The following is a 56,523-nucleotide window of genomic DNA, read 5'->3' as shown; positions in this document are numbered from 1 at the left end:
CCCGTGCCGCATTGACCAGATCCACGTCACATCCCCATTCTTCTGTGTTTCAGGAAGCCGACAGTATGGTCAGAGCCGCGAAGCGGATGCAAGCGGATTGCCTGCGAGCGGCCGGTCAGCCGACCATCCAGGCATCGCGTTTGCGGTACAGGGTCGAGGGCGAGACACCGAGCAGTTTGGCGGCCCGCGGGAGCGACCCGTTGCAGGCGTCGATCGTGGCTTCGATCAGGTCGCGCTCGACATCTGCCAGCGTCGCCCCGACAAGCAGGTCGATCGCGCGTGTGGCCGGACCGCCGCCCAGCGCATCGAGCGCTGCGGCCGGTGCCGTCCGACCGGCAGGCGGCGGGCGCAGACGGAACACAGCATCGGGAATATGGTCCCGCGTGATCGGGCCATTGCCGGCCAGCCCGCAGGCCCGTGTCAGCACGGCCCGCATCTGGCGCAGGTTCACAGGCCAGGGCGCAGCAGCCAGTTCGCAGGCCAGATCGGGCGACAGGGCTTTCGGCGCGGCGCCGTCCGGTGCGGCATCGGCCAGAATCGCGGACATCAGTGCCGGAATATCCTTCGGCCGGTCCCGCAGGGGCGGCAGGTGGATCGGCACGACATGGAGCCGCAGGAACAGATCCTCGCGGAACCGGCCCTCGCGCACTTCCGTTTCGGGATCGCGCGAGGTTGCGCAGATCACCCGCACGTCTAGCACATCACCGGGCGCGGCCCCGTCCCGAACAACGGCAGAGGTCTGCAGAAACCGCAGCACGCGGGCCTGCGTCTCGAAACCCATGTCGCAAATCTCGTCGAGGAAGAGCGTGCCGCCGGCTGCGCGATGCACCGCCCCGCCGCGGGCGCCCGTGCCGAAGATCTCCGCCTCGAGCGCGGTCGTGTCGATATTGTCGCAACTGACCGCAACGAAGGGCCTGTCGGCGCGGTGCGACAGCCGGTGCACATGGCGGGCCAGGATTTCCTTGCCCGCGCCGCGTTCGCCCGTCAGGAAGATCGCTGCCGTCGACGGGGCAAGCGCGCTCGCGGCTTCCGCAGCTGCACGAACCTCCGGCCCGGCGCCAAGCTGTGCGGCCAGATCGGCCCGTGCTGCGGCCGCACCGGTCGCCGGGCGGGCAGCCCCGGCAAGCGCCGCGCCGACCGCCGAGACGAGCCGCGACTCATCGAACGGTTTCACCAGAAAATCCGCAGCGCCCGACTGCATGGCAGATACGGCCCGCCCAATCGACCCGTTGGCGGTGACGACGATGACCGGGACCGGTTTCCGTCCATGGCGCGCGGCGGTCAGAAGGTCGCGCCCGTCACCGTCGGGCAGGAGCAGGTCGAGCAGGATCAGATCAGGCCGCTGCGCGTCGAGCGCATCGCGTCCCTCGGCCAATGTGCCCGCGATCCGCACGCCGTAGCCGGCGCGGCGCAGCACGGCAGCATAGACAAGCGCCAAAGAGGCCGTGTCTTCGACCAGCAAAACCTGTCGCGCCATGCGATTCCCGTCTCATCCGTCACTGCGTTCCACTGACAGGAAGTCTAGAAGACTGTCGATCTGCGACAAGATCAAAGACAGGTCCGGTGTGATCTCTTCCACGGATTCGCTGCGCGCGCGGGTGTTGAGTTTTGCGGCGGCGGAACTGAGGTCCATCGCGCCGACGATCCCGGCGACCGAGACCAGCACATGGGTGTGATGCTGGATCTGGTCGGCATCGGCCGTATCCCGCGCGCGGGCCAGACCGTCCGCGATGGTGCGGACATCATCGACCACCTTGCCGAGCAGATCTTCCATCGCTTCCGCGCCGAGCGTCTCGGCCAGCGTGTCATAGACGCCGCGATCGATGGCGGCGCTCGCCGAGACCGTTGCGGGGCCGGATGCCGCCAGACCGTCGAGATAGGATGCGAGCGTCCGACCGAATGCGGCAACATCCGTCAACGGCTTGGGGATGATCCCGTTGGCGCCGGCTGCCGCGATGCGCTCGCGATGCTCGTCGAGCGCATATGCTGTCAGCGCGACCAGAAGCGTATCCTGCCGTCCGTCACTGCGCGCGCGGATCCGCTGGATCACGCCGAGACCGGAGAGGCGCGGCATCTCGATATCGATGAGGCCGAGGTCGAACGGCCCCTCCTCGAAACGGGCAAGCGCCTCCTCGCCATCCGAGGCGAGGACCACCTCCGCGCCCAGGAGCGCCAGCATCTGCTCGGCGACGATCTGGTTGGTGCGGTTATCTTCAGCCAGAAGAATCCGGCAGCCGCCGAGATCCGGCAGGCCGTTGGACCTGTTGTCGCTTTTTCCTGCGGGCTTGGCTGCGCCCTCATGGCTCGACCCTTCGCCAGCATCGCGTGCGGTCGGGCTCGCCGGCAGCCGCAGGTCGACCTTGGTGCCGCGCGCATCGCTCTCGATCCGCATCCGCCCGCCGACGCCCGACACCAGCGCCTCGCAGATCGAAAGGCCGAGGCCGGACCGCGCGTCCGCCAGACCGTCCCCCAGACCGCGCCCGTCATCGGTGACGACAATGTCCACCATGTCCGGGGCATGGCAGCGCGCGGACAGGTCGATGCGCCGCGCATCGGCATGGCGCAGCGCATTGCCCAACAGGTTCGACATGATCCGCCGCAGCGACACATCGGGCAGCGATAGGCGGCAGGGTGTGAGGTCGAGCGAAACGGACAGGTCCACGCCCCGCGCCTCCGCCGCCGGCGTCCACTCGTCTGTGCAGGTGCGCAAAAGCTCCTCCAGATCGGCGGAGGCCGGTTGCGGCTGGCTGCCGCCGGCCATCTCTCCCAGAAGACCCTCTACAAGCGTGGCAGCCGCCCGGATGCGGGCAATCTGGCGCGCGCGGTCTTCCTCTGTCGCGGCCTGTTCCAGCAGCGAGACGCCCCCAAGAAGCCCAGAGAGCGCACCGCGCAGGTCATGCAGCAGCGCCTCCTGCGCATCGGGCGTTATGGGCGCCGGCGCCGTCACGAGGCCAGATCCCGCAGACGCTCGCGGAAGCCCGCCATATCGATCGGCATCGCGATCACGCCGTCCACGGCACGCGCGTCGCGCGGTTCGCCAAGAGACAGGATGCGGATATCGGGCGCGGCCGCGCGAAGCCCGGCGACGGTGTGGCCGTCATCGCAGAGCGCACTGTCGAGCAGCAGGATGTCGGGCAGGTCACTGCTCCCCGATGGCAGCAGCCGGACCAGCGCATCCGGCAGGCCGCTGCGGCAGATTGCTTCCAGCGCAGCCGATCCGGTCCGGATGCCCACCGAGGGCCGGCTGTCGGCAAGCGCGTCGAGGGGCGCGCTGATCCGGACGGCGATCTGCTCGCCCCGTTCGGGCGCCAGCCGGATATCGCCGCCCATCAATTCGATCATGCTGCGCGCCACCGCGGGCCCGAGCGCGTCGGAGGCGAACCGGTCGGCCGAGGCTTCCGCACGGCCGAGGATCAGTTCCGGCCGCCAGTCCGCGCCGGCATCGGCATGGGCGAAAAGAAGGTCCACGGTCAACTGGCCGTCAGCATGGGCGAACCGGACCGACAGGTCGCGGATCACCGCAGTGTTGACGAGATAGGCTGCGAAATGCGCCACCGACTGGCGCAGCCGCGCAAAATCGCCAGTGACCGCGTCGGGGGCATCAGGGTCCACGGAAACGGAAAAGCCGATCCCTGCGCGGCGCGCCTCGGGCGCGAAAAGGTCGTCCACGGCGCGGGCCAGTTCGGTGATCCGGAACGGCGCGATTTCCATCTCCAACTGGTTGTCCTGCAGGGCCGCGAAATCGAGAATATCCGACAGCATGGCTGTCATCTGCTGGCCGGATCGTTCCGCCTGCTCGACCAGCCGTGTCTGGGTCGGTTGCAGCCCCCCCTGCCGCAAGAGCGCCAGCAGCCCCAGAACCCCGTTCATCGGCGTGCGCAACTCGTGGCTCATCATGGTCAGGAAGCGGGATTTGGCCCGGTTTCCGGCCTCCGCCGCATCGGCCAGCTGCAGGTTGTGGTCGGCCAGACGCTGGTAGCGTCGGCTTTCGAGGTAGATATAGACGAGCGCCGCCTGTGCGAGCAGGATCGCACAGAGGATCAGGATTCCGGTGGCCCGCGCACTGTCGCGCGCCAGGTCCCGCGCCGCGGCGGATTTGATGACCTCCCCGTCATTGACCGCCGCGCTGAACCCGCGGAGCGGCGGCCCGAACGCATCGAAGGTCGCAATCAGCGTCGCCACGTCAGCAGGCGGCGTGCCCGCGATACCGACGATCTGCGGTTCCACCGCGCGCACCGTATCGAAAAGCCCGGCGATCAGATCCTCGCCCGCATCATATTCGGACAGACGGTCGCCCACCGACCCCTCGCTGAAGAGCACGAGACGGGACCAGAGAATGTCATAGCGGCGATTGACGGCATCCGCGTCCACGCCGGGCTCACCTGCAGCAAAATCCTGCAACGACCGCGTGAAGCGCCCCAGTTCGATTTCAAGCTGCGACGCGGCCCAGACGATGTTTTCGCGGCCCGACTGGCGCAGCGCATCAATGTTGCGCGTATAGGACAGGAAGCCGATCACGGCCATGCCCGACAGAACGAGGACGAGCAGGAAAGCCGTGACCTTGGCGACCGTGCCGCGCATGCGCCTACTGCGCCTCGATCCGGACCAGTTGCCAGATCATCCGGCTGTTATAGAGCACATCCTGCAGTTCGGGATGATCGCTCTGCGGATAGACGACCCAAAGCGGCCCCTTGTCGCGCGCCGAAAAGGGCGTGCCATCCTGCGACATGGCCAGAAGCACATCCCATGTGTCGAAATCGCCGGCAGGAATTTCCACCGCATAGTCGTTGGAAGCCACAAACCTGTAGGTCGCATCCGGCGCAGCTTCGAACAGGGCCAGCACATCGCGCCCGAGCACCCCTTCGAACGTGACCTTGTCGTCGCCCACAAACTCATTGGCCGTATCCATCCGGTGCAGGCCGAGCCGCGTCAGGTCCGACATGGACAGCTCAATCACGTCGCCATCGCTGTGATGCAGGGACAGGACCGGATCCTCTGCCAGCGCCGGGCCGGCCGCAACGAGCAGTCCCGCAAGCACCGCACCGAGGGCGGCACCGGCCGACCGCACACCACTGCGGACATTCACGTTGCCTCGGGTGGCACGCCCCGCTCTCCTGTCGCGGGTCGCAAAAAGATCAGTCATTCGGTCCTCCTCGACCCAAGGGCGGCCGGGATTGGTCCCGGACTGCCCCGGGACCAAAATTGCATTTTGCAAAAGCCGCCGCAATACGGAGCAAACGCGGCGCTCCGCGGCCAACTGTCCGGCCAAACCCTCAAGAAAGGCTGAACGGCGGGTCAGGAGGCCTTCTTGCCGTAGCCCAGCCGCGCCAGCGCCACTGCAATCTCCTCCAGAATGACCGGATCGTCGATCGTGGCGGGCATCTTGAAGGACTCGCCGTCGGCGATTTTGACCATGGTCGCGCGCAGGATCTTGCCGGACCGGGTCTTGGGCAGACGGTCGACGACAGCCGCCAGCTTGAAGGCCGCGACGGGGCCGATCTTCTCCCGCACGAGCGCCACGCATTCGCGGACGATCTCGGCCTCCTCGCGCGCGCAGCCCGCATTGAGGCAGAGGAACCCGACCGGCAACTGGCCCTTCAGCGCGTCGGCCACGCCGATGACCGCGCATTCGGCCACATCCGGGTGACTGGCCAGCACTTCTTCCATCGCACCGGTCGACAGGCGATGCCCCGCCACGTTGATGACATCGTCGGTCCGCGCCATGATGTAGAGGTACCCGTCCGCGTCCACCATGCCCGCATCACCGGTCTCGTAATAGCCGGGGAAATGTTCGAGGTAGGAGGATTTGAACCGTGCCTCGGCGTTCCAGAGCGTCGGCAGCGTGCCCGGCGGCAACGGCAGCTTGACGGCAATCGCGCCCAACTCGCCCACCGGCATCGGGTGGCCGCCTTCGTCGAGGATCTGCACATCATAGCCCGGCATCGGCACCGAGGGAGAACCGAGCTTCACCGGCAGTTCCTCCACCCCCAGCGGGTTGGCCGCGATCGCGAAGCCGGTTTCGGTCTGCCACCAATGGTCGATCACCGGCACGCCCAGATGGGTCTGCGCCCATGTGATCGTGTCGGGGTCTGCCCGCTCGCCCGCGAGGAATACCGCCCGCAGCCCGGACAGGTCATACTGCTTGACGAGCGTGCCGTCCGGATCCTCCCGCTTCACGGCGCGGAAGGCCGTGGGCGCGGTGAAGAAACTGCGCACCTTATGCTCGGATATGACCCGCCAGAAAGTGCCGGCATCAGGCGTGCCCACGGGCTTGCCTTCGAACACGACGGTCGTGTTGCCATGGATCAGCGGCGCATAGCAGATATAGCTGTGGCCCACGACCCAGCCGACATCGGACGCGGCCCAGAACACCTCGCCCGGATCGACATTGTAGATATTCTTCATCGTCCAGTTGAGCGCCACCAGCTGCCCGGCCGTGTGCCGGATGACCCCCTTGGGCTGGCCCGTCGTGCCGGATGTGTAAAGGATGTAGGACGGGTGATTGCCCTCCACCGGCACACATTCGGCCGGCTCCGCGCCGAACTGGAAGCCGTGCCAGTCGAGGTCGCGCCCCTCTTCCAGGTCCGCCACTTCCTGCTCGCGCTGAAGGATCACGCAGAAATCGGGCTTGTGGGCGGCCTGTTCGATCGCCCCGTCGAGGAGCGGCTTGTAATGGACAACGCGCCCCGGCTCGATCCCGCAGGAGGCCGCGAGGATGCATTTCGGCGTGGCGTCGTCGATCCGGACCGCCAGTTCGTTCGCGGCAAACCCGCCGAAGACCACGGAATGGATCGCGCCGATCCGCCCGCAAGCCAGCATCGCCTCCAGCGCCTCGGGCACCATCGGCATGTAGATGATGACCCTGTCGCCCTTCTCCACCCCGCGGGCGCGCAGCGCACCGGCCAGTTGGGCGACGCGGTCCCGCAGTTCCGAGAAGGTGATTTCCTGCTTCGTATGGGTGACGGGACTGTCATAGATGATCGCGGTCTGGTCTCCGCGCCCTGCCTCCACATGGCGGTCCACCGCATTGTAGCAGGTGTTGACCTTCGCATCGGCAAACCATTCGTAGAGCGGGGCCTTGTCGTCGAAGAGCGCGCGGGTCGGTTTCTCCACCCAGTCGATCGCCTCCGCGGCCTGCATCCAGAAGGCTTCGGGATCCGCTTTCCACGCGGCGTAGAGTGTTTGGTAGGACACGATCGGCTCCTCCTCTTCCTACTCACTGTCCCCGCACCGCACAGCCGGTGGCCGGCTGCCCGATGCAGTGCTGGTGCGCGGTCCCAGACCCCTCTCCCCCGCGCGGATGGTCCGGTCACCCGTAATGAGCAACCGGCGTGCCGGCGATGGCCGACATGTTCAACAGACCCCGCGCCGTAATCGACGGGGTGACGATATGGGCACGGTTGCCCATCCCCATCAGGATCGGCCCGACTTCCAGCCCGCCGCCGCGCATCTTCAGGATGTTGCGCACCGCCGACGCCGCATCGGTCGACGAGAAGACGAGCACATTGGCCGAACCCTCGAACCGGCCGCCGGGGAAGATCCGCTCCCGCAGGTCCGGATCGAGCGCCGCGTCGATATGCATCTCGCCCTCATAGGCAAAATCGCGCGGCGCGCTGTCGAGGATCGCGAGGGCCTCGCGCGCTTTGTCGCCCGAGGCGCTGGCATGGTTGCCGAATTGCGAATAGGCGCAGATGGCGATTTTCGGCTCCTCGCCGAAGCGCCGGACATGCCGCGCCGCGCCGATGACCGCGCGCGCGATCTGTTCGGCCGTCGGTTCGGGATGGACATGGGTGTCGGCGATGAAAAGCGGCCCGTCTTCGAGGATCATCAGCGACAGCGCACCATGCGGCTTCAGCGTGTCGGTGCCGAGCACCTGCTGCACATAGTTCAGATGCCACAGATACTGGCCGAACGTCCCGCAGATCAGGCTGTCGGCCTCGCCAAGTTCAACCATCACCGCGCCGATGGCGGTGGTGTTGGTGCGCATGATTGCCTTTGCCAGATCGGGTGTCACGCCGCGCCGCGCCATGATCCGGTGATAGGTTTCCCAATAGGTGCGGTAGCGCGGATCGTTCTCGGGGTTCACCAGATCGAAGTCGCGCCCCGGACGGATCGAGAGGCCCGCCCGCTCCAGCCGGCTCTCCACCACATCGGGGCGGCCGATCAGGATCGGGCTGTCGGTCGTTTCCTCCAGCATGGCGGAGGCCGCGCGCAGCACGCGCTCGTCCTCGCCCTCGGCAAAGACGATCCGGCGCTCGGCCTGGGCGGCGGCCTCGAACACGGGCCGCATGATGAGCGCCGAGCGGAAGACGGATGCATCGAGCTGCGCTTTGTAGGCCTTCAGGTCTTCAAGCGGCCGCGATGCGACCCCGCTCTCCATCGCGGCGCGGGCAACTGCGCTGGCCACCACGCCCATCAGACGCGGATCGAACGGTTTCGGGATCAGATAGTCCGGCCCGAAGGTCAGCTGCTCGCCCTGATAGGCGGCGGCGGCTTCCGCACTGGTGGTGGCCCGCGCGAGCGCGGCGATCCCGTCCACGCAGGAAATTTTCATCGCCTCGTTGATCTCCGTCGCGCCGACATCGAGCGCCCCGCGGAAGATGAACGGGAAGCAGAGCACATTGTTGACCTGATTGGGAAAATCGGACCGGCCAGTCGCGATGATCGCGTCAGGCGCAACGGCGCGCACCTCGTCGGGCATGATCTCGGGCGTCGGGTTGGCGAGCGCCAGCACGATCGGGCGCTCGGTCATCTTCGCGACCATTTCGGGCTTCAAGACACCGGGACCGCTGAGGCCGAGGAACAGGTCCGCGCCTTCGATCACCTCGTCGAGCGTGCGCAACGCGCTGTCCTGCGCATAGGCCGCTTTCTGGAAGGTCATTTCCTCGGTCCGGCCGGCATAGACCAAACCAGCAATGTCGCAGAGCCAGACATTTTCCCGCCGGACGCCGAGCGAGAGCAGCATGTCGAGACAGGCGATCCCCGCCGCCCCGCCGCCGGTGGAGACGACCTTGATATCCTCGAACCGCTTGCCGGTCAGCTTCAGGGCATTGGTCGCCGCCGCACCGACCACGATGGCAGTGCCGTGCTGGTCGTCGTGGAACACCGGAATGTTCATCCGCTCGCGACAGATGTTTTCCACCGTGAAACAGTCGGGCGCCTTGATGTCCTCAAGGTTGATCGCGCCGAAGGTCGGCTCCATCGCGCAGATGATCTCGGCCAGTTTTTCAGGGTCGGTCTCGTCCAGTTCGATATCGAAACAGTCGATATTGGCGAATTTCTTGAAAAGGACCGCCTTGCCTTCCATGATCGGCTTGGACGCCAGCGGGCCGATATTGCCAAGACCGAGCGCCGCAGACCCGTTGGTCACCACGGCGACCAGATTGGCGCGCGCCGTATAGTCCCGTGCGGTGCCCGCATCGGCCTTGATCTCGAGACAGGCTTCGGCCACGCCCGGCGAATAGGCCAGCGACAGGTCGCGCTGGTTTGCCAGCGGTTTGGTGGCCCGCACCTCCAGTTTCCCCGGCTTGGGCTGGGCGTGGTAGAGCAGCGCGGCGCGTTTGCGCATGTCGCCCTGATCTGTGCTCATCTCTGTCTCCTCTTCGGCAAGCCGCGACCTGACGCCGCGTCACCTGCCCCTACCCTGTCCCGCGCGGCTTGTCACCCGCGCGGATCCGATCCGGTCAGCGCGCCTGCGCGTCGCGGATCAGACCAAGAATGTTCCGTGCCGCCTCGGGGATGTTGGTACCCGGACCGAAAATCGCCTTCACGCCGGATTTCTTGAGGAAATCATAGTCCTGCTGCGGGATCACCCCGCCGCAGACGACCAGGATTTCCGAAGCGTCGCGGTCCTTCAGCGCGTCCACCAGCTTGGGTGCGAGCGTCTTGTGGCCCGCCGCCTGCGACGAAATCCCGATGACATGCACATCATTGTCGACCGCATCCTGCGCCGCTTCCTCGGGCGTCTGGAAGAGCGGGCCGACATCCACGTCGAAGCCGATATCGGCGAAGGCGGTCGCGATCACCTTGGCGCCGCGGTCATGCCCGTCCTGCCCCATCTTGACAACCAGCATCCGCGGGCGGCGGCCCTCGTCGCGGGCAAATGCCTCGACATCCCGCTGGATCGTCTCGAACCCTTCATCGCCTTCATAGGCGGCTCCATACACGCCTGCCAATGTCCTGACCTCCGCCCTGTGGCGCCCGAAGGCGCGTTCCATCGCGTCCGAAATCTCGCCCACCGTGGCGCGGGCGCGGGCGGCATCGACGGCGAGCGCAAGCAGGTTGCCCTGTCCCGACCGTGCACCCGTTTCGAGCGCCTCGAGCGCCGCGGCGCAGGCCGCCGCATCACGTTTCGCGCGCACCGTGTCCAGCCGCGCGACCTGCGCCTCGCGAACCTTCACATTGTCCACGTCGAGAATGTCGATCTCGTCCTCGGACGCCAGACGATACTTGTTGACCCCGACGATCACTTCCTCGCCGCGGTCGACCGCCGCCTGACGGCGCGCCGCGCTTTCCTCGATCCGCAGTTTCGGCATGCCCGACGCCACGGCCTTGGTCATGCCCCCGAGCGCGTCCACTTCCTCGATCAGCGCCCAGGCCTTGTCAGCCAGTTCGGCGGTCAGGCTTTCCACATAGTAGGAGCCTGCCAGCGGATCGACGACATTGGTGATGCCGGTCTCCTCCTGCAGGATCAGCTGCGTGTTGCGTGCAATGCGCGCCGAAAATTCGGTGGGCAGCGCGATCGCCTCGTCAAGCGCATTGGTGTGCAGCGACTGGGTCCCGCCCAGTGCCGCGGCCATGGCCTCATAAGCGGTACGGATGACGTTGTTGTAGGGGTCCTGTTCCTGCAGCGACACGCCGGAGGTCTGGCAATGGGTGCGCAGCATCTTGGATTGCGGCTTCTGCGCCCCGAACCCGTCCATGATCCGATGCCACAGGAGCCGCGCCGCCCGCAGCTTCGCGGCCTCCATGAAGAAATTCATCCCAATGGCAAAGAAGAAGGAGAGCCGTCCGGCAAAGGCGTCCACATCCATGCCCGCATCGATCGCGGCCTGCACATACTCCTTGCCGTCGGCCAGCGTGAAAGCCAGTTCCTGCACAAGGTTCGCACCGGCTTCCTGCATATGGTAGCCGGAAATCGAGATGGAGTTGAAACGCGGCATCTCGGCCGCCGTGTAGGCAATGATGTCCGACACGATCCGCATCGAGGGTTCGGGCGGATAGATATAGGTGTTGCGGACCATGAACTCCTTGAGGATGTCGTTCTGGATCGTGCCAGTCAGCTGCGCCCTGTCGACGCCCTGTTCCTCGCCAGCCACGATAAAATTCGCAAGGATCGGGATGACCGCGCCGTTCATCGTCATGGACACGGACATCTGGTCGAGCGGGATGCCGTCAAAGAGGATCTTCATATCCTCGACACTGTCGATGGCCACGCCGGCCTTGCCGACATCGCCCTCCACCCGCGGGTGGTCGCTGTCATAGCCGCGATGGGTGGCCAGATCGAAGGCGACAGACACGCCCTTCTGCCCTGCCGCAAGGTTCTTGCGGTAGAAAGCGTTGGATTCCTCGGCCGTCGAGAATCCTGCATATTGCCGGATCGTCCAGGGCCGGCCCGCATACATGGTCGCACGCGGCCCGCGGGTGAAGGGCGCAAGCCCCGGCAAGCTGCCCAGATGGTCCAGATCCGCCAGATCGTCCTGCGTGTAGAGCGGTTGCACGGCAATGCCTTCAGGTGTTTGCCAAGTCAGCTCCTCGAGCGGCTTGCCGCGCAGTTCCTTGCGCGCCAGCGCTTCCCAGTCATCCCGTGATGCGGTCATCTGAACCTCCGCGTCGGGCGGGCGGCGCTCTCGACATTCGCCCGCGAGTGATTACCTAATGGGCGCAACATGATGGAGGTGCTACGCGTGAAGATCCTAGCCCCGGCTCTGGCCCTGCTCCTGGCGTTCGGCCCCCAGATCGCGCCCGCGCAGGAGGTGCGGCAGGCCGAGGTCCCGCTCGACGAGCTGGTCTGGGTCGCGCGTCCGCTGGTGATATTCGCGACGACGGAGAACGATCCGCGGTTCCGGCGGCAGATGGAACTGCTCCAGACACGCCCCGAGGAACTGGCGCTCCGCGACGTGCAGATCTTCGTCGATACCGACCCGGACGCGAATGGCGAGATGCGCCGTTCGCTGCGACCGCGCGGCTTCATGGTGGTTCTGATCGACAAGGACGGGCGCGTGGCGCTGCGGCGGCCGGAACCGCTGCGAACGGACGAGCTGGTGCGGTTCATCGACCGCACGCCGCTCCGGCAGGACGAGATCCGCGGCAACTGACCGCGGTCCCGGCCCTGCCCGGCCGCCATATGCGCCGCGCCGGTCATTCGAACTCCATGATGATCTCGTCCACCGCAAGGCTCTGGCCCGGTGCGGCATGGACCTTGGCCACACGGCCCTTGCGCTCGGCCCGCAGGACATTTTCCATCTTCATCGCTTCGACCGTGCAAAGCGCCTGCCCGTCCTGCACCTCGTCGCCCTCGGCCACGGCCAGCGACACGACGAGGCCCGGCATCGGGCAGAGCAGCATTTTCGACGTGTCGGGCGGCAGCTTCTCGGGCATCAGGGACGCCAGTTCCGCGATCCGCGGTGTCTGCACGCTCGCCTTGATCTCCGCGCCGCGATAGCGCAGGCGCACGCCGCCGATCACCTTGTCGACCTTCACCGCCATCGGCTGACCGTCGATCACCGCCCGCGCGAGGCTCTGGCCGAAGACCCAGTCGGTGACGATGGACAGTGTCTCGCCATCCTGGAAGCTGACATCGGTCTGGGCATCATGCTCGTTGACCGTCACATGGAACCGCTCGTCGCCGAGGAACACGACCCAGTGCGGGTCGATGCGACGGTGATGGTTGCGCATGGCGCCCGATATCTGCGCCTCGCGCTGTTCGCGGACCATCTTCATATGGGCCACCAGTGCGGCGAGACGGCGGCGCGTGTCCGCGTCGAGCGTCGCGCCCTCGAATCCTTCGGGATATTCTTCCGCAATGAATGCGGTCGTGATCTCGCCCGAGACGAAGCGCGGGTGGTCCATCACGGCACTCAGGAACGGCAGGTTGTGGCCGATGCCTTCCACCTCGAACGTGTCGAGCGCCGTCCGCATCCCCTCGATCGCCGCGGCACGGTCGGGTGCCCATGTGCAGAGCTTGGCGATCATCGGATCGTAATACATGGAGATCTCGCCGCCCTCATAGACGCCGGTATCGTTGCGCACGGCCTCGGTGTCGGTCGCCTGCTCTTCCGGCGGACGGTAGCGGGTCAACCGCCCGATGGAGGGCAGGAAATTGCGGTAGGGATCCTCGGCATAGAGCCGGCTCTCGATCGCCCAGCCGTTCAGCACCACATCATCCTGTGCAATCGCGAGTTTCTCGCCATGGGCGACGCGGATCATTTGCTCCACGAGATCGATGCCGGTGATCAGTTCGGTGACGGGATGTTCCACCTGCAGGCGGGTGTTCATCTCCAGAAAATAGAAGTTCCGGTCGCCGTCGACGATGAATTCGACCGTCCCGGCCGAGCAATAGTCCACCGCCTTGGCAAGGGCCACCGCCTGCTCGCCCATCGCGCGGCGTGTATCGGGGTCGAGGAACGGGCTCGGCGCTTCCTCGATGACCTTCTGGTTGCGGCGCTGGATCGAACATTCCCGCTCGCCCAGATAGATGCAGTTGCCATGCTGGTCGCCGAGCACCTGGATCTCGATATGGCGTGGCTGGGTGACGAATTTCTCGATGAAGATCCGGTCATCGCCGAAGGAACTGGCGGCTTCGTTCTTCGAGGACTGGAACCCCTCGCGCGCATCCTGATCGTTCCACGCAATGCGCATGCCCTTGCCACCACCGCCGGCGCTTGCCTTGATCATCACCGGATAGCCGATCTCGTTGGAGATCTTCACCGCCTCGTCGGCGTCCCCGATCAGGCCCATATAGCCCGGCACGGTGCTGACACCGGCCTCCGCCGCCAGTTTTTTCGACGTGATCTTGTCGCCCATCGCCTCGATCGCGCCGGTCGGCGGCCCGATGAAGGCGACGCCCTCGGCAGCCAGTGCGGCGGCAAATTCGGCACGTTCGGACAGGAAGCCGTAGCCCGGATGGACAGCCTCCGCGCCTGTCTTGCGGATCGCGTCCATGATCTTCTCGATCACGATGTAGCTTTCCGCCGCCGGGGCCGGACCGATATGCACGGCTTCATCGGCCATGCGCACATGCAAGGCGTTGCGGTCCGCGTCGGAATAGACCGCCACGGTCGCGATTCCCATGCGGCGGGCCGTCTTGATGACCCGGCAGGCGATCTCTCCGCGATTGGCGATCAGGATTTTCTTGAACATCAGAGGCCTCCCCGGGTGCGGGCCAATTGTGCCCCACACCGTTTCAGAACGCAGACAGGCCCGGACGCAATCGCTCCCGGGCCTGTCGAAATCATGTGCCGCGCGGATTTGCCGCGACGGATCAGCTCATTTGTAGACCGGCTTGCCGAGATAGATATCGTCGGGCTCGGTGACGGCACCGACGACGCCACCGACACCGGCGCCGATAAGCGCGCCGGGGCCGAGCACGGCCGTGCTTGCCCCCCCGATCGCTGCGCCCGTGAGCGCGCGATCACCGGTTTCCGTTCCGCAGCCGGCGAGCATGGCGCCCGCCAGCAGGAACGGCAGGATACGTCCTGCGAACATGGGTCTAACTGTCCCTCTTGGTCAGACCGATGTTCAGTATTTCTGAGCCGCGTCGACCACGACGCCGGTGGCACCGCCGATGGCCGCGCCGGTCGCGATGTCATTGTCGGTGACCGCAGCCACGCCCGCGCCGATGGCCGCGCCGGTGACGGCCTTTTCCGCCGCCGTGTTGCCGCAGGCCGTGATAAGGGCCGCAACGCCGATGACGGCTGCCAGTTTGATGATCCGCATTTTGTTTCTCCTCTGCTCGTCGGCGCCGGATGGCCCGGCACCGTATCGCGCAGACAATAGGAAACCGGATCGTGGCTTTCCAGCACTGATGCAGTCAGGGCACGCGATTGTGCAAAAATGGGCACAGAACCGCCGATATGAAGAGTGAAGGCCATCCTACCGGAATGCCTTTGGAAAACTGGCGCGCGCCTTGTCCACGTCGATGCGCAGGAGCGCCTCATAGCTGCGCGGATCGAACGGGTCCTCGGCCGCGACCACTTCGCGCCCGAAAAGCCAGTTGAGCCGTCCGGCATCCAGATTGCCACGTTCGAACGGCGCATCTCCGAAATGCTCCCAGAGCGCCTGCATGAAGCCCTCGTCGGCACGGCGGTCGGCCGGGCGGCGGTCGGCATAGCGCGCGCGTTCCTTCAGTTCCGGCACCTCGCCCTTGGCTTCGCGCCGGATGGTGAACTGGAAATCCGTGCCCGGCAGGCGCGAGGGGAATCCGCGATGTTTCAGCATGACAGCCCCCGCGTTGCGCGGGCGGCGTTCAGTCGGGATCGCTGTCCGGACCGTCGTCCTTGCTGTCGCCCAGCAGCATGACGGCCACGCCCATCTGGATCGCACCGAAAGTGAGCGCCATCTGGAAGAAGAGCACGAAGGTCGCCAGACCGCTGCCATCCTGCGACAGGAGCCGCCCCAGCCCGAACGTGTCGGTCCAGATCAGCGCGAACAGCACGCCGCAGCCCAGCACCATGCCCCAGAGCGCATGGAGTGCCATGAACCGCAAGAGTTTCGGCAGACGCGGCCGTTCCGGCATGATCACCCTCCGTCAGACGGACAGTATCCCGCCGCGATACGGTGCGGGACAAGTCACGCTTGCGCGAGAGCGCCACGGTCTCAGAGCGGGATATTGTCATGTTTCTTCCACGGATTTTGCAGCGCCTTGTTGCGCAGGCTGGCGAATGCCCGGGCGACACGCTTGCGGGTCGATTGCGGCATGATGACCTCGTCGATGAAGCCCTTTTCGGCTGCAACGAACGGATTGGCGAACCGGTCCTCATATTCCTTTGTCTTCTGGGCGATCTTCTCCGCGTCTCCAAGGTCGGACCGGTAAAGGATCTCCACCGCGCCCTTGGCGCCCATCACGGCGATTTCCGCAGTCGGCCACGCATAGTTGAAATCGCCGCGCAGATGTTTCGATGCCATCACGTCATAGGCCCCGCCATAGGCCTTGCGGGTGATGACGGTCACTTTCGGCACCGTGGCCTCGCCATAGGCAAAGAGGAGCTTCGCCCCGTGCTTGATGACCCCGCCATATTCCTGACTGGTGCCGGGCAGGAAGCCGGGCACGTCCACGAGCGTCAGGATCGGGATCTCGAACGCGTCGCAGAAGCGGACGAAGCGGGCCGCCTTGCGGCTGCTGTCAATGTCGAGGCACCCGGCGAGCACCATCGGCTGGTTCGCCACAACACCCACGGTCGATCCTTCGAGGCGGATGAAGCCAGTCAGGATGTTCTTCGCGTAATCCTCCTGGATCTCGAAGAAATCCCCCTCATCCGCCAGCTTCAGGATCAGTTCCTTCATGTCATAGGGCGTGTTGGGATTGTCGGGTACGAGCGTGTCGAGCGAGCTTTCCACCCGGTCCCAATCGTCGAAGAAGGGCCGCACCGGCGGTTTCTCGCGATTGTTGAGCGGCAGGAAATCAACTAGGCGACGGACTTCCATCAGCGCCTCGATATCATTCTCGAACGCGCCGTCCGCGACCGAGGATTTGGACGTATGTGTCTTGGCCCCGCCCAGTTCCTCGGCCGTGACCTGCTCGTTCGTCACCGTCTTGACCACGTCGGGTCCGGTCACGAACATGTAGCTGCTGTCGCGGACCATGAAGATGAAATCGGTCATCGCCGGCGAATAGACCGCCCCGCCCGCGCACGGCCCCATGATGACCGAGATTTGCGGCACAACGCCCGACGCCATGATGTTGCGCTGGAACACGTCCGCATAGCCCGCGAGCGAGGCCACGCCTTCCTGAATGCGCGCACCGCCGGAATCGTTCAGCCCGATCACCGGCGCGCCGTTCTTCATCGCCATATCCATGATCTTGCAGATCTTCTGCGCATGGGTTTCAGACAGCGACCCGCCGAGCACCGTGAAATCCTGGCTGAACAGATAGACCATACGGCCATTGATCGTGCCCCAGCCGGTCACCACCCCGTCGCCGGGATACTGATGTTCCTCCATCCCGAAATCGGTGCAGCGATGGGCAACGAACATGTCGAATTCCTCAAAGCTGCCCTCATCGAGCAGGACCTCGATCCGTTCGCGCGCGGTCAGCTTGCCCTTGGCATGCTGGGCGTCGATGCGCCGTTGGCCACCACCGAGCCGCGCCTCGTCCCTGCGCCGCTCCAACTCTTCGAGAATCTGCGTCATGCCGTCCTCCCTGACATGCTGCGGTGGTCCGCCAGCCGCTTCCGGGTGGAAGATAGTCCCGGACCGGCCGTCGTGAAACGAGAATCCAGTATATTTGCAAACCTGTTTGCTATATTCTTTTGCAAATTGCGAAATCTGCTAAGGACAGGTGATGCCCGCGTCGAAACTCTATGCCGGCGGCAAGCTGCGCGAACTCCGGCTGCGGCTCGACATGCCGCAGAAAGCCTTTGCCGGACGGCTTGGCATATCCCTGCCCTATCTCAGCCAGATCGAGAACAACCACCGGCCGGTGCCCGCAGGGCTGGTGCTGGCGCTGGCGCGCGAATTCGGCTTCGACGTGAATGAACTGTCGGCCGGCGAACCGGACCGCGTGGTGGCCGATCTGCGCGAGGTGCTCGCCGATCCGGTGTTTGCCGACACGCCGGTGCCCGATGCCGATCTGGGCCTGATGGCCGCCAACGCGCCGGCACTGGCGCATGCGCTCCTGTCGCTCCACCGCACCTACCGGCAGACGACCGAGCGGCTTGCCTCGCTGGACGAGGCTCTGGGCCGCGAAGGGTCCGGCGTCGCCCCGCTCCCCTGGGAAGAGGTGCGCGATTTCTTCCACTATTGCGACAATTACGTGGATGCGGTGGACCGCGCGGCCGAGCGGTTCGCAGCTGCCGCAGGCCTCGATGGAGAGGGTCGGCTGGCACGGCTCGCGGACTGGCTCGCGGAGCGCCATGGCGTCACGGTGATCCGCCATCGCGACGGGCCGTTGCGGGCCTTTGATCGCAGCGCCCGCACGCTCAGCCTGTCGCGCCGCGCCAGCCCCGAGAGCCAGGCGTTTGCGCTCGCCCATCAGGTGGCGCTGCTCGACCATGGCGACCTGCTGGACGCCACGCTCGATTTCGCCCGTTTCCGGACAGAGGATGCGCGCGACATCTGCAAGATCGGTCTGGCCAACTATTTCGCGGGTGCGGCGCTCCTGCCATATCGTGCTTTCCTTGCCGCCGCGGACGAGACGCGGCACGATCTCGACCGGCTGGCCGACCGGTTCGAGGCGTCGCTCGAACAGGTGGCGCACCGGCTGTCCACCCTGCAACGCGCGGGCGCCCGCGGCATTCCCTTCTTTTTCGTCCGCGTCGATCAGGCCGGCACGATCACCAAGCGCCATTCGGCAACGCGCCTGCAATTCGCGCGTTTCGGCGGGGCATGCCCCTTGTGGAACGTCCATCAGGCCTTCGAGCAGCCCGGACGTTTCCTGCGCCAGTTGGCCGAGACGCCGGACGGGGTCCGCTACCTCTGCCTTGCGCGGGACATTTCCAAACCCGGCCATGCGTTCCGTGCGCCGATGCGGCGCTACGCGATCGGACTTGGCTGCGAGATCCGCCATGCCGACCGTCTGGTCTATGCGGACGGGCTCGATCTGGGGGCGCCGGATGCGTTCGAGCCGATCGGTGTCTCCTGCCGGATCTGCGAGCGCCGCGACTGTCATCAGCGGTCCGTCCCGCCGATGGAGCGCAACCTCCAGATCGACCATGACCGGCGCGATATCGTGCCCTACCGGATCGCCTGAACACCCCTGCCTGCCGCCCATTGCAACCGCCCGCGCCGCGGCCTAAGACTGACGCAACACTGAATGAGGGAGGCAATCATGGAACTCAAAGGCACGCGCACCATCGCCGCGGACCGCCAGACCGTCTGGGCGGCGCTGAACGATCCGGAGGTCCTGAAAGCCTGCATCCCGGGGTGCAGCGAGTTGACCGGATCGCCCGAGGACGGATTCGCCGCCGTCGTCACGCAGAAGGTCGGGCCGGTGAAAGCCACCTTCAAGGGGGCCGTCAGCCTGTCGGAGATCGACGCGCCCAACAGCTATGTGATTTCGGGCGAGGGCAAGGGCGGCGCGGCCGGTTTTGCCAAGGGCAGCGCCAAGGTGGCCCTGTCGGATGTCGCGGATGGCACCGAACTGGCCTATGACGTGGACGCCAAGGTCGGCGGCAAGCTCGCACAACTCGGCTCGCGCCTGATCGACGGATTCGCCAAGAAGATGGCCGACCAGTTCTTCGAGAATTTTCAGACCCAGATCGAAGGCCCGGCCGAGGTGGAGGACGCTCCCGAAGCCGAGAGCGACGAAGCGGCCGAGGGCGACACGCCCAAGAAGGGCTGGGTCAAGAAGCTGATCGGCTGATCCGGTGGCGGGGGGCGGCACGTCCGGCTACAGCTCCCGCCCGCTCGCCGCGAAACTCGGCTACGCGTCCGGCCTGCGCATCGCGGCCCGCAACATGCCCGACAGCGTTGTAGCCGCCATTGCGGATACGGCGCCGGGTCTTACCTATCTGGGCTTGCGCGCCCGCAACCTCGACGCGCTGCATCTGTTCCATGACCGGCGCGCCGCGCTTGCACGGGACCTGACCAAAGGCCGCACCATCATCCGTCCGGCCGGCATGATCTGGGTGAGTTGGCCCAAACGCGCCGCGGGTGTGCCTACGGATATTACAGAGGACGTGATCCGCGAACTGGCCCTGCCGATGGGGCTGGTGGACGTGAAGGTCTGCGCGGTGGACAACACATGGTCGGGCCTGAAGCTCGTCATCCGCAAGGAATTGCGCGGCGGTTGACCCTCAGACCGGGCGGCGGAACTCGTCGATGAGCGCATCGACCACAGCACCCATCGCTTCCGCATCCGACGCGCCGCCGGCTTTCGCACCGGCATAGATCTGGCGCTGTCGGTCGGCCGAACTGCCGCGTGCAACGAGTGCCAGCACGCCTTGCAATTCCGCCTCGCACCCGAGGAGTTCCGCTTCCTCCCCCACCAGTTCGACCAGTTCCTCGGCCAGTGCCGACAGGTCCACGAGCGCCCGCCGCCCCTGATCGACCAGTTGACCGGATGTGCCGTAGCGCTGCGCCCGCCAGCGGTTTTCCATCAGGAGTGTGCGAGGGTAGATGCGCCAGCGCTGGTTCGCGCTCTTCAACCGGTAGAGATAGGCGAGCAGGCACTGGTAGAGCGCAGCAATCGCCGCCACGTCGGACAGAAGCGGGCAGACATCGGTGATCCGCTGTTCCAGCGTAGGAAACTTGTCGGACGGGCGCACGTCCCACCAGATCCGCGTCGCATCCTCGATGCAGCCCGCCGCCACCAGATGATCGACGAGGCGGCGATATTCGGCAAAACTGTCCAGATAATCCGGCAAACCGGTGCGCGGCAGCGCGTCGAACACGGTCAGCCGGTAGCTCGACAGGCCGGTATCCTCCTCCTCCCAGAAGGGCGAGGAACAGGAGAGCGCCAGCAGGTGCGGCAGGAAATAGGCGATCTGATTCATCAGGTCGATGCGCTGGTCGTCCTCTTCGATCCCGACATGGATATGCATCCCGCAAATGACCATGCGCCGCACCGCCTGCCCCAGATCGGTGCGCAACGCGTCATAGCGTTCCTTGCGGGTGTGGGTCTGGTCGCGCCAGTGCCCGAACGGATGGGTAGAGGCCGCGATGGGCGCATAGCCGAACCCGTCTGCCACCTCGGCGACGCCGGCGCGCAGCGCGGCCAGATCGGCAATCGCGTCAGAGACCTTTTGATGCGGTTTTGTCCCCACCTCGACCTGGCACTGGAGATATTCGCCCGTCACCTGATCGCCGAGCCGCCGGCCGCATTCGTCCATGAAGGCTTCGGGCGGCTGGCGGACGAGCGCCCGCGTCTCCCGGTCGACGATCAGATATTCTTCCTCGATCCCGAGGGTGAAGCTCGGCCTGTCCATGGGGCGCCTCCGCACTGTCCAGCGCCCCGAGTGTAGCGCCCCAAGCCCCTGCGCCAAGACGAAAAAACCCGCGCCGGGGCGCGGGTTTGTCCTTGTCGCGATCTGTGGCGGCTCAAAGCTCGGCCATCACCTCGTCGGAAATGTCGAAGTTGGCGGTGACGTTCTGCACGTCGTCATCATCTTCCAGCGCCTCGATCAGGCGCATCAGTTTCTGCGCGCCATCCAGATCGAGCGGGGTCGTGGTCTGCGGCTTCCAGATCAGTTTCGAGGTCTCGGATTCGCCCAGTTCCGCTTCCAGCGCGTTCGACACATCGTTGAGATCATTGGCATCGCAATAGATCTCGTGGCTGTCCTCGCTGCTCTCCACATCCTCGGCCCCGGCCTCGATCGCGGCCATCATCACGGTGTCCGCATCGGCCACATCGCCGGGATAGACGATCAGACCCTTGCGGTCGAACATGAAGGACACGGCGCCGGTTTCGGCGAGATTGCCGCCCGACTTGGTGAAGATCGACCGCACGTTCGAAGCCGTGCGATTTCGGTTGTCGGTCATCGCCTCGACGATCACGGCGACACCTTCGGGACCGTAGCCCTCGTAGCGGATCTCGTCGTAATTCTCCGCATCGCCGCCCATCGATTTCTTGATCGCGCGTTCGATCACGTCCTTGGGCACGGACTGGGACTTGGCTTCCTTCACCGCCAGGCGCAGGCGCGGGTTCTTGTCGGGGTCCGGATCGCCCATCTTGGCCGCGACGGTGATTTCCTTCGCGAGTTTCGAGAACAGCTTCGAGCGCGCGGCGTCCTGCCGCCCCTTGCGATGCTGGATATTTGCCCATTTCGAATGGCCGGCCATGGTGGTCTCCGTCTTCGATCTTCGAGGAAGTCGGGGCTGTATAGACCCGCAGATGCGTGCTGTTCAAGTGGACAGCCCGCCGGTGCGCGCCTAGACTCGCGGCAAAAGACGTGACCGGGCAACAGGCAGGCAGAGAATGACACGATTTAACGGCATCCGGGCGGCATTTGCAGCCCTGTCGCTTCTGGCCATGGGCGCCTGCACCTATGTGCCGTTCGACGCGCCGCGCACCGTCAGCCGCGCGACCGATCCGCTCGGCCCGAGCGCACTTGCCAGCGAAGCACAGGCTGACCTTGCCCCTTATGGCGGGCGTTCGGCCTTCGTGCCCCTGTCGGAAGGCAATGACGCGCTCGGCGCGCGGCTGAAGATGATCGAGGCGGCGGAGCGCAGCATCGATCTGCAATATTTCCTCATCAAGCCCGATCTGGCGGGCAGCCTTGTCAGCCGTGCGCTGATCGATGCCGCGGAACGCGGCGTGCGGGTGCGCTTCCTGCTCGACGATGTGTTCACCACGGCCGATGACACCCAGCTCGCGCTTCTCGACAGTTTCGACAATATCGAGGTCCGGCTCTTCAACCCGCTCTCGCGCAACAGCATCAAGGCGGTGAACTTCCTGCTCGATTTCAACCGCGTGAACCGGCGCATGCACAACAAGTCGCTGACTGTGGACAATGCGCTGTCGGTGGTTGGCGGGCGCAACATTGCGGATGAGTATTTCCAGATCCACACAGATGCGGAATTTGCCGATTTCGACATGTTCGTGGCCGGTCCCGCGGTGCAGAAGATCACGGAGAGTTTCGACCGGTTCTGGAACGACCCGCGCGCGGTGCCGGTCGTTAACATAGTTGGCGCCGACACCGAGGCCGAGTTGCGCGCCACTTTGGCCGACATCACGACCAGCGCCAGCGCGGCCGAACGCGGCATCTACCGCCGCGCGGTCAATTCGCAATACATTGCGGATTTCAGCGCCGGCCGGCTTGATGCGCTGGTTTCGGCCAACATGGTCGTGTCAGACAGTCCCGACAAGCTGCGCCAGCCGGTGCCGAGCGCCGACCGGAGGCTCTACCGCGCCCTGCAGGACCAGATGCTCAAATCGGAAGACAGCGTCCTGATCCTGACCCCTTATTTCGTGCCCCGCCAGTCCGGCGTCGATTTCTATGCCGAACTGGAACGACGCGGCATCGACGTGAAGGTGGTGACCAACTCGCTGGCCGCGACCAACCATTCCTATGTACATGGCGGCTACGCCAAATACCGCAAGGCGCTGCTGGAGGCCGGCGTGCAGCTCTACGAGGTGCGGGCCGATGCGCCGCAGGTTCTGGGCGATCTGCCCGAAGGCAGCGACGTGAAACTGACCATGCACACGAAACTGGCCTTTTTCGACGATGACCGCGCCTTCGTCGGGTCGCTCAATTTCGATCCGCGCTCGATCGAGATCAATTCCGAACTGGGCCTCTTCGTGGCGCTTCCCGCCGACAGCGAACTGACGGCGGACCTGATCCGCCAGCGGCTGGCGGACTATGCATACGAGGTCCGGCTCGACGCGGAGGGGCGCCTGATCTGGGTCTATGACAATGGCCGCCGGCGCGAGCTTCTGCGCTCGGAACCTGGCGCGGGCGCCCTGTCGAAATTCGTGGCCGGCGTCACCCGCATCCTGCCCGTCGAGGGCCAGCTCTGACCGCGTTCAGAGCGGCCAGAAAAAGGGGATGAGCAGGCTCGACAGAAGGCCGATCGACAGGTTGAGCGGCAGGCCGACGCGCACGAAATCGGTGAACCGGTAGCCGCCGGGCCCGTAGACAAGCGTGTTTGTCTGGTAGCCGATCGGCGTGGCGAAACTGGCCGAGGCCGCAATCATCACCGCGACGACCAGCGGGCGCGGGTCGATCCCGAGCTGCGCCGCCAGACCGATTGCGACCGGTGTGATGACCACGGCCACCGCATTGTTCGACACCATTTCCGTCAGAAGCGAGGTCAGCAGGTAGATGGCCCAGATGAGCAAGGGCGGCGGCAGGTGCTGGAGCAGCGGCGCGAGGCTCCGCGCGATCAGGTCGACCGCCCCCGACCGGTCGAGCGCCAGCCCCACGGCCAGCATCGCGAAGATCAGCGCCAGAAGCCGCCCGTCCACGAAATCGAACGCTTCCTCGGCGTCGATGCAGCGCGTCACCAGCACCGCGGCCACGCCCAGAAGCGCCGCGACATGGATCGGCAGCCAGCCCAGCGCGGATATCAGCACGACGCTGGCTAGGATGCCGATGACGAGCGGCGCGCGTTCGCGCCGGTAGGCGCGGTCGGACGGGGCGGAGATGTCCACGAGCCCCACATCCTGCGCCAGACGCTGGATATCCTCCGGCGCGCCTTCGAGCAGCAGCGTGTCGCCGACCCGCACCACCACATCGTCGAGCTGACGCCCGATATTCTGGTTCCGGCGATGCACGGCCAGCGGATAGACGCCATAGCGCCGCCGCAGCCGGAGCGTGCCGAGCGACCGCCCAATGAGCCGGCAGCCCGGTGAAATGAGCGCCTCCACCGTCGTTGTCTTTCGCGACGAGAGCTTGTCGACCGTCTCCAGATCCTTGCTCTCCATCAGGCCGAGCAATTCGTTGACCGCGGTGCGCAGGACCACGCGGTCGCCGGCCTCCAGCACCACGTCGGGAAAGCCGCGCCGCAGCGACTCGTCGCCCCTGAGCACGTCGATGACGCGCATGCCCTCGCGCTGGAACACGGGCGCCGTGAAAACCTTCTGCCCGATGAGCGCCGATTCCTCGGGGATAGCCACTTCGGTGAAGAATTTCATCGATTTGCGGTCCGCGAGCAGGTCAGCCATCGACTGGCGGTCCGGCAGAAGCCGCGGCGCGACCAGCCGCAGGTAGAGGAAACCGAACACCACAAGGATGAGGCCGAGCGGCGTCACCTCGAAAAGGGTGAAAGGCTCCAGCCCCGCCGAGCGCGCCACGCCGTCCACGAGCAGGTTGGTCGAGGTCCCGATCAGCGTGCAGAGCCCGCCGAGGATCGCGACATAGGAGAGCGGGATCAGGAGTTTCGAGGCCGACATGTTCATCGATTTGGCCAGTTGCACCGTGAGCGGGATCATCAGCACCACAACGGGCGTGTTGTTCATGAAGGCGGACGCAATGACGGTTAGGATCGCGAAGGCGAAAATGACCAGCTTCGGCCGCGTCTCGCCATGGTCCCGCGCCAGTTGCGTCATCCGGCTGAGCGCGCCGGTCCGCAACAGCCCGCCGGTCAGGATGAACATGGCGGCGATGGTCCAGGGCGCGGGGTTGGAAAAGACGGACAGAAGCTCGTCCGTGGGCAGAATGCCGGTCAGCAACAGCGCCGCGACCCCGGCAATGGCGACGACCTCGGTCGGATAGGTTTCCCGCACGAAGGCAACGAACATGCCAACGACGATCAGGAGCGCGACGATCGCGGTCCAGGTTTCGGACTGGATAAGGTCAGGCACAGGCGGCGCTGGCTCCGGCGGTTTCGGGTGGCCCAGAATGGCGCAACCCGGCACGGGCGGGCAAGCCGCTTGTCACGGGGCGGCCCCGGGCAACGGATCGGGACCGGACTGCTGCAGACGCCCGCCCACCCGCACCGGCACGATCCGCGTTGCACGGCCGGTCTTGTCGTCCGTCTCCACGAAACAGCCGCTGAGCGTCGCCGGACCGGCGGCCGGCGTGAAGCGGCCCTTGTTCATTCCGGTGACAAAGCGGCGCAGCGGCTCGACCTTGTCCATGCCAATCACGCTGTCATAGTCGCCGCACATGCCGGCATCGGTCATGTAGGCCGTGCCGCCATCAAGAATATGCGCGTCCCCGGTCGGCACATGGGTATGGGTGCCGACGACGAGCGAGGCCCGCCCGTCCGACCAGTGGCCGAGCGCCACTTTCTCCGAACTGGCTTCGGCATGCACATCGACGATGACCGCATCCGCACCGCTGCCGAGCGGCGCGGCCTTGAAAGCGGCATCGAGCGCGGAGAAAGGGTCGGAAAAGGGACGCTTCATGAAGACCTGCCCCAGCACCTGCACGACCAGCACCTTGCGCCCGCCCGGCGCATCGAACAGCCGTGCCCCCTTGCCGGGGGCGGCCCGGGCATAGTTGAGCGGCCGCAGGATGCGCCGGTCGCCCTCGATCGCGGTGAGCATGTCGCGTTGGTCGAACGCATGATCGCCAAGAGTCAGGCAATCCGCGCCGGCCTCCAAGAGCAGCTTGGCATGGGCGCCGGTCAGCCCCAGCCCGGAGGAGGCATTTTCCGCATTGATCGTGACGAAATCGAGCTTCCAGCTGTCCCGCAGGACCGGCAGGTATTTCTGAACGGCGGCGCGGCCGGTCCGGCCGACAATATCGCCCAAGAACAAGATACGCATAGCACTCCAATAGTCTTAAAACCGCGGATTCCCCGCGAAATGACCTGCAATTATACGCTATCGGCGCTGAAAACTACGCCTTTTTCGGTAATGACCGCATCAAGTGGCATATCGGTCGCCTCGACCGGAACGGCGTCACATTCCTGCGCGGCATAGGCCAGACCGACGGTGCGCAGCGGATGGCGCGCGGCCAGCGCGGCGATCGTCCGGTCGTAAAAGCCGCCGCCATAGCCGAGCCGGTAACCCCGCCGGTCGAAGGCCAGAAGCGGCACGACCAGCAGGTCCGGTTCGACGAGCGCGCCGCTTGCCGGCACATGTGCTCCGAAGGCTCCGGGGACGAGCGGCGTATCCGGCGTCCATGCGCGGAAAATGAGGGGGTGGCCCCTCTCCACCACGACGGGCATGGCGAGCGGAACGCCTGCGGCCGCCGCATCGATCAGTGCGGGGCGCGGGTCGATCTCGGTCCGCATCGGCAGATAGGCGGCAATGGCGCGGGGGCGCGGTCCGGCGGCAATCCAGTGGCGCAGGGCCTCGGTCGCGCTGCCCGGATGGGGACCGTGTTCGGCATGGGCCGCTGCGCGCCGGTCAGCGGCCGCCTTGCGGGCCGCGGCCTTGGCGGTCTGCATGTCGCTCATGCGGTGCAACCGATTGAAGTGCAGGAAATTCGGCGGGCCCGTCGCGGCCGTGCGTGTTTGAAATCCTCGAGAGCCTGGAAAAACCAGGTGGGCGCCAGATGCAATAGGCCAGAACCAGTCACAGAGCCAGCTCCCATTCGAAAGATTAAGGCCACTAGGATATGACACATCACGAGAGGGACAGAACCCGCCTCGGCACAATGTAGGGACGCGCGGGCACTTTGCAAAGCCCCGTCCGCCCGATTTCCGGCGCGACGGATCGTCCAGCGGGGCGGCGCGTTCGTTTACCTGCGGTTAACCTTAACAGCTTCCTAATTCCGGTATCGCAGGAGGCCGGAATGACCCTCGCCGATCCCAGTTTCCACCGTCCCGTTGCTTCGCCGCCGGTTGGCCGCGCGCAGCTGTCCGTGGCACAGGACCGTCGCAGGCTGGTGGTTCTGTTGGGTCCGGCCCCCGGATCGGGCCAGCAAGGGTGCGGAGAGACCGCCCGTCAGGTCGAACATCTGGCTGCCTGTGCGGCACGGGTGCAGATTGTCGGCTGGGGTGCGGACGGGTTTGCCCATCTGCGCCCCGATCCGGCGCGTCCCAAACAGGTGGCGCGCATCCGCCGGATGCTAGACGCGCAGCTCCGCGCGGACAGAGCCGCGCTTGTCTGGGTCGCGGGTTTCGGCCGCGCCACGCCGCGGGGCCGGCTGCGCCAGCGCGCGACCACGGGTTTCCGCGCCCTGCGCTTTGCCGGCCGGATGTTCGGCACGCCCGCGCCCGTCACCCTTGTCTGGCACAGGTGGGTCAAACCGACCGATCTTGCGGTCCTGACGCTGCTCAGCCTCTGGCGGCGGGTTCGACGGCGGCCCGTCACCTGGCAATGGCGGGGGGCCGATGGCACGCCGTGCGCGGATGCCAACCGCGCTGCCCGGTCCGTGCTCAGGACCGTGGTCGGCACCGGAGACGGTGCCGGGCTGCCGCTCACGGGCGCGCGGCTCATCTGGGCATTGCGGGCCAGCGGCGCGGCCGAGGCGGATATCGCGCAGATCAACGCGCTCCTGCCTGTGGTCGGTGCAAGCCCCCTTCTGGAGCAACTGAAGCGCCACCGGCATCTGCCCGTTCACCCGAACAGCGCCCTCGCGCCGCTTGTCGCAGCTGATGCCGACGGGGTTAGCCCGCTGGCCCGCCATGTGCTCGCGCTTGGCCCGCAGAACAGGCCAGCGCAATCGGCATTGCAGCAGGCACGACGGGCGGACCAGATCGGTGCATCTCGCCTCTTGGACCGTGTCTGGCCGGTGCCCTTGCCGCCACCCGCACCGGCCACGCAGCCAAGGCAGGCGCCCGCCAACCTGATTTCGCCCAACGCGGCTCTGGCCGCGCGGTTCGAGGCCGTCCTGCGCCGGGGTGGCGCCCTGTTCGATCCGGTCCTGATGGCGCCACTCTCGGATGCGCCGGGGGCGCTGCGGCGGATCGACCTGCTCTTTCTCCTGCTCTACCGGCCGGTCTGCCGCGACCTGCGCAGCTTCACCGATCCGTTGACCGCACCCGAACTGCGCGACTGGATCGCGCGCGTGCCCGGCCGCGCGATGCCGGACCTGCGCCCCGATGCGCCTGTCGCCGCACGACCGGATTTCGCACGCGTCGTGACCCGCGAGCGGAGCGGCTCCGGCCTGTCCCGCAACGCGCAGATGAGCCGTCAGGCGCTCCGCCGCGCCGGTCTCGACCGCCCGATTGCGGGCCGCAAGCCGGTGCGGATCATCCATGCCAATGCCGACCGGATCGCCGACCACCTGTTCGACGGGCCGCCGGAGGCACGAAAGATCGGCTATCTGCTCTGGGAATTTCCGGTCCTGCCGGACAGCCACCGGCTCGCGCTGCAGGCGCTTGACGAGATCTGGGCGCCCTCGCGTTTCGTGGCTGACCTCTATCGCCGCCATTTCGACGGGCCTGTGGTCACGATGGGCAAAGCGCTGAGCCTGCCGTCTGTCCCGCCCTTGCCGCGCGCCCGCCTCGGGCTGGCGGAGGGCCGCTGGCTGGCGATGCTCGTCTTCGACATCCACGCCTCGGTCGCCCGCAAGAACCCGCTCACCGCCGTGCGCGCCTTCCAAGCCGCCACGGATGACCCGGAGGCGGCGCTCATCATCAAGGTGACGGCGGGGCGCGGGCCCGACTGGTGCGACCCCGAAGGCCAGCTTGTCGAGATCGCACGCATCGCCGCGCGGGACCCGCGCATCCGGCTGGTGCGGGAGACGTGGAGTTTCCGCAAACTTGTGGCCGCCATGTCATCGGCGGATGTGATCCTGTCGCCCCACAGGGCCGAGGGCTACGGCTATATCCCGGCCTATGCGCAATATCTCGGGCGGCCGCTGGTGCTCACAGACCATGGCGGGCCGGTCGATTTCTGCGATGCGCGAAGTGCCTTTCCCGTGCCCGCGTGCCAGGTTCCAGTGCCCGACGGGCATGCGATCTGGCCGATGCGCGGCGCAACATGGGCCGAGATCGACGCCGAGAGGTTCGCCGCCGCCATCGCGCAGGTGAAGGCCGGCGGGCAGCAGGTCGCGGCGCGTGCGGCATTCGGACAATCACGCATCCGGCGCCTGACCGACCCGGAGGCCCTGGCCCGCCGCTATGCCGCGCGGCTCGCCCGGCTCGACGTGGACCTCGGGACCCTCGGCAGGCACCGGCACCCTGCCGCCCCTTGACGCGATGTTCACCTATTGTTCAAATGCAGCATGGAAGATCTGCTGCAACCCGGACAGTTGCTGGCGCGGGGCGTCTGCCGGCATCTGGCCACGCTCGGCTATGCCAGCCTCACGGAATTCGTGCCGGACAGGGGCCTGCGCGTCGACGTAATCGCGCTCGGCCCGAAGGGGGAGATCTGGATCATCGAATGCAAGTCGAGCCGGGTCGATTTCCAGACAGACCGGAAATGGCAGGGCTATCTGGACTGGTGCGACCGCTATTTCTGGGCCGTCGATACGGAGTTTCCGGTGGAGTTGCTACCGGACGAGACCGGCTTGATCCTCGCCGATGCGCATGATGCCGAAATCCAGCGCGACGCGCCGCTCTCGAAACTCGCGCCTGCGCGCCGCAGCACGCTGACGCGGAAATTCGCCCGCACGGCGGCGGAGCGGCTGCGCGGCTTCACCGATCCGCGGCCGTCACAGATCTACGGGGTCTGACGGGTGGAAACGGGGCAGCCGGGCCGGTCAGCCCTTCTTGCCCTTGCCGCCCTTGCCTTCGAGCATCTTGCGGGCCTTCTTGGCCGAACCGAGCAGTTCCTCGGCAATCTCCTCGGCCTCTTCGGGGTCGAAATCGAGCGGCAGGCTGACGCCCTCGCCCTCCACATAGATGCGCACCATGCCCTCGGTGGTGGGACCGATCTGCAGATTCGCGGCGATGTCGCTTTCGCTGTTGATACCCATGATGGTCTCCTTTTCTCAGGCCGCAGGTAGCCCCCCCGGCCCTGAAATGCAAGCGCCACCGCCGACCACTTCGGCCCTTGCAATCCCTGCGGGGTGGATGTAATTCACGCCGCACGGTGCCGACGTAGCTCAGTTGGTTAGAGCACTAGATTGTGGATCTAGGGGTCCCCCGTTCGAGCCGGGGCGTCGGTACCATTTTCCTCCCGCCAGCAGGAATGCCGTTCAGACCGTGCCGGTTGCGCGTCTGTCCTGCTGCCCGTTCCCCTCCCATTCGCCCCTCGCCAGATGCGCGCAGCGCCGATAGACTGCGGCAAAGAACGGGAATCGAGATGGGCGCGCACAGCGAGGCATCGAGCAACAGACTGTCCCAGCCAGCATCCGCAGCCGCGGCGCATTCGTCCGCAGGTTCGGCGGAAGTGCGGGAATTGCCCGGACTGATCGCCTGCCCCACCTGCGACATGATCCACCGCGCGGAGCCGCCCCGGAGCGGCGAGGTCGCGCGGTGCAGCCGTTGCAACCATGTGCTGATCGCCCCGCGCCCCGGCTCCATCGACCGGGTGCTGGCCTATTCGCTGGCCTCGGCCGTACTGATGATTGCCGCAATCTATTTCCCCTTCCTCGAGCTTTCGACTGCGGGTCTGGAACAGCGCATGTCGATCATCGACGCGATCAGCGCCTTTTCCACGGGGCTTATGCTGCCGCTCTCGATTGCAACCGCCATGCTGATCGTGGTGATCCCGATCCTGCGGGCGCTCCTGCTGAGCTATGCGCTCGCGCCGCTCCGGCGCGGGCGGCCGCCTTTCCGGCGCGCGGCGGAGGCGTTCCGCGTGGCCGAGACGCTCCGCCCCTGGTCCATGGCCGAGGTGTTCATCATCGGGACGGCGGTGGCGCTGGTGAAGATTGCGGGCATGGCCACGGTCGGCATTGGTCCGGCCTTCTGGGCCTTCGCGGCGATGGCTGTAATCCTCGCTCTCAAGGACGGCTTCATGTGCAGGTGGACGATATGGCAGATGCTCGATCCCCGGCGGGGATGACCGCCCGGCGCGCCGGGCTCATCGGATGCACCTCCTGTGGCCGGGTCTACACGCCCGGCGCGACCGACTGTCCGCTGTGCGGGCAGGCGCTGCACAGCCGCGAACCGGCCAGCATGCAGAAGGTCTGGGCCTGGCTCATTGCCGGCTTCTGCCTCTATGTTCCGGCCAACCTGATGCCGATGCTCGTGACATCGACGCTCGGACAGGCGATGACCAACACGATCATCGGTGGGGCCGTGGAACTGGCGCTACACGGATCCTGGTTCATCGCCTTCGTGGTGCTCTTTGCCTCGGTCGCGATCCCCGTGGGCAAATTCCTCGTGATCGGCATCCTTGCGCTGTCGGTGCAATATGACTGGGACCTCAACCGCAAGACCCGACTGCACATGTACGAGGTGGTCGAATTCATCGGCCGCTGGTCGATGGTCGACGTGTTCGTCGTCGCCATTCTGACCGCGCTTGTCCAGTTCGGCTTCATCGTCAATATTCACCCCGGCCCCGCCGCGGTCTGTTTCGCCCTGTCCGTGGCGCTGACCATGGTGTCCGCGCAATGTTTCGACCCGCGCCTGCTGTGGGATTCCATCGAAGAGGATCGCATCCATGACTGAAACCCCCGATCCCGGCACGCTGAAGGTCGAGCGCGGCAAGACCGCCTTTCTGGACCGGATCTCGCTGATCTGGCTGGTGCCGATCATCGCACTTGCGGGGTCGCTTCTTGTCGCGTGGGAAGCCTATTCCGAACGCGGGGTTCTCATCACCATTTCCTTCGAGGATGCGTCCGGCATCGAGGCCGGCCACACGCTGGTGAAATATCGCGACGTGGAGGTTGGCCATGTCACGGATATGGAATTTGCCGAAGACCTCAACTCCGTCGACGTGTCGGTGCGCGTGCATGAAAGCATCGCCTCCTACCTCGATGCGGAAAGCCAGTTCTGGGTGGTGCGGCCCAATGTGTCGAGCAGCGGCATCAGCGGGTTGGAAACGGTCCTGACGGGCGTCTATATCGAAGGCTCGTGGGACAGCGAAAAGGGCACCGCGGTCCGCAGTTTCAAGGGGCTGGAGGAACGGCCGCTTGTGCTGCGCGGCACGCAGGGCACGCGGATCAATCTCTATGCGACCAACGCGGGCTCTCTCTCTCCGGGCGCGCCGATCACCTACAAGGGGCTGACGGTCGGCCAGATCGACAGTGTCGACCTGACCCGTTTCGGCGACGGGGTAGACGTGTCGGGCTTCATCAACGCGCCCTATGACAGTTTCGTCACCTCCGGTTCACGCTTCTGGGACATTTCCGGCTTCAGCTTCACGCTCGGCGCCGAAGGGGCGCGGCTCAATGTGGAAAGCCTTGCCTCGCTCGTGCAGGGCGGAATCGCATTCGACACGGTCCTGTCGGACACGCGCCCGCTGAGCGAGGATGTCATCTTTGACATTTTCTCCAACGAAGACGCCGCGCGGGCGAGCATTTTCGATGCGGACAAGGCCGAGCAGGTGACGCTGTCAATCGTTTTCGAAGGTTCGGTGAACGGGCTGCAGGTGGGCGCACCTGTCGATTATCGTGGCCTGCGCGTGGGCGAGGTCATCGCCCTGTCGGCCCGCATCGACCGCGAGGACCGGAACAACCCGCAGGTGCAGCTGGTCACCAATATCGTCCTGCGTCCGACACGGCTCGGGCTGCCCGCCGGAACCACGGCTGAAGGCACGCTCGACTTCCTGCAAGGGCTCGTGGATGAGGGCCTGCGCGCGCAGCTTGCCACCGAGGGGCTCTTGGCGCGGTCGCTGAAGGTCACGCTTCTGGAGGTGGAGGACGCCCTGCCCGCCACCATCGACACGGATGCGGATCCCTTCCCGCTCTTCCCGAGCGTCCCGGCGGAACTCGGCTCCTTCGCCAATTCGGCCGAGAGTGTGCTGGAACGGGTCGGCAACCTGCCGCTGGAGGAACTTCTCAACAACGCGATCAACCTGATGGCGGGGCTGGAAAACCTGATCGGTCAGGAGGACACGCAGCAGGTTCCGGGCGCTGTGACGGGGCTGTTAGCCGACCTGCGCGGGCTGGTGCAATCGGATGATGTGCAATCTGTGCCGGTCGAACTGAACGCCTCGCTCGTGTCACTGCGCAGCATCATCGACCGGATCGAACAGAGCAGCGCCGTCGACAATCTTCTGGCCGCGCTGGAAAATGTCGACACGGCTGCCGACCGCGTGACCCGCGCCTCAGAACGGCTGCCGGACCTGCTCGACAATCTCAACAATGTCGCCTCCAAGGCCAATGACCTGCCACTGGAAGAGCTGATCGCCTCGGCCAACACGGTGCTGGACGATCTCGACGCGATCGTGGGCGCGGCGGAAACGCAGGCGATCCCGGCGGAGCTCGAGGCCTCGCTCGTGGCCTTGCGCTCCATCGTCGAGGATATCGACAATAATGGCACCGCCGAGACGCTGTCGACCGCACTCGTCAATGCCAATGACGCGGCTGCCAATATCGCGCTCGCCTCCGACGATCTGCCGGTCCTGATCGACAAGATCGGCGCGGTGGCCGACAAGGCCAATGACCTGCCGCTGGAGGATCTGGTCACCGAATTGACCGATCTGGTAGAGACCGCCGACGTGCTGATCGGGTCGGACGACACGGCCCGCCTGCCCGGCGCCCTGTCCGATGCACTCGACCAGTTGCGGTCGATCCTCGATGCCCTCGAAGAAGGCGGCGCGGTGGAAAATCTCAACTCCACGCTGGCCTCGGCCGGCAATGCCGCCGACGAGGTGGCGCTGGCCGCGCAGAGCCTGCCCGATCTGGTCGACCGGCTGAACGCGCTGGCCGACACGGCGGAAGCCACGCTCGCCGCCTATGGCGCGGGCGCGCCGCTCAACCGTGAGGCCGTGGCCGCGATCCGCGACATTCGGGAGACCGCGCGCTCCGTCACGTCGCTCGCCAACACGCTCGAACGCAAGCCAAATGCCATCATTCTGGGACGCTGACCGATGACCATGATCCTCCGCCTTGCCTGTCTCTCGCTCGTGGCGCTCCTTGCCGCCTGTTCGGCCTCCGACCCGACGAACCGCTACCTGCTGCCCGAAAGCCAGCCGACCGCGACGCTCGGGTCGAATGTGCGCACTTTGTCGGTCCGGCAGGTCGACCTGCCGGCCTATGCGCGCGAAACCGAGATCGCGGTTCTGGCGGGTGCCAACGTGATTGTGTCGGCAGGCAATGCGCTCTGGGCGGATTCGCCCGAGCGCGGCATGACGGAACTGTTGGCGGAAAATCTGGACCGGGCGCTGACCACCCGTGTGGCGACCGATCCCTGGCCGCTTCTGACGGCGCCCGACGCGCAACTTGACGTCAAGGTGTCGCGGATCGCGGGTGCACCGGGCGCGAGCCTGCGGTTCACCGGCCAGTATTTCCTTGTCGCAGCCAATGGCGGCAGTCTGGAGACCGCGGGCCGCTTCTCCTACAATGTGCCCGTGCGCGGCGACACGATCGAGGCGCTGACGCAGGCACAGGCCGAAGCCGTGGCACTGCTGGCGCGCGACATAGCCAAGCGGATCTCGGTCGTCGGCGCGGGCGAGGTCTGATGCCCCTGTCCCGGCGCGCGGCCTGCCCCGCTTGCGCGGGTCGCATGGCTGCACTATAGCAGCCACGACACCAGCGATATCCAAGACGGAATGGATCCATGCCCAAGATCAACGGCAACGAAATTCGCCCCGGCAACGTGCTGGAGCATAATGGCGGCCTCTGGGCTGCGGTCAAAGTCTCCCATGTGAAGCCCGGCAAGGGCGGCGCCTTCGCGCAGGTCGAACTGAAGAACCTGCGCAATGGCTCGAAGCTGAACGAACGGTTCCGCTCAGCCGACAAGGTGGAGCGCGTGCGGCTGGAACAGAAGGACCAGCAGTTCCTCTACGAGAGCGACGGGATGCTGACCTTCATGGACAGCGAAAGCTTCGAGCAGATCGAACTGCCCGCCGACGTCCTCGGCGACCGCCGGCCCTTCCTGCAGGACGGGATGACGGTGCAGATCGAATATTACGAGACCGAAGCGCTGAACGTGACCCTGCCGGAGAAAGTCACCTGCACGATCGCGGAAACCGAGCCGGCCGTGAAGGGCCAGACGGCGGCCAACAGCTTCAAACCGGCCGTGCTCGACAATGGCGTGCGGATAATGGTGCCGCCGTTCGTCGGTCAGGAAGAACAGGTGGTCGTATCCACCGAGACGATGGAATATGTCGAACGCGCCTGACGCGGACGACCTCCGGAACGACAAAACCCCCGGCCTTCCGGTCGGGGGTTTTTCTTTGGCAGGCGGTGATTTCGCCTGTGATCAGGCTTTCATCACGAAGCCGCTGACACCGTCGAAACATTTGACCGAGCTGAGCGGCGGCAGGTCATCGACCCGCGCGCCCACGACCACGCCACCCTGCAGGTCACGATCCGAGCAGATCGCGCCGAAAGTCACGGTATAGCCCTTGGCCGCCATGCACTGGTCGACAAATTCCTTGGTCTTGTTGGGGTCGGCTTTCTCCGCCAGCGAGATGACCTGTTGCTGCGACATGGACGGAGTCGCGCCCAAGGCGGCAAGCTGACAGGCGAACCGGTCGGCCCGGCGGACCTCCACCGGTGTATTTTCTTTCCAGATGACCGGCGTCACATCGGCGGTCTGCGTGGAGCCGCCCCCTGTGGGTGCGGTTGTCGTACAGCCGGCGATGACAAGCGCGGCACAAGGCAGAAGCGAAAGAAGTTTCATCGGACCAATACTCTTATGATTGAAAATTGCGCCAAGCTTAAACCACGAATGGCGATCCGATCAATTGCGGGGCTCTTGCGGCGGGAATCCCGCCGGCAACGTTGCCCAAAGGGCGCGGACCTGCAATTGTCGGGCCAAATCTCGGCTTTCCCTTCGCGCGCACACCGACTATAGGACGCGCTTGAATCCGAAAAAGGAGCAATGGCATGTCGGTGGCATCCGCCAATCTGAACATCATGATCAAGGCCGCGCGCATCGCGGGCCGGTCGCTGGTGCGCGATTTCGGTGAGGTCGAGAACCTCCAGGTGTCGATGAAGGGCGCCGGCGATTTCGTCAGCCGCGCCGACATGAAAGCCGAACAGCTGATCCGCGAGACGCTGACCGAGGCCCGCCCGAACTATGGCTGGCTCGGAGAGGAAACCGGCGGAAGTGCCGGAACGGACCCGACGCGGCGCTGGATCGTGGACCCGCTCGACGGCACGTCGAACTTCCTGCACGGGCTGCCGCACTGGGCCGTCTCGATCGCGCTGGAGCATAAGGGCGAGATCGTCGCCGCCGTCGTCTACGACCCGGTGAAAGACGAGATGTTCACCTCCGAGAAAGGGTCCGGCGCCTGGCTGAACGACAGCCGCATCCGCACCTCCGGCCGGCGCAACATGATCGAGATGCTCTTTGCAACCGGCGTCCCCTTTGGCGGCCGCGCCGACTTGCCCGAGACGCTGCAGGACCTCGCCCGGCTGATGCCGGTCTGCGCCGGCGTGCGCCGCTGGGGCGCGGCATCGCTCGACCTGGCCTATGTGGCGGCCGGCCGGCTCGACGGCTACTGGGAGCGGAACCTGCACGCCTGGGACGTGGCGGCGGGCATTCTGCTGGTGCGCGAGGCCGGCGGGCTGATCGACGGGCTGGAAGAGGACACGAACCCGGTGACCTCGGGCGACCTGATCTGCGCCAACGAGCCGGTGTTTGCCAATTTCGCAAAGATCATCCGCGACTGACAGGTCCCGCTACGTGAAATTTCGAACCCCGCCGGCCAGCGCCTGCGGGGTTTTTTCATTTCTGCGGCTTGAGAGGTTTATCCGTCAGAGCCTTGTGACCCGCGCGTCGCCGGCCACCATTTCGCCCTCGGCGCGGTCGAAGCGCAGATGGGCCAGACCCGCGCCCTCCGCGACCGTGTAGAGCGTGCCGGCGGGGCGGCCGTCGCGCTCCACCAGCGTTCCGGGTGCGGGTGCCGGCCCGTCCACAGCGACGCGGACAAGCCCCTTGCGCAACTCGGTCTTGTGCTTCATCCGCGCCGTGACTTCCTGCCCGACATAGCAGCCCTTGCGGAAATCGACGCCGCCGAGGCGCTCGAATCCGGCCTCGAGGATATAGGTCTCGTCCGGCACCAGTTCGGCGCCGGTCTCCGGCACGCCGAGCGCCACCCGGCGCGCGTCAAGCGCGGACAGGGGCAGTTCCGCGCCCAGCGCCGACAGATCGGCTCCCGCGGGCAGATAGAGCCGATGCCCCAGTTCAGGGTCGCGCGGGTCGGGCACGGCACGTCCCTGATCGGGCACCGGACCGAAGAGCTGCACGACCTGCAGATCGGTCTGATCAATGCTGACCTTGGCGCGCAAGCGGTACATGGACAGTCGCTGCGCGAGCGCCGCCGCGCGCTCCGCGGCGACGTCGAGCAGGAACCCGTCGCCCGCCTCGCCCCTCAGAATGAAAAAATCGAACAGATATTTGCCCTGCGGTGACAGGAGCGCGGCATAGACAGCACCGTCGCCTGTCCGCGTGATATCGTTCGTCACCAGATCCTGCAAAAAACGCTCCGCATCCACGTCGCCGAGCCGCAACACCTGCCGCGAAAGCCTGACATAGCCCTGCATGGTCTCTCCTTTTGGCCGTCCCTCGTGCATATAGGGATGATTGTCCCGTTTCACCCCCGCAAATCCGCGGTGAGCCGCCAAGATCATGCCTGCACCTGTTTCCGTCATCATCCCGACCCTGAACGCCGCCGACCGGATCGGCCCGACGCTCGGGGGGCTGGCAAGCGGGCTGACCGAGGGGCTGATATGCGAACTCATCCTCGCCGATGGCGGGTCGAAGGATGACATCGCCGGCATTGCCGATGCGGCTGGCGCCACGCTGGTAAAAACGGCGCCCGGACGCGGCACGCAACTTGCCGCAGGTGTTGCCGCGGCCCGTGGCGACTGGTTCCTGATCCTGCATGCCGACACGGTGCTGCCCGACGGGTGGCCGGACATGCTCCGCGCGCATATGCGGGCCCGTCCGGACCGGGCAGGCTGGTTCCGGCTCGGCTTCGATGATCCCGGCCTGCCTGCGCGGATCGTGGCCGGATGGGCCAACCTCCGGTCGCGGCTTCTCGGCCTGCCCTATGGCGATCAGGGCCTGTTCCTGCCGCGCAAGCTCTACTCTGACGCGGGCGGCTACCCGGCCATTCCACTGATGGAGGATGTGGCGCTCGCCCGGAAATTGCGCGGCCGGATGACGGCCCTGCCCGGCCGCGTGACCACAGGCGCGGACCGCTACCGCGCCGAGGGCTGGCTGCGGCGCGGCAGTGCGAACCTCTGGACGCTCCTGCGCTATCTGTTCGGCGCCGATCCGGAGACGCTGGCGCGCAGCTATGGCGCGCAGTCGAACCACGACAATTCGTGATCCCGCCCATCAGCGGAATCCGATTTTCCCGCCTGATGTGCTTTGCTAACCTGACGCCGACAACCATCCCGGAGCCTGCCTGATGTCCCTCTCCAACGGCCGCGACCTGCGATCTATCCCCGGTCCCTCGGTGATCCCCGACCGGGTGCTGAATGCCATGCACCGCGCCTCGCCGAACATTTACGAAGGCGAGCTGGTGGATATGGCTGACGGGATCTATGCCGATCTGCGCCGTCTCGCGGGCACTGCCTTCCATCCGGTCATCTACCTGTCGAACGGCCACGGCGCATGGGAAGCCTCTGTGTCGAACCTGATGGAGGAGGGCGACCATATCCTTGTCCTGACCACGGGGCGTTTTGGTGCCGGCTGGGCGGAAATGGCCGAGGCGCATGGCGTGATCGCCGAATGCAAGGATTTCGGGATGGACGGCCATGCCGACCCGCACTGGCTGGAGGACCGTTTGCGCCAGCCTGATGCTGGTCGGATCAAGGCGATCCTCGTGGTGCAGACAGACACATCCACCTCGGTCCACAACAATATCCCCGCGCTGCGCGCCGCGATCGATGCCGCCGGCCATGATGCGCTTTTCATGGTGGATTGCATCGCCAGCCTCGGCTGCGCGCGCTACGAGATGGACGCCTGGGGTGTCGATGTCACCATCGGTGCCAGCCAGAAAGGATTGATGGTCCCGCCGGGGCTCGGGCTCACCTTCCACAACGAGAAGGCCGAGCGGGTGCAGCGCGCGAAGAAACGCCACTCCGCCTACTGGAACTGGGAGCCGCGCGTCCATGGCGGCATGTTCTACCAGAAATTCGCCGGCACCGCGCCGACCCACCACCTGTTCGGGCTGCGCGAAAGCCTGACCATGATCCTGCACGAGGAAGGGCTGGAGCATGTCTGGCACCGCCACCGCGCCCTTCAGGGGGCCGTCGGCGCGGCCGTGACAGCATGGGCTGCAGACGGGCCGATGCGGTTCAATATCGCAGATCCGGCCTATCGCTCGCCGGCGGTGACGACGCTGCATCTCGACGGGGTCGACGCCAGCGTTCTGCGCCGCTGGTGCGAGGAACAGTCGGGCCTGACGCTCGGTGTCGGTCTCGGGTTCAGCAATGACCGCACGATGCAGGGTCGCTCGGTCTTCCGGATCGGCCATATGGGGCACCTGAACCCGCCGATGATCTTGGGCGCGCTGGCCACGCTCGATGCGGGCCTGAAGGCGCTGGCCATTCCGCACGGGCGCGGTGCGCTTGATGCCGCGGCGGATGCGATCGCCGCGGCACAGATCGAGACGGCGGCCGCAGAGGTCGGCCGGACCGGTTGACGCCCCTTCAGGCGGGACCGACCGCGGCCAGTGCCTCGGGCAGCCGCTCGGCCAGCAGGTCGAGATCGTCTGGCCGCCCGGCTGACAGGCGGATGCAGCGGTCCTGCGGCGCGACGAAGGGCATGCGCACGAATATGTCGCGCTCGATCAGGGCCGCCAGTATGGCCCGCGCCCGGTCCCCGTCCCCGCCACAGTCGATGGTCACGAAATTGGTCGCCGACGGCAGCGGTGCCAGTCCGTTTTCGCGTGCGATGGCCGACAGGCGGTCGCGCGCGTCCTCGACCCGCGACACGGTGGCCGCCAGCCAGTCCTGATCGGCCAGTGCCGCCAGCGCCCCGGCCTGCGCGCTGCGGTTCATCCCGAAATGGTTGCGGATCTTGTTGAAAGCCGCAATCAGGTCCGGATGGCCGATCGCATAGCCCACGCGCGCGCCAGCCATCCCGTAGGCTTTGGAAAAGGTCCGCATCCGGATCACGCGGTCATTGTCGGGGTCGAGCGGCGGCGCGGTGCCCGCGGGCGCAAACTCGATATAGGCCTCGTCAAGACAGAGGAGCGCATTTTCGGGCACGCCGTCGATCAGCGCCTGCACGCGGTCCGCCGGATGCCAGCTGCCCATCGGGTTGTCGGGATTGGCGAAATAGGCCAAAGGCGCGCCCGTATCGCGCAGGGCGTTCAGGATCGCGTCGGGATCCTCTGCATCATCACGATAGGGCACGGCATGGACTGTCCCGCCGAAACCCGCCACATGGTAGTTGAAGGTCGGATAGGCACCGGCCGAAGTCACGACCGGCGTGCCGGGCGTCACGATCAGGCGGACCAGATAGCCCAAGAGCGCGTCGATCCCCTCCCCCACCATGATGGTCTCGGGCGGGATCCCGTGATGGGCCGCCAGCGCCATTTTCAGATCGTGGTTTTCCGGATCGCCATAGCACCAGATGCCCGCATCCGCCGCAGCCATTGCGGCCACCGCGTCCGGCGATGGGCCGAACACGTTTTCATTCGCGCCGAGCCGCGCGGCAAAAGCCCGCCCACGCGTGCGCTCCTGTGTTTCCGGCCCGACAAAGGGCACCGTGGCGGGCAGGCTTTCGACAAGCGGGGTCAGTCTGGGCGGCATGGTCAAGCTCCGGCAACTCTCCTGCGATCATATAGCCGCCCCGCGACGAGACAGGCAATCGCCGCCGCACCGAAGAGCACCATTGTCATGCTGATCGCCCTGTGGGTGCCGTCGAAAAGCGCGGCGGCCACACCGGCCCCGCCAGCCCCGAACAGCATCAGGAGCGCGCCGAGCAGCGAGGAGGCAAAACCCGGCATTTCCGCCGCTGGTTCGATGGCCACCGCCTGGGCAGACGGCAGAACCAGCCCGAAAGCCAGCATGTAAAGGCAGACCGCGAGCCAGAAGGCGGCAAGACCCGGCGTCACGAACAGATAGGTCCCGTGGACCAGTACCGCCGCGCCGAGCGTGGCCGCAGCGATGGTACCGATCCGCCGCAGGCCGAGACGGCCGACGAGCATCCGGACGAAGAGCGACCCGCCAAGAATGAAGAGCGCACCGAGCGCGAAAACGGCGGAGAATCCGGACGGCGACAAGCCGTAGCCCTCGCCCACCACGACTGCGCCGAGCGACAGGACGGACGCATAGCCGCCGAAGGTGAAACTCGACACGCCCATGCCGACCAGAAAGTCGCGCTGTGCGAAGAGGTAGCGGCTCGCCGAGGCCACGAAGCGCAGGCTGAAGCGCTCGGGTCGTGCCTGAGCCATCGTCTCCTGCCCCATCCGCCATGACAGGCCAAGGAGCACGATGCCGCCCAGCGCCAGCACGACAAAGCTCGCCCGCCAGGAGAACAGTTCCAAAAGCCCGGCTCCGATCACCGGGGCGAGGATCGGCGCAATGGCCGTGACCGCCATCAGGACCGCGAGCAGTTTCGCCGCCACGTCGCCATGGCCGATATCGCGGACGATTGCACGCGCGATCACCGGCGCACCTGCCGCCAGCCCCTGCGCCACGCGCAAAACGAGCAGTGCGGTGAAATCCTGCACCAGCGCACAGCCGACCGACGCCGCCACGAACAGGCCGAGCGACGCCAGAAGCGCGGGCCGCCGCCCATACGCGTCCGACAGGAGCCCCCAGAAAAGCTGCCCCACCGCATAGCCGAGCAGGTAGACGCCGATGATCAGCCCGCCGAGCCGTGCCGGCACGCCCAGTTCCGCCGCGATGATCCCGGCGGCCGGCATCATGATATCGATGGAAAAGGCGGTCAGCGCGGACAGGCCGCCAAGGAGGCTCACAAAGCCCCAATGGTCGGCCAGCGCCGCGCGGTCTGCGTCGGGGTCGGTCATCTGATGCTCCTGCAAAGGGTGGGCCCGGACCGGGCCGGCAGAAAAAAGGCACCCCAAAAGGTGCCTTTCCTCTCAATCATGTCGCCGGTGCGGCGTCACGCCATTTCGGCAAGCCGGGCTTGGGCGGCGCGCAGCTTTTCCGCCTCGCTTTCAGCCGTTGCCAGCCGTTCGCGCTGCTCGGCGACGATCTCCTCGGGCGCCTTGGCGAGGAATTTCTCGTTGCCGAGTTTCGACGACAGGCCCTTGATTTCCTTGTCGAGCTTGCCGAGCGCCTTGTCGAGCCGCGCCTGTTCGGCGGACAGGTCGATCACATCGGCGAGCGGCAGGCAGAAGGTGCCGCCCTCCACCGGCAGGGTCACGGCGCCCTTGGGGGCCGCATCCGCCATCTGGAACTCCGACACGCGTGCGAGCCGTTCCACCAGCGCGCGGTTGCGGTCGAGCCGGGCGCTGCCGGTCGCGTCCAGATCGAGCTGCACCAGCGGCAGTTTCGCGCCTGCGGGCACGTGCATCTCGGCGCGGACCGAGCGGATATCCTCGATCAGGCCGATGACCCATGCCATTTCCGCATCCGCCGCCGCGTCGGCCAGATCGGCCGCACCATAGGTCGGCCAGTCCTGATGGATGAGCATGTTCGGCCGGTCGGCAATGTCGCCCCAGAGCTGTTCCGTGACGAAGGGCATGATCGGGTGCAGCAGGATCAGGCACTGGTCGATCGCCCAGGCCATGGTCGCCCGCGTCTCGGCCACGATGGCCGCATCGTCGGACTGCAGGAGCGGCTTGGCGAACTCCACATACCAGTCGCAGACGCGGTTCCAGACATGCGCATAGAGCCCGTAGGCGGCATCGTTGAACCGGTAGGCATCGAGCGCGGCATCGACCGTTTCGCGGATGCGCGCCGTCTCGCCCACGATCCAGCGGTTGACCGTCTGGGTGCAGGAGGCCGGGTCGAACCCGTCGACCGGGCGGCATTCGTTCATCTCGGCAAACCGCGCGGCGTTCCAGAGCTTGGTGCCGAAATTGCGGTAGCCCGCGATCCGGTTCGTGTCGAGCTTCAGCGCACCGCCGAGGCTCGCCATCGCCGCATTGGTGAAGCGCAGAGCGTCCGCGCCATATTCGTCGATGATCTCCAGCGGGTCGATGACATTGCCGGTCGACTTGGACATTTTCTTGCCCTTGGCGTCACGCACCAGCCCGTGCAGGTAGACCGTGTCGAAGGGAATTTCATCCACCACGGCCAACTGCATCATCATCATCCGCGCGACCCAGAAGAAGAGGATGTCCTGCCCCGTGATCAGCGTCGAGGTCGGGAAATATTTCGCCAGCGCCTCGGTCTCTTCCGGCCAGCCGAGCGTCCCGATCGGCCAGAGCCCCGAGGAGAACCAGGTGTCGAGCACGTCGGGGTCGCGGGTCAGGGCAACGCCCTCGCCGGCCTGTGCCTGTGCCTCTGCTTCGGTCGCGGCACAATATTGGTTGCCATCGGCATCGAACCAGACCGGAATCTGGTGGCCCCACCAGAGCTGGCGCGAAATGCACCAGGGCTCGATATTCTCCAGCCAGTGGAAATAGGTCTTCTCGCCGCTCTCGGGCATGATCTTGACCCGCCCGTCGCGGACCGCATCGAGCGCGGGGCCGACGATCTGTTCGGTATCGACGAACCACTGGTCGGTCAGCATCGGCTCGATGACAACCTTCGAGCGGTCGCCAAAGGGCTGCATGATCGGCTTGTTCTCGACGAGCGGCACGTCGCGCGTGACGGCATTGCCCTCTTCGTCCGTACCCTCGACACGCGTGGTGACGGCCAGGCCTTCCTCCGTGATCTGGGCGACGACGCGCTTGCGGGCCTCGAACCGGTCGAGCCCGCGCAGATCGTCGGGCACGAGGTTGACCGTATCGGCCGTCGCCTCGTCCAGTTCCACCGCGCCCTTCGCAACGCTCAGGGCCAGCGCCGAAGCCTCGGCATAGGGCGCGCCATCGTCGCGCATCCGCCCTTTGGTATCCATCAGGCGGTACATCGGAATGCCGCCGCGTTTGGCGACCTGATAGTCGTTGAAATCATGCGCCCCGGTGATCTTCACCGCGCCGGACCCGAAATCGGGATCGGGATACTCATCGGTGATGATCGGGATCAGCCGGCGATGTTCCTTCGGCCCAACCGGAATCTCGCACAGCTTGCCCACGATCGGCGCATAGCGTTCATCGTCAGGATGGACGGCGACCGCCCCGTCGCCCAACATCGTCTCAGGCCGGGTCGTGGCGATGGAGATATAGTCGCGCTCTTCCTCCAGCGTGACATTGCCGTCCTCGTCCTTCTCGACATAGGTGTAGGTCGCGCCGCCCGCGAGCGGATATTTGAAGTGCCACATGTGGCCCGCAACCTCGATATTCTCCACCTCGAGGTCGGAGATCGCGGTCTCGAAATGCGGGTCCCAGTTGACCAGCCGCTTGCCGCGATAGATCAGGCCCTTTTCATACATGTCCACGAAGACCTTGATGACGGCATCGTGGAAATTGCCCTGTTTCTCGGCCGCAGGCGCCCCGGGCGCGCCGGACATGGTGAAGGCCGTCCGTTCCCAGTCGCAGGAGGCGCCGAGCCGCTTCAACTGGTTGATGATCGTGCCGCCCGACTGTTCCTTCCACTCCCAGACCTTCTCCAGGAATGCCTCGCGGCCCAGTTCGGCGCGGGAGGGCTGCTGCGTCTCGGTCAGCATCCGTTCCACGACCATCTGTGTTGCAATGCCCGCATGGTCGGTGCCGGGCTGCCAGAGCGTGTCGAACCCCTGCATCCGCTTCCAGCGGATCATGATGTCCTGCAGCGTGTTGTTGAACGCGTGGCCCATGTGGAGCACGCCGGTCACATTGGGCGGCGGGATCATGATGCTGAAGGTCTCGTCGCGCTTGGCGTTGGCGCCTGCGCGGAACGCGCCGGCCTGTTCCCAGGCGGCGTAGATCGCGGCTTCGGAGGCGGCAGCGTTGAAGGTCTTGTCCATGCTCATGGTTGGCTCACCGGCATACTGTGTCGATTGATCGGGTCGATGCGTTCTAGCGGGGTTTGGCCGGGGATGAAACCCGCCAGAACATGCCCGCGCCCGCGACGTCACGCTGCAGCGCGCCCGGTTCCGGCATCAACCGGTCAATTTTTTGCAAGCGGCGGAGAACCCATTGAGCCGGACGGGGTTGATCGTTACACCATGATCAAGGCCCAGACGGCAGCCCCGCCGTCGCCACGAGAGGATCCGCGACATGAAGAAATTCGGTATCAGCCAATCCGTCCGCCGCAAGGAAGACCTGCGGTTCCTGACCGGAGAGGGACGCTATGTCGATGATATCGTGCCGGACGGTGCGGCCTATGTCGGCTTTTTCCGCTCGCCCGTGGCCCATGCCGCGATCACCCATCTCGATGTCAGCGACGCGCGCGAGGCCGATGGCGTCATCGGCGTTTTGACGGCCGAGGACATCACCGCGGCGGGGTTCGAGAACAGCATGGCCTTCGACACGCTGAAGAACCGCGACGGCAGCAAGGCCGCGGCACCGGTGCGCCCGATCCTTGCCACCGACACGGTCCGCTTCGTCGGGGAAGCGGTCGTTGCCATCATCGCCGAGAGCCAGGCGCAATTGCGCGACGCGCTCGAACTGGTGGACGTGGATTTCGACGACAAGCCCGTCCATGTGGACACCGCTGTGGGCGGCACCGCGATCCACCCAGAGGCGCCGGACAACCGCGCCTTTGACTGGTCATTCGGGGACGAGGATGCCACCAGCGCCGCTTTCGACGGTGCGGCCTTCACCACCCGTGTGGAGCTTGTGAACAACCGCGTCTTTGCGGCTTCGCTGGAGCCGCGCGGGGCCTTTGCGGAGCCCGAAGGCGACCGGATCCACCTGTCGATCAACGGTCAGGGCGTCTGGGGCACCAAGGACGAACTGGCACGGGTGCTCAATATCGATGCGGGCCAGATCCGGATCACCAATCCGGACGTGGGCGGCGGCTTCGGCATGAAGGCCTTCGACTATCCCGAATATTACGTCACCGCGATGGCCGCGCGGCTCTTCGGTCGGGCGGTGCGCTGGATGTCGGAACGCGGCGAGGCGCTCCTGACCGACAATGGCGCCCGCGACCTCGTGACCACGGCCGAAGCCGCGTTCGACGCCGACCACAAGCTGCAGGCGGTGCGCATCCACTCGCTGTCCAACCTCGGCGCCTACAATTCCAATTACGGCCAGTTCATCCAGACCGAGGTCGCGATGAAAGTGCTGACCGGCGTCTATGACGTGCAGACGGTCTTCTTCAATGTCGAGGGCATCTACACCAACACGACCCAGATCGACGCCTATCGCGGCGCTGGCCGGCCCGAGGCAATCAACGTCATGGAACGGCTGATGGACGGGTCCGCGCGCCAGCTCGGTGTCGACGGGATCGAATTGCGGCGCAAGAATTTCATCCCGCGCGACGCCTTCCCCTATCGCACCGTGGTGGGCGAGCTCTACGACGTGGGCGATTTCAACCGCGTGCTCGACCGCGCGATTGCTGAAGCCGACATTGCCGGGTTCGAGGCCCGCAAGGCCGACAGTGCCAAGGCCGGCAAGCTGCGCGGCCTGGGCCTCGCCTATTACATCGAATCGATTCTCGGCGACCAGAACGAGACCACGAAGATCGAGTTCGCCGAGGACGGGATGGTCGACCTTTATGTCGGCACCCAGTCGAACGGACAGGGCCATGAAACGGTATTTGCCCAGATCCTGCACGAACGCGCGGGCATTCCGTTCGACAAGATCCGCTTCGTACAGGGCGACAGCGACCGGATCGCCAAGGGCGGCGGCACGGGCGGTTCGCGCTCGGTGACCATGCAGGGCAGTTCGATCAACGCCACCGCCGATATCATGATCGACAAGTTCCGCCCGCTCGCGGAAGAGGAACTGGAAGCCGCGGTTGCCGATATCATCTTCGAGGATGGCGCCTTCCATATCGCTGGCACCGACCGGCAGATCGAACTGATCGCGCTGGCGGAAAAGGCCCGTGCCAAGGGCAAGGCGGACCTGCTTGCAACCGAGCATGAAAATGTCGTGCCGGGCCGGTCCTATCCGAACGGCGCCCATTTCGCCGAGGTGGAGGTCGATCCCGAAACCGGCGTGACCGAGGTCGTCAAGTATACTGTCGTCGACGATTTCGGCTTCCTGATGAACCCGATGCTGGCCGAAGGACAGGTCCATGGCGGTGTCGCGCAAGGCATCGGGCAGGCGCTGACCGAACAGGTCGTCTATGACGCGGACGGCCAGCTTCTGTCGGGCACGTTCATGGACTATGCGATGCCGCGCGCCGACGATGTGCCGAACATCCCCTTCCATGCCGAACTGGTGCCCTCGACCGCCAATGAGATCGGCATGAAAGGCTGCGGCGAAGCGGGCACAGTCGGCGCACTTGCGGCCGTCACCAATGCCGCGCTCGATGCGGTGTGGGAGCTCGGCGTGCGGCGGGTCGACATGCCGCTGACACCGGTGCGCATGTGGCAGTGGATCGACGCGGCGAAGGGCGCTGCGGCGGCCGAATAACAGCGGAGGAGACGAGATGGACAAGGTTCAGGTTCAGGGCATCCACCATGTGACGCTGAACGGTGCGGATCGCCAGACGAGCATCGATTTCTGGCAGGGCGTGCTCGGCATGACGCTGTTCTTCGAGCAGCCCAACCTCGATGAACCGGAGCTAGGCCATCTCTATTTCGACAGCGGCGACGGCACGACGATCACGGTCTTCACCGACGAGGGGCGCAAACCCTCCGAGCGCAAGCTGCACCAGCAGGTCGGCTCGGTCCACCATCTGGCCCTGTCGGTCAGCCAGGCCACCTACCGGATGGCCGAGGAGCGGCTGAAAGCCCACGGGTTCGCCGTCACCCTGCGCGACCGGGGGTTCATGGACAGTCTCTATTTCCGCGAACCGCTCGGCCTTCTGATCGAACTGGCAAGCTACAAGTTCGAGCCGCCGCAAGGCTGCACCCATGCGCAGGTTCTGGCCATCGCCCATGCCAAACGGGTCGCAGCCGGCGACGATGCGATTGCCACGCAGCATGTTGCCGACGCGCTTGTCGAATTGTCCGCCTCCCATGTGAAGAGCCTCAGCCCGAGCTGAGCGGAGGCCGCCGTCATGGCCCGGGGGCGGCTGCACATCTTCATCATCGACGGGACGCTCTCGCGGCTCCACCCCGAGTTTGAAACGAGCGCGGGCCTGCTCTACCGGCTGCTGGAAGAAGGCGGTCCGCGCGCCGACCAGACATATGGCTACAATCCCGGCATTCAGGGCGAGGGTCTGGGCAAATGGCTGCGGGTTGCGGCAGGCATCGGGATCAACCTGTCGGTCTGTCACGGCTATTCGGTGCTCTGCAGCCGCTACCGGCCCGGCGACCGGATCATGCTCTTCGGCTATTCACGCGGGGCCTACGCGGTGCGCTCGCTCGCCGGGTTCATCGGCAAGATCGGCCTGATCCGGCGCCAGCATGCGACCGAGCGCCGTGTGCAGCGGGCCTTCCGCTATTACGAGACCGAGCGCAGCAACCTGCATGCGCGGCAGTTTTCCGACCGCTATTGCCACCGTGATGTGCCGATCGAGATGATCGGCGTCTGGGACACGGTGGCCGCGCTCGGCCTGCCCTATCCGGTCCTGAACCGGCTCGCGCCGATGGCGACCGCCTTTCACGACCACCGGCTCGGGCCGCTCATTCGCAATGCCTGTCAGGCGCTGGCGCTCGACGAGACGCGCCTGTCCTACACGCCGATCCTGTGGACCTGCGCGCCGGGCTGGCGCGGGCGGTTGGAGCAGGTCTGGTTCGCGGGCGCCCATTCCGATGTCGGCGGGCAGGTCTGGCGGCGGCCAGAAGCTCGTCCACTTGCCAACATCCCCTTCGTCTGGATGCTCGACCGCGCGGAATCGCTCGGGCTGCGCCTGCCCGATGGCTGGCGGGACCGCTATCCCGGCGATCCGGCGGCACCCATGGTCGGCGACCGCGCGGGACCGGGGAAACTCTTCCTGTTGCGCGAACCGCGCCTGATCGGACAGGCGGATGCGGAGAGCATCCACCCGAGTGTCTTCGCACGGATGGAGCAACTGCCCGACTACCGCCCGCGCGCCTATGACCCGGACAATCCCACCGGCATCGGTCCGAAAACGTCCGAAGGCCATGGCCGGACCTAGGTGGCGCTTCGGCGGCGATTGAACCGGTGCGGCGGCGGGGCTAGGGTCGCGGCGAACTCCGGTTTGCGGATCGGAGGCATTTGGCGGAGGCAGAGACAAGCGGCATGAGCGGCGCGGTCATGATACAGGGCACCGGCTCGAATGTCGGCAAATCGCTCCTTGTCGCGGGGCTGGCGCGGGCCATGGCCCGGCGCGGGTTGAGTGTCCGGCCTTTCAAGCCGCAGAACATGTCGAACAATGCCGCCGTCACCGCCGATGGCGGCGAGATCGGCCGGGCGCAGGCTCTGCAGGCGCTGGCCTGCGGCCTGCCCCCCGAGACGGGCATGAACCCGGTGCTGCTGAAACCCGAAAGCGACCGCGGCGCGCAGGTGATCCTGAACGGGGCGCGCCTCATCACCGTGGCGGCGCGGGACTATGCCGCTCTGAAGCCGCGCCTGTTGCCCGAAGTCTTGCGGGCCTTCGAGGGGCAGAAAGCGCAGGCGGACATTGTTCTGGTCGAGGGCGCCGGATCGCCGGCGGAGATCAACCTGCGCGCGGGCGACATTGCGAATATGGGCTTTGCCGAAGCCGCGGACCTGCCCGTCATCCTTGCCGGCGATATCGACCGGGGCGGCGTCATCGCGCAACTGGTCGGCACCCATGCGGTCCTGCCCGCCGGAGACCGGGACCGGATCGCCGGTTTCCTCGTCAACAAGTTCCGTGGCGATCCGGCGCTCTTCTCCGAGGGGCGGCAGGAAATTGCGGCGCGGACCGGCTGGGCGGATCTCGGCCTTCTGCCCTGGTTCGACGGGGCGTCCAGCCTGCCGGCGGAGGATGCGCTCGATATTGCAGGCGGCGGCTCGGGCGCGCTCAAGATCGCGGTGCCGCGGCTGTCGCGCATCGCCAACTTCGACGATCTCGACCCGCTGAAGCTGGAGCCCGGCGTGACGGTGGAGATGGTCCCGCCCGGACAGGCGCTGCCCGGCGACGCGGACCTGATCCTTCTGCCCGGCAGCAAATCCACCATAGCCGACCTCGCATTTCTACGCGCCCAAGGCTGGGACATCGACATCCACGCTCACCACCGGCGCGGTGGGCGCATCCTCGGCATCTGCGGCGGCTACCAGATGCTCGGGCGCAGCATTGCCGATCCGGACGGGATCGAAGGCCCGCCCGGCCGCGTGGACGGGCTGGGCCTGCTGGAGGTCGAAACGGTCATGTCGCCCGACAAGCGGGTCACGCAGATCACGGCGCGAACTGCCGACGGGCTGGAGGTGACGGGCTATGAAATCCACCTCGGGCAGAGCGATGGGCCGGACCGGGACCGCGCCTGGCTGACGGTGGAGGGCCGGAGCGAGGGGGCCGCGTCACGCGACGGACAGGTGCAGGGCTGCTATCTGCACGGGCTTTTCGCGTCAGATGGGTTCCGCGCTGCCTATCTGGCCGCGCTCGGCGCAGCACCGTCCACGCTCGCCTATGGCGACGCGGTGACGTCAACGCTCGACGCGCTTGCCGATCATCTGGAAAAACATGCGGATATCGACGCGATCCTGAAGATCGCGGAGCTTTGACCGGACGCCGGAATTATTCCGACAAATCCTCGCTCAGCACACGGGCAATCTCCCGCCGGACGAGTTTCCGGACATTGCGGGTGATCCGGTCGCCCAGTTCACCCTGCAGTTCCTCGTTGAGGATTTCGCGCACCAGACGGCGCAATTGCTGGTCCCCCACGGGGCCGGCGGGTGCCGATCCGGGGCGGGCTGCGTCGGCCGGCCCGAGCACGAGCGGCTGGGCAGCAGGCGCGGCGGCGGCCACACGCTTGTCATCGGTCAGGACAAGCATATCCTTGATTTCGTTGACGACTTTCCGGTCGTCCAGCGCCCGCGCCTCGGCGGACACAAGCTGGCGGATGGAACTCAGAACATCGTTGACGTCACGCGGATCCGGTGGGGACATGGGCTTTTGCATCGGGTTCTCTCTCGCGTCAGCGGTTGTCTTCACAGTTGAACCACCCCCGTAGGCTCAAGCAGTGCGGGGCCGAAGCCCCGCTGCTCAATTCTTCCACCGACTGCTGATCCGGTCAATGGCCGTGGTGTCGAAGCCGCGCGGCGGCGCATTTTCCACCGCCCGGTAGTTCACATCCGGATCATAGGTCGGAATGCCGAGGCGCAGTTGCTCGACAGACAGGAGCCCCATCGAGGCGAGCAGTTGGAAGGCCGCCACATATTCGTCGCGCTTCGACGAGATCAGGTCCACCCGCGCTTCCTGAAACTCCAGTTCGGCGTTCAGCACGTCGAGCGTCGTCCGCGCGCCGAGCCGGGCTTCTTCCGTCACCCCTTCGAGCGCGATCTGCTGCGCGGTGATCTGCTGCTCGTTGGCCACGATGGAGGCGCGGGCCACGTCGAGATTGGCCCAGGAAATCGCGGTCGACTGCTGGACGAGCCGTGCAGTGTTCTGCAATTCGGCCTTGCGGCGGTCGAGCACATCCTGTGCCTGACGCACGAGCGAGGGCAGCGATCCCCCCTTGTAGATCGGCACGCCGGCCCGCAGGAAAACGCGGCCGATGGAACTGTCGTAATTGTCGATCTGGCTGCTGACGCCATAGCCGACCGAGGCCCCGACAGACACGTTGAGACGCGACGAGGCGCGGGCGCGCTCCACATCATATTGCGCGGCCTGCTGGTTGAACCGTGCCGCTTCAATGAGCGGCTGCGAGCGCATCGCAATCGTCTGCGCCTCGCTCAGGTTGGACGGCAGGCGCGGAATGGCCGGGGGCGGCTGCAGGTTGTTCGGCGGAATGCCGACCACATTGATGTAATTCTGCACGGACCGTGCCAGCGCCCCGCGTGCGGCGGCCAGCTGGCTCTGCGACAGTGCCAGACGCGCCTGCGCCTGCGACACGTCGGTGCGGGTCACCTCGCCCACCTCGAACCGGTCGGTGGTGGCGCGGACCTGTTCGCCCGTTACCGTCACGTTGTTTTCCGCCACGCCGACAATGTCCTGATCGCGGCGCACATCCATGTAGGCCGTCACCGCGTCGAGCAGCACGGTCTGCTCCGTGTCGCGCAGCGAGGAGCGGGCCGCAGCCACGGCCGCCTTGGCGGCGGCGATGGCATTGGGCGTGCTGCCCCCGTCATAGAGGACCAGCGCGGCGTCGAGCGTCGCGTCATAAGTGTCGCGCACGGAATTGAACGTGTCATTGAAGGCCGGATCGCCCCCCACGCCCTGCGCATTCAGGTTGAAGTCGATCGTGGGGCGCAGACCGGCGCGGGCCTGGGCCACATTCTCGTCCAGCGCCCGCAGCGCGGCACGGCTGATCTCGAGATTCGGGTTGGTCTGGTAGGCGGCGACAAGCGCGTCGGTCAGCGTGTCCGCCCATGCACCGAAAGGAACCAGTGAAGCGCCGAGCAGGAGCCCGGCAAGAACGCGACGTTTCATGAACCCATCCTTGTTTGCGGCAGGCTGCGGGGCAGCTTGCCTTTTAGGCAACCTTAACCGTGGCCGTGCGGCGATCAAGGGAAAGGGGTCAGAATTCGAACGTCTGTGGCTTTTCGAAACCAGGCAGGCGCGGCGCTGTTGCGTCGAAGGCACGCCGCCATGCTACCCGCCCGTTGGCCTTGATACCAAGGTCGCAACGGCCGCCGGCATCCTGCAGATGGATCGCGACGATCCGCCCGTCTTCTTTCAGCTGGTCAAGGATCGCGGCCGGCACCTGTTCCACCCCGCCCTGGATCAGGATCACGTCATAGGGACCGTTGGCCGCGTCCCCTTCGATGAGCGGGCCGGTCTGCACCACGGCATTGTCGGCGCCGAGTTCGCTCAGCGTCTCCTCCGCGCTGCGGGCCATGGCCTCGTCTTCCTCGACCCCGACAACGGCCTCGGCCATGCGGGCCAGAAGCGCGGTCGAATAGCCGGTCGCGCAGCCGATATCGAGCACCAGATCATCGGGCGCGACCGAGGCCGCGCTCAGCATCTTGCCCATCACGCGCGGGTCGAGCAGGAAACGCCCGTTGCCGAGGTCCACATGCTCGCCCATATAGGCGACGGCCCGTTTCGCGTTCGGCACGAAATCCTCGCGGGGGACGGCAAGCATCGCCTCGATGATCGGATACTGCGTGACATCGGAAGGACGCACCTGGGTGTCGACCATGGCGGTGCGGGCGGCGGCGAAGTCGGTCATGAAAACGATCCCGTTTGGACTGGGTTTGCATGGCTTTTGCCACAAAGCGGGACGACCGGCAATCACCCAAAATGCCGCTTTGCACCGCTTCCGGACCGGATCCGCGCGGCCGGCTCCGGCGCGCGCCCGCACCCGCCGCACCCGCAAAATTGCCCTTGCACTGGCAGCCCGAACGGACTACCTCATGCGCCACACTTCCGGCGAGTTGGCGGAGTGGTTACGCAGCGGATTGCAAATCCGTGTACACCGGTTCGATTCCGGTACTCGCCTCCAAATTTCCACAATATATTGCGCAACTTACAGCGCCCTTCACAAGATACTGTAATCTGTGTTTCGTACACAACTCGTACACAGTCCGCGCGCAGTTTCAGCTGCATTGTCGCCCCATTTTGCCGTATAGTGTTCAGCAACAGGCACTTAGCAAAAACGGCAAGCGATGAGCTACGGCGTAGGCACTGTGAATGTGCACAAGAAACTGAAGCTGGATAAGCGCAACGGAAGCGACAACTGGTACGCACGGCTGACACTGGAAAACGGCAAGCGCATCGTGAAAAGCACGAAGACGGACGACTTGGAGGAAGCGAAAGAGCGCGCGCTAGAGCTCTACTTCGAAACCCAAGCCCGCATCAAAACAAGCTTCCCGCCCAAACCCGCAAGTTCAAGCATGTCGCGGAATACGCAATCAAGAGGATGCAAGATGAGCTAGACGAAGGCGGCGGCAAGCAAGCTTACAAGGACTACATTTCCGCACTGCGTCGTTGGCTCGTCCCGCATTTTGGCGACACAGACATTGCGAAGATTGACTTGGCTGCGCTGACGGCTTTCGACGCGTGGCGCACGGAACAGAACGAAAAACCGTTCTCGCAGAGCGGCATCTACAACCACAACGCAGCACTCAACAGGGTTCTGGACGAGGCTGAACTACACGGCTGGCTTGTCAAATCTCTCCGCCCCACTCTGCTGAACAAAGGCATCAAGAGTGAAAGCCGAGGCAGCTTCACCGACGCCGAGTACAAGAAGATCTACACCGCGCTGCGCACGTGGCACAAAAAGACCAGCAACAGTAAAGCAGCAGCAACGCGCGAGGTATTGCGCAACTACGTGCTGTTTCTCGCCAACACCGGGGTGCGCCATGGCACAGAAGCTCTTGGGCTACGATGGCGAAACATCGAGTGGCATAACAAGGACGGCGAACTCTATTTGTTCGTCAACGTAGACGGCAAGACGCGCAAGAGAACCGCTGTCGCGCGCGACAACACCCAGGAATATTTGGAGCGGCAACAACTGCTGAACCCGCGCTTAAGCTACGACACGCTCGACGAACTGCTCTCCGCGCAATGCGACGAACTGGTCTTTGTGACGCGGCTTGGCGACGTTGCCACCATCTTCAATCTAAACCGCGCATTTAACGCCTTGCTCGACGAACTTGGGCTGAAGGTAGACGCGGGTGGAAGGGCGGGAACACTGTATAGCTTCCCTCACTTCTATGCGACCAAGAACCTGCAAAGCGGTATGACAACGCATGAACTGAGTGCACAGATGGGCAACAGCACAGCAATGCTGGACAAGTTCTACAGCAAATACAGCCCTCTTCTGAACGCGGATTTGCACAGCGGACGGCAGGTGCACAGAAACGCCAAGAAGGCTGCGAAGGACGAGGGACGAAGCGTGGCTGAGCTGGCGTTCGACATGCTTGCGGGCGGACAGCTGGACGAAGCAGGACTGGCAGCAGCAATCGGCGTGGGACGCACCGGATACGTTGTTACAGAAGAGATCGTTATGAAAGCTCTAGCCGCTAAGCGTGACGATCTGATCGACAACGGGACATTGCTGGCGATCTTGAATGGATAGTTGGCGCGAAGATCGCGCCAACCAAAGCGCCTTACTTTGACTTCTTGCGCTGCATCGCTGTGCTGACTGCCGCGTCAAGCTCGCCAGCTTCGGCTGCCGACTTCAATGCACCAAGCGCACCTTGCACCTCTCCCAGCGCCTTTACGAAAACAGCGTTGCCGTTGCCAAGTTTCATCGGCTTGTTTCCGTATTTGCACTGCACGTACCAACCGCCATCTTGCTCGAAAAACCACGGGCGAACTTTGCGCATACGCTCGACAAGCACTTTCTCGCCCTGCTCGTTCTTCGCCCAACTCTTGCGCTGCACTTAATAGCTTTCGCCGTTCACTGCAGCTTCAGCCACCGCTCGCTGTTCTTCGATAGCTGCGACGAGCTTCTGCCTACGAAGCTGAACAGGGTCTCGCTTGTCGTTGCGAACCACTGACTTTACGGAAAGCTTGGAAAGATATGACATATGTTACTCCTTGAGTTTCTTGCTCAAGTCTGCTGTCTTCTGTCAAAATTACGATCTAAATCAGAAGCTTGCTTGAAAGGTGGGAGTAGCAGTCGTGCAGAGTCACATCCACACGCTTGAGCAGATCGTAAACTCCGCACTTTTGACTGATGCAGCTATTGAAGCGAAGCTGCCCTTCCTAGGCTATGCGGGAACTCAAGGCTTGCCAGATGACGTGTGTCTAGCCCCCTTTGTGTGGGCCACTGATCGGGGGTTTCTCTAAGAGTGTTTCTGGAACTGGTGGACGCATGTTGAGCGCCTGATGCGGGCGGGTGTGGTTGTACTGTCGAAGCCAGTGATTGATGACGATCTGGGCCTGCTCGGTCGTTGTGAACCACTCCGCATTGAGAACCTCCCGTCGTAGTGTCCCATTGAACCGCTCGTTGTATCCGTTCTCCCAGGGTGATCCT

The 56,523-nt window shown here is 65.5% G+C and carries 51 protein-coding genes and 2 tRNA genes (1 of these 53 only partly in view); 23 read left to right on the top strand and 30 right to left on the bottom strand.

All coding sequences use genetic code 11. The features are described from left to right. From GSH16_RS11705 to scpA, 8 genes are all read right to left on the bottom strand, one after another. On the bottom strand, window positions 1-25 hold the 5' portion of the coding sequence (locus GSH16_RS11705; RefSeq protein WP_160855321.1) for a cytidine deaminase. 368 nt of this gene lie to the left of the window's left edge; the window shows 25 of its 393 coding nt (coding positions 1-25); its start codon is at window positions 23-25; the stop codon falls past the left edge of the window. Between the two features lie 90 nt (window positions 26-115). Then, entirely contained in the window at window positions 116-1,477 is a 1,362-nt protein-coding gene (locus GSH16_RS11700) for a sigma-54-dependent transcriptional regulator (RefSeq protein ID WP_160855319.1), read from the bottom strand. Window positions 1,478-1,489: 12 nt separating this feature from the next. Beyond that, window positions 1,490-2,947 (bottom strand): hybrid sensor histidine kinase/response regulator, encoded by a 1,458-nt coding sequence (locus GSH16_RS11695; protein WP_160855317.1) that lies wholly within the window; start codon window positions 2,945-2,947, stop codon window positions 1,490-1,492. Continuing rightward, complete coding sequence (locus GSH16_RS11690; protein WP_160855315.1) at window positions 2,944-4,581, bottom strand: histidine kinase dimerization/phospho-acceptor domain-containing protein; 1,638 nt, start codon at window positions 4,579-4,581, stop codon at window positions 2,944-2,946. The genes GSH16_RS11695 and GSH16_RS11690 overlap by 4 nt, the downstream gene beginning before the upstream one ends. Before the next feature lie 4 nt (window positions 4,582-4,585). Beyond that, window positions 4,586-5,143 carry a hypothetical protein gene (locus tag GSH16_RS11685; protein ID WP_160855313.1) on the bottom strand — a complete coding sequence of 186 codons (558 nt, stop codon included), beginning with the start codon at window positions 5,141-5,143 and terminating at the stop codon, window positions 4,586-4,588. Window positions 5,144-5,295: 152 nt separating this feature from the next. Then, window positions 5,296-7,194 carry a propionate-CoA ligase PrpE gene (prpE, locus tag GSH16_RS11680; RefSeq protein WP_160855311.1) on the bottom strand — a complete coding sequence of 633 codons (1,899 nt, stop codon included), beginning with the start codon at window positions 7,192-7,194 and terminating at the stop codon, window positions 5,296-5,298. 115 nt (window positions 7,195-7,309) lie between these two features. After that, window positions 7,310-9,589 (bottom strand): NADP-dependent malic enzyme, encoded by a 2,280-nt coding sequence (locus tag GSH16_RS11675; RefSeq protein WP_160855309.1) that lies wholly within the window; start codon window positions 9,587-9,589, stop codon window positions 7,310-7,312. A gap of 94 nt (window positions 9,590-9,683) precedes the next feature. Further along, window positions 9,684-11,819: a methylmalonyl-CoA mutase gene (scpA, locus tag GSH16_RS11670; RefSeq protein ID WP_160855307.1), complete on the bottom strand. Its 2,136-nt coding sequence runs from the start codon at window positions 11,817-11,819 to the stop codon at window positions 9,684-9,686. A gap of 87 nt (window positions 11,820-11,906) precedes the next feature. On the opposite strand from scpA, the gene GSH16_RS11665 reads away from it, so the two are divergent. Next, complete coding sequence (locus tag GSH16_RS11665; protein WP_328803223.1) at window positions 11,907-12,317, top strand: DUF4174 domain-containing protein; 411 nt, start codon at window positions 11,907-11,909, stop codon at window positions 12,315-12,317. A gap of 43 nt (window positions 12,318-12,360) precedes the next feature. Here the strand turns inward: GSH16_RS11665 and GSH16_RS11660 are convergent, their stop codons facing one another. From GSH16_RS11660 to GSH16_RS11635, 6 genes are all read right to left on the bottom strand, one after another. After that, entirely contained in the window at window positions 12,361-14,361 is a 2,001-nt protein-coding gene (locus tag GSH16_RS11660) for an acetyl-CoA carboxylase biotin carboxylase subunit (RefSeq protein ID WP_160855305.1), read from the bottom strand. A gap of 126 nt (window positions 14,362-14,487) precedes the next feature. Then, on the bottom strand, window positions 14,488-14,706 hold the full coding sequence (locus tag GSH16_RS11655) for a hypothetical protein (protein ID WP_160855303.1): 219 nt from the start codon (window positions 14,704-14,706) through the stop codon (window positions 14,488-14,490). Window positions 14,707-14,739: 33 nt separating this feature from the next. Beyond that, entirely contained in the window at window positions 14,740-14,937 is a 198-nt protein-coding gene (locus tag GSH16_RS11650; RefSeq protein ID WP_160855301.1) for a hypothetical protein, read from the bottom strand. Window positions 14,938-15,093: 156 nt separating this feature from the next. After that, on the bottom strand, window positions 15,094-15,438 hold the full coding sequence (locus GSH16_RS11645; RefSeq protein WP_160855299.1) for a hypothetical protein: 345 nt from the start codon (window positions 15,436-15,438) through the stop codon (window positions 15,094-15,096). Window positions 15,439-15,466: 28 nt separating this feature from the next. Continuing rightward, window positions 15,467-15,736: a hypothetical protein gene (locus tag GSH16_RS11640; protein ID WP_160855297.1), complete on the bottom strand. Its 270-nt coding sequence runs from the start codon at window positions 15,734-15,736 to the stop codon at window positions 15,467-15,469. A gap of 80 nt (window positions 15,737-15,816) precedes the next feature. Next, window positions 15,817-17,349 carry an acyl-CoA carboxylase subunit beta gene (locus GSH16_RS11635; protein WP_160855295.1) on the bottom strand — a complete coding sequence of 511 codons (1,533 nt, stop codon included), beginning with the start codon at window positions 17,347-17,349 and terminating at the stop codon, window positions 15,817-15,819. Between the two features lie 151 nt (window positions 17,350-17,500). On the opposite strand from GSH16_RS11635, the gene GSH16_RS11630 reads away from it, so the two are divergent. From GSH16_RS11630 to GSH16_RS11620, 3 genes are all read left to right on the top strand, one after another. Next, window positions 17,501-18,907, top strand: coding sequence for a helix-turn-helix domain-containing protein (locus tag GSH16_RS11630; RefSeq protein WP_160855293.1), 1,407 nt, complete (start codon window positions 17,501-17,503; stop codon window positions 18,905-18,907). A gap of 78 nt (window positions 18,908-18,985) precedes the next feature. Next, complete coding sequence (locus tag GSH16_RS11625) at window positions 18,986-19,519, top strand: CoxG family protein (protein WP_160855291.1); 534 nt, start codon at window positions 18,986-18,988, stop codon at window positions 19,517-19,519. 4 nt (window positions 19,520-19,523) lie between these two features. Further along, window positions 19,524-19,949 (top strand): DUF3052 family protein, encoded by a 426-nt coding sequence (locus tag GSH16_RS11620; RefSeq protein ID WP_160855289.1) that lies wholly within the window; start codon window positions 19,524-19,526, stop codon window positions 19,947-19,949. Between the two features lie 3 nt (window positions 19,950-19,952). Here GSH16_RS11620 and GSH16_RS11615 read toward each other — a convergent pair whose 3' ends face one another. Together GSH16_RS11615 and GSH16_RS11610 are read right to left on the bottom strand one after the other, a co-directional pair. Then, window positions 19,953-21,083 carry a carboxylate-amine ligase gene (locus GSH16_RS11615; RefSeq protein ID WP_160855287.1) on the bottom strand — a complete coding sequence of 377 codons (1,131 nt, stop codon included), beginning with the start codon at window positions 21,081-21,083 and terminating at the stop codon, window positions 19,953-19,955. A gap of 112 nt (window positions 21,084-21,195) precedes the next feature. After that, window positions 21,196-21,936, bottom strand: a complete 741-nt coding sequence (locus tag GSH16_RS11610; protein ID WP_160855285.1) for a YebC/PmpR family DNA-binding transcriptional regulator — start codon at window positions 21,934-21,936, stop codon at window positions 21,196-21,198. Window positions 21,937-22,072: 136 nt separating this feature from the next. Here GSH16_RS11610 and GSH16_RS11605 point away from each other — a divergent pair, with 136 nt between their 5' ends. Beyond that, complete coding sequence (locus GSH16_RS11605; protein WP_160855283.1) at window positions 22,073-23,614, top strand: phospholipase D family protein; 1,542 nt, start codon at window positions 22,073-22,075, stop codon at window positions 23,612-23,614. A 6-nt stretch (window positions 23,615-23,620) separates the two neighbouring features. Here GSH16_RS11605 and GSH16_RS11600 read toward each other — a convergent pair whose 3' ends face one another. The 3 genes from GSH16_RS11600 to GSH16_RS11590 all read right to left on the bottom strand — a co-directional run bounded on the left by GSH16_RS11600 (window position 23,621) and on the right by GSH16_RS11590 (window position 26,943). Continuing rightward, on the bottom strand, window positions 23,621-25,336 hold the full coding sequence (locus GSH16_RS11600; protein WP_160855760.1) for an SLC13 family permease: 1,716 nt from the start codon (window positions 25,334-25,336) through the stop codon (window positions 23,621-23,623). A 135-nt stretch (window positions 25,337-25,471) separates the two neighbouring features. Beyond that, a complete protein-coding gene (locus GSH16_RS11595; protein ID WP_160855281.1) occupies window positions 25,472-26,308 on the bottom strand; it encodes a TIGR00282 family metallophosphoesterase in 837 nt (278 codons plus the stop codon). Between the two features lie 50 nt (window positions 26,309-26,358). Then, entirely contained in the window at window positions 26,359-26,943 is a 585-nt protein-coding gene (locus tag GSH16_RS11590; RefSeq protein ID WP_160855279.1) for a 5-formyltetrahydrofolate cyclo-ligase, read from the bottom strand. Between the two features lie 338 nt (window positions 26,944-27,281). Here GSH16_RS11590 and GSH16_RS11585 point away from each other — a divergent pair, with 338 nt between their 5' ends. Both GSH16_RS11585 and GSH16_RS11580 read left to right on the top strand, forming a co-directional pair. Then, window positions 27,282-29,630 (top strand): glycosyltransferase family protein, encoded by a 2,349-nt coding sequence (locus tag GSH16_RS11585; protein WP_160855277.1) that lies wholly within the window; start codon window positions 27,282-27,284, stop codon window positions 29,628-29,630. A 30-nt stretch (window positions 29,631-29,660) separates the two neighbouring features. Continuing rightward, window positions 29,661-30,110: an MmcB family DNA repair protein gene (locus tag GSH16_RS11580; RefSeq protein ID WP_160855276.1), complete on the top strand. Its 450-nt coding sequence runs from the start codon at window positions 29,661-29,663 to the stop codon at window positions 30,108-30,110. Window positions 30,111-30,137: 27 nt separating this feature from the next. Here the strand turns inward: GSH16_RS11580 and GSH16_RS11575 are convergent, their stop codons facing one another. After that, window positions 30,138-30,353, bottom strand: a complete 216-nt coding sequence (locus GSH16_RS11575; protein ID WP_160855275.1) for a DUF6324 family protein — start codon at window positions 30,351-30,353, stop codon at window positions 30,138-30,140. A gap of 118 nt (window positions 30,354-30,471) precedes the next feature. On the opposite strand from GSH16_RS11575, the gene GSH16_RS11570 reads away from it, so the two are divergent. The 6 genes from GSH16_RS11570 to efp all read left to right on the top strand — a co-directional run bounded on the left by GSH16_RS11570 (window position 30,472) and on the right by efp (window position 35,613). After that, window positions 30,472-30,548, top strand: a tRNA-His gene (locus GSH16_RS11570). 134 nt (window positions 30,549-30,682) lie between these two features. Continuing rightward, window positions 30,683-31,387, top strand: a complete 705-nt coding sequence (locus GSH16_RS11565) for a paraquat-inducible protein A (protein ID WP_160855274.1) — start codon at window positions 30,683-30,685, stop codon at window positions 31,385-31,387. Continuing rightward, on the top strand, window positions 31,357-31,995 hold the full coding sequence (locus tag GSH16_RS11560; RefSeq protein WP_160855273.1) for a paraquat-inducible protein A: 639 nt from the start codon (window positions 31,357-31,359) through the stop codon (window positions 31,993-31,995). The genes GSH16_RS11565 and GSH16_RS11560 overlap by 31 nt, the downstream gene beginning before the upstream one ends. Continuing rightward, complete coding sequence (locus tag GSH16_RS11555) at window positions 31,988-34,357, top strand: MlaD family protein (protein WP_160855272.1); 2,370 nt, start codon at window positions 31,988-31,990, stop codon at window positions 34,355-34,357. The genes GSH16_RS11560 and GSH16_RS11555 overlap by 8 nt, the downstream gene beginning before the upstream one ends. A 3-nt stretch (window positions 34,358-34,360) precedes the next feature. Continuing rightward, window positions 34,361-34,951 carry a PqiC family protein gene (locus GSH16_RS11550; protein ID WP_160855271.1) on the top strand — a complete coding sequence of 197 codons (591 nt, stop codon included), beginning with the start codon at window positions 34,361-34,363 and terminating at the stop codon, window positions 34,949-34,951. A gap of 98 nt (window positions 34,952-35,049) precedes the next feature. Then, the gene (gene efp, locus GSH16_RS11545) at window positions 35,050-35,613 is read left to right on the top strand and encodes an elongation factor P (RefSeq protein ID WP_160855270.1); all 564 of its coding nucleotides are present in this window, start codon (window positions 35,050-35,052) and stop codon (window positions 35,611-35,613) included. Window positions 35,614-35,694: 81 nt separating this feature from the next. Here the strand turns inward: efp and GSH16_RS11540 are convergent, their stop codons facing one another. Further along, on the bottom strand, window positions 35,695-36,117 hold the full coding sequence (locus GSH16_RS11540) for a hypothetical protein (RefSeq protein ID WP_160855269.1): 423 nt from the start codon (window positions 36,115-36,117) through the stop codon (window positions 35,695-35,697). 206 nt (window positions 36,118-36,323) lie between these two features. Here GSH16_RS11540 and GSH16_RS11535 point away from each other — a divergent pair, with 206 nt between their 5' ends. After that, a complete protein-coding gene (locus tag GSH16_RS11535; protein ID WP_160855268.1) occupies window positions 36,324-37,112 on the top strand; it encodes an inositol monophosphatase family protein in 789 nt (262 codons plus the stop codon). An 84-nt stretch (window positions 37,113-37,196) separates the two neighbouring features. Here GSH16_RS11535 and ygfZ read toward each other — a convergent pair whose 3' ends face one another. Continuing rightward, window positions 37,197-37,985: a CAF17-like 4Fe-4S cluster assembly/insertion protein YgfZ gene (gene ygfZ, locus GSH16_RS11530; RefSeq protein WP_160855267.1), complete on the bottom strand. Its 789-nt coding sequence runs from the start codon at window positions 37,983-37,985 to the stop codon at window positions 37,197-37,199. 85 nt (window positions 37,986-38,070) lie between these two features. On the opposite strand from ygfZ, the gene GSH16_RS11525 reads away from it, so the two are divergent. Further along, window positions 38,071-38,775: a TIGR04283 family arsenosugar biosynthesis glycosyltransferase gene (locus tag GSH16_RS11525; RefSeq protein WP_160855266.1), complete on the top strand. Its 705-nt coding sequence runs from the start codon at window positions 38,071-38,073 to the stop codon at window positions 38,773-38,775. 82 nt (window positions 38,776-38,857) lie between these two features. Then, window positions 38,858-40,096: a pyridoxal-phosphate-dependent aminotransferase family protein gene (locus GSH16_RS11520; RefSeq protein WP_160855265.1), complete on the top strand. Its 1,239-nt coding sequence runs from the start codon at window positions 38,858-38,860 to the stop codon at window positions 40,094-40,096. A gap of 7 nt (window positions 40,097-40,103) precedes the next feature. Here the strand turns inward: GSH16_RS11520 and GSH16_RS11515 are convergent, their stop codons facing one another. The 3 genes from GSH16_RS11515 to GSH16_RS11505 all read right to left on the bottom strand — a co-directional run bounded on the left by GSH16_RS11515 (window position 40,104) and on the right by GSH16_RS11505 (window position 45,426). Then, a complete protein-coding gene (locus GSH16_RS11515; RefSeq protein WP_160855264.1) occupies window positions 40,104-41,210 on the bottom strand; it encodes a pyridoxal phosphate-dependent aminotransferase in 1,107 nt (368 codons plus the stop codon). Window positions 41,211-41,212: 2 nt separating this feature from the next. Further along, on the bottom strand, window positions 41,213-42,433 hold the full coding sequence (locus GSH16_RS11510; RefSeq protein ID WP_160855263.1) for a multidrug effflux MFS transporter: 1,221 nt from the start codon (window positions 42,431-42,433) through the stop codon (window positions 41,213-41,215). A 95-nt stretch (window positions 42,434-42,528) separates the two neighbouring features. Further along, window positions 42,529-45,426 (bottom strand): valine--tRNA ligase, encoded by a 2,898-nt coding sequence (locus GSH16_RS11505; protein WP_160855262.1) that lies wholly within the window; start codon window positions 45,424-45,426, stop codon window positions 42,529-42,531. Window positions 45,427-45,673: 247 nt separating this feature from the next. On the opposite strand from GSH16_RS11505, the gene GSH16_RS11500 reads away from it, so the two are divergent. The 4 genes from GSH16_RS11500 (at window position 45,674) to GSH16_RS11485 (ending at window position 51,160) form a co-directional block, all read left to right on the top strand. After that, complete coding sequence (locus tag GSH16_RS11500; protein ID WP_160855260.1) at window positions 45,674-47,977, top strand: xanthine dehydrogenase family protein molybdopterin-binding subunit; 2,304 nt, start codon at window positions 45,674-45,676, stop codon at window positions 47,975-47,977. Window positions 47,978-47,993: 16 nt separating this feature from the next. Beyond that, entirely contained in the window at window positions 47,994-48,551 is a 558-nt protein-coding gene (locus GSH16_RS11495) for a VOC family protein (RefSeq protein ID WP_160855258.1), read from the top strand. Between the two features lie 15 nt (window positions 48,552-48,566). Next, a complete protein-coding gene (locus GSH16_RS11490; protein WP_160855256.1) occupies window positions 48,567-49,610 on the top strand; it encodes a DUF2235 domain-containing protein in 1,044 nt (347 codons plus the stop codon). Between the two features lie 104 nt (window positions 49,611-49,714). Next, the gene (locus tag GSH16_RS11485; RefSeq protein ID WP_160855254.1) at window positions 49,715-51,160 is read left to right on the top strand and encodes a cobyric acid synthase; all 1,446 of its coding nucleotides are present in this window, start codon (window positions 49,715-49,717) and stop codon (window positions 51,158-51,160) included. 13 nt (window positions 51,161-51,173) lie between these two features. Here GSH16_RS11485 and GSH16_RS15795 read toward each other — a convergent pair whose 3' ends face one another. From GSH16_RS15795 to GSH16_RS11475, 3 genes are all read right to left on the bottom strand, one after another. Continuing rightward, the gene (locus GSH16_RS15795; protein WP_205524110.1) at window positions 51,174-51,545 is read right to left on the bottom strand and encodes a hypothetical protein; all 372 of its coding nucleotides are present in this window, start codon (window positions 51,543-51,545) and stop codon (window positions 51,174-51,176) included. A 96-nt stretch (window positions 51,546-51,641) separates the two neighbouring features. Next, complete coding sequence (locus tag GSH16_RS11480; protein ID WP_160855252.1) at window positions 51,642-53,027, bottom strand: TolC family outer membrane protein; 1,386 nt, start codon at window positions 53,025-53,027, stop codon at window positions 51,642-51,644. Window positions 53,028-53,115: 88 nt separating this feature from the next. Further along, window positions 53,116-53,769 carry a protein-L-isoaspartate O-methyltransferase family protein gene (locus GSH16_RS11475; RefSeq protein ID WP_160855250.1) on the bottom strand — a complete coding sequence of 218 codons (654 nt, stop codon included), beginning with the start codon at window positions 53,767-53,769 and terminating at the stop codon, window positions 53,116-53,118. A gap of 199 nt (window positions 53,770-53,968) precedes the next feature. On the opposite strand from GSH16_RS11475, the gene GSH16_RS11470 reads away from it, so the two are divergent. The 3 genes from GSH16_RS11470 (at window position 53,969) to GSH16_RS11460 (ending at window position 55,620) form a co-directional block, all read left to right on the top strand. Further along, window positions 53,969-54,042, top strand: a tRNA-Cys gene (locus GSH16_RS11470). Window positions 54,043-54,205: 163 nt separating this feature from the next. After that, window positions 54,206-54,475, top strand: a complete 270-nt coding sequence (locus GSH16_RS11465) for a hypothetical protein (RefSeq protein WP_160855248.1) — start codon at window positions 54,206-54,208, stop codon at window positions 54,473-54,475. Then, a complete protein-coding gene (locus GSH16_RS11460) occupies window positions 54,460-55,620 on the top strand; it encodes a tyrosine-type recombinase/integrase (protein ID WP_160855246.1) in 1,161 nt (386 codons plus the stop codon). The genes GSH16_RS11465 and GSH16_RS11460 overlap by 16 nt, the downstream gene beginning before the upstream one ends. A 31-nt stretch (window positions 55,621-55,651) precedes the next feature. On the opposite strand, the gene GSH16_RS15930 is transcribed toward GSH16_RS11460, so the two are convergent. Then, window positions 55,652-55,927 carry a hypothetical protein gene (locus GSH16_RS15930; RefSeq protein WP_328803221.1) on the bottom strand — a complete coding sequence of 92 codons (276 nt, stop codon included), beginning with the start codon at window positions 55,925-55,927 and terminating at the stop codon, window positions 55,652-55,654. Between the two features lie 367 nt (window positions 55,928-56,294). Beyond that, the coding region (locus tag GSH16_RS11450; protein ID WP_160855244.1) for an integrase core domain-containing protein at window positions 56,295-56,523 on the bottom strand (229 nt) is incomplete at its 5' end.

This window comes from Oceanomicrobium pacificus (genome assembly GCF_009833495.1).
Classification (GTDB): Bacteria; Pseudomonadota; Alphaproteobacteria; order Rhodobacterales; family Rhodobacteraceae; genus Oceanomicrobium; species Oceanomicrobium pacificus.
This window is presented reverse-complemented; position numbering and strand designations above follow the sequence as displayed.

Excerpts from the sequence above, each read along its gene's own strand:
- GSH16_RS11635 (WP_160855295.1), bottom strand. The coding sequence starts at position 17,349 with ATGACGCAGATTCTCGAAGAGTTGGAGCGGCGCAGGGACGAGGCGCGG.
- GSH16_RS11585 (WP_160855277.1), top strand. The coding sequence starts at position 27,282 with ATGACCCTCGCCGATCCCAGTTTCCACCGTCCCGTTGCTTCGCCGCCG.
- GSH16_RS11485 (WP_160855254.1), top strand. The coding sequence starts at position 49,715 with ATGAGCGGCGCGGTCATGATACAGGGCACCGGCTCGAATGTCGGCAAA.
- GSH16_RS11640 (WP_160855297.1), bottom strand. The coding sequence starts at position 15,736 with ATGCCGGAACGGCCGCGTCTGCCGAAACTCTTGCGGTTCATGGCACTC.
- GSH16_RS11525 (WP_160855266.1), top strand. The coding sequence starts at position 38,071 with ATGCCTGCACCTGTTTCCGTCATCATCCCGACCCTGAACGCCGCCGAC.
- GSH16_RS11675 (WP_160855309.1), bottom strand. The coding sequence starts at position 9,589 with ATGAGCACAGATCAGGGCGACATGCGCAAACGCGCCGCGCTGCTCTAC.
- GSH16_RS11595 (WP_160855281.1), bottom strand. The coding sequence starts at position 26,308 with ATGCGTATCTTGTTCTTGGGCGATATTGTCGGCCGGACCGGCCGCGCC.
- GSH16_RS11515 (WP_160855264.1), bottom strand. The coding sequence starts at position 41,210 with ATGCCGCCCAGACTGACCCCGCTTGTCGAAAGCCTGCCCGCCACGGTG.
- GSH16_RS11565 (WP_160855274.1), top strand. The coding sequence starts at position 30,683 with ATGGGCGCGCACAGCGAGGCATCGAGCAACAGACTGTCCCAGCCAGCA.
- GSH16_RS15795 (WP_205524110.1), bottom strand. The coding sequence starts at position 51,545 with ATGTCCCCACCGGATCCGCGTGACGTCAACGATGTTCTGAGTTCCATC.
- GSH16_RS11465 (WP_160855248.1), top strand. The coding sequence starts at position 54,206 with ATGAGCTACGGCGTAGGCACTGTGAATGTGCACAAGAAACTGAAGCTG.
- GSH16_RS11560 (WP_160855273.1), top strand. The coding sequence starts at position 31,357 with ATGGCAGATGCTCGATCCCCGGCGGGGATGACCGCCCGGCGCGCCGGG.
- GSH16_RS11475 (WP_160855250.1), bottom strand. The coding sequence starts at position 53,769 with ATGACCGACTTCGCCGCCGCCCGCACCGCCATGGTCGACACCCAGGTG.
- GSH16_RS11575 (WP_160855275.1), bottom strand. The coding sequence starts at position 30,353 with ATGGGTATCAACAGCGAAAGCGACATCGCCGCGAATCTGCAGATCGGT.
- GSH16_RS11480 (WP_160855252.1), bottom strand. The coding sequence starts at position 53,027 with ATGAAACGTCGCGTTCTTGCCGGGCTCCTGCTCGGCGCTTCACTGGTT.
- GSH16_RS11610 (WP_160855285.1), bottom strand. The coding sequence starts at position 21,936 with ATGGCCGGCCATTCGAAATGGGCAAATATCCAGCATCGCAAGGGGCGG.
- GSH16_RS11490 (WP_160855256.1), top strand. The coding sequence starts at position 48,567 with ATGGCCCGGGGGCGGCTGCACATCTTCATCATCGACGGGACGCTCTCG.
- GSH16_RS11555 (WP_160855272.1), top strand. The coding sequence starts at position 31,988 with ATGACTGAAACCCCCGATCCCGGCACGCTGAAGGTCGAGCGCGGCAAG.
- GSH16_RS11605 (WP_160855283.1), top strand. The coding sequence starts at position 22,073 with ATGACACGATTTAACGGCATCCGGGCGGCATTTGCAGCCCTGTCGCTT.
- GSH16_RS11580 (WP_160855276.1), top strand. The coding sequence starts at position 29,661 with ATGGAAGATCTGCTGCAACCCGGACAGTTGCTGGCGCGGGGCGTCTGC.
- GSH16_RS11495 (WP_160855258.1), top strand. The coding sequence starts at position 47,994 with ATGGACAAGGTTCAGGTTCAGGGCATCCACCATGTGACGCTGAACGGT.
- GSH16_RS11500 (WP_160855260.1), top strand. The coding sequence starts at position 45,674 with ATGAAGAAATTCGGTATCAGCCAATCCGTCCGCCGCAAGGAAGACCTG.
- GSH16_RS11510 (WP_160855263.1), bottom strand. The coding sequence starts at position 42,433 with ATGACCGACCCCGACGCAGACCGCGCGGCGCTGGCCGACCATTGGGGC.
- GSH16_RS11700 (WP_160855319.1), bottom strand. The coding sequence starts at position 1,477 with ATGGCGCGACAGGTTTTGCTGGTCGAAGACACGGCCTCTTTGGCGCTT.
- GSH16_RS11690 (WP_160855315.1), bottom strand. The coding sequence starts at position 4,581 with ATGCGCGGCACGGTCGCCAAGGTCACGGCTTTCCTGCTCGTCCTCGTT.
- GSH16_RS11520 (WP_160855265.1), top strand. The coding sequence starts at position 38,858 with ATGTCCCTCTCCAACGGCCGCGACCTGCGATCTATCCCCGGTCCCTCG.
- GSH16_RS11590 (WP_160855279.1), bottom strand. The coding sequence starts at position 26,943 with ATGAGCGACATGCAGACCGCCAAGGCCGCGGCCCGCAAGGCGGCCGCT.
- GSH16_RS11540 (WP_160855269.1), bottom strand. The coding sequence starts at position 36,117 with ATGAAACTTCTTTCGCTTCTGCCTTGTGCCGCGCTTGTCATCGCCGGC.
- GSH16_RS11600 (WP_160855760.1), bottom strand. The coding sequence starts at position 25,336 with ATGTTCGTTGCCTTCGTGCGGGAAACCTATCCGACCGAGGTCGTCGCC.
- GSH16_RS11460 (WP_160855246.1), top strand. The coding sequence starts at position 54,460 with ATGCAAGATGAGCTAGACGAAGGCGGCGGCAAGCAAGCTTACAAGGAC.
- GSH16_RS11535 (WP_160855268.1), top strand. The coding sequence starts at position 36,324 with ATGTCGGTGGCATCCGCCAATCTGAACATCATGATCAAGGCCGCGCGC.
- GSH16_RS11655 (WP_160855303.1), bottom strand. The coding sequence starts at position 14,706 with ATGTTCGCAGGACGTATCCTGCCGTTCCTGCTGGCGGGCGCCATGCTC.
- scpA (WP_160855307.1), bottom strand. The coding sequence starts at position 11,819 with ATGACCGCATCACGGGATGACTGGGAAGCGCTGGCGCGCAAGGAACTG.
- GSH16_RS11615 (WP_160855287.1), bottom strand. The coding sequence starts at position 21,083 with ATGGACAGGCCGAGCTTCACCCTCGGGATCGAGGAAGAATATCTGATC.
- GSH16_RS11625 (WP_160855291.1), top strand. The coding sequence starts at position 18,986 with ATGGAACTCAAAGGCACGCGCACCATCGCCGCGGACCGCCAGACCGTC.
- GSH16_RS11660 (WP_160855305.1), bottom strand. The coding sequence starts at position 14,361 with ATGTTCAAGAAAATCCTGATCGCCAATCGCGGAGAGATCGCCTGCCGG.
- GSH16_RS11650 (WP_160855301.1), bottom strand. The coding sequence starts at position 14,937 with ATGCGGATCATCAAACTGGCAGCCGTCATCGGCGTTGCGGCCCTTATC.
- GSH16_RS11685 (WP_160855313.1), bottom strand. The coding sequence starts at position 5,143 with ATGACTGATCTTTTTGCGACCCGCGACAGGAGAGCGGGGCGTGCCACC.
- GSH16_RS11505 (WP_160855262.1), bottom strand. The coding sequence starts at position 45,426 with ATGAGCATGGACAAGACCTTCAACGCTGCCGCCTCCGAAGCCGCGATC.
- ygfZ (WP_160855267.1), bottom strand. The coding sequence starts at position 37,985 with ATGCAGGGCTATGTCAGGCTTTCGCGGCAGGTGTTGCGGCTCGGCGAC.
- GSH16_RS11630 (WP_160855293.1), top strand. The coding sequence starts at position 17,501 with ATGCCCGCGTCGAAACTCTATGCCGGCGGCAAGCTGCGCGAACTCCGG.
- GSH16_RS11550 (WP_160855271.1), top strand. The coding sequence starts at position 34,361 with ATGACCATGATCCTCCGCCTTGCCTGTCTCTCGCTCGTGGCGCTCCTT.
- GSH16_RS11645 (WP_160855299.1), bottom strand. The coding sequence starts at position 15,438 with ATGCTGAAACATCGCGGATTCCCCTCGCGCCTGCCGGGCACGGATTTC.
- efp (WP_160855270.1), top strand. The coding sequence starts at position 35,050 with ATGCCCAAGATCAACGGCAACGAAATTCGCCCCGGCAACGTGCTGGAG.